General features: G+C 41.7%; 52 protein-coding genes and 1 riboswitch (1 of these 53 running past the window's edge). Of the genes, 39 read left to right on the top strand and 13 right to left on the bottom strand.

All coding sequences use genetic code 11. The features are described from left to right. The 8 genes from PCY07_RS05645 to rpsD all read left to right on the top strand — a co-directional run. Nucleotides 1-768 carry the 3' end of a DHH family phosphoesterase gene (locus PCY07_RS05645; protein ID WP_049489123.1) on the top strand. Its footprint begins 1,212 nt before the window's first position, so only the last 768 of its 1,980 coding nucleotides appear in the window; its start codon lies beyond the left edge, outside the window; it ends in the stop codon at nt 766-768. Further along, nucleotides 765-1,217, top strand: a complete 453-nt coding sequence (gene rplI / locus PCY07_RS05640; RefSeq protein WP_003002156.1) for a 50S ribosomal protein L9 — start codon at nt 765-767, stop codon at nt 1,215-1,217. Before PCY07_RS05645 ends, rplI begins: the two co-directional genes overlap by 4 nt. Nucleotides 1,218-1,241: 24 nt before the next feature. Then, nucleotides 1,242-2,600, top strand: coding sequence for a replicative DNA helicase (gene dnaB / locus PCY07_RS05635; RefSeq protein WP_301355527.1), 1,359 nt, complete (start codon nt 1,242-1,244; stop codon nt 2,598-2,600). Nucleotide 2,601: 1 nt separating this feature from the next. Then, the gene (locus PCY07_RS05630) at nt 2,602-2,874 is read left to right on the top strand and encodes a Veg family protein (RefSeq protein WP_003009183.1); all 273 of its coding nucleotides are present in this window, start codon (nt 2,602-2,604) and stop codon (nt 2,872-2,874) included. Between the two features lie 34 nt (nt 2,875-2,908). Then, nucleotides 2,909-3,010: riboswitch (TPP riboswitch) on the top strand. A 74-nt stretch (nt 3,011-3,084) separates the two neighbouring features. Continuing rightward, entirely contained in the window at nt 3,085-3,843 is a 759-nt protein-coding gene (locus PCY07_RS05625; protein WP_156671777.1) for an ABC transporter permease, read from the top strand. A gap of 56 nt (nt 3,844-3,899) precedes the next feature. Continuing rightward, nucleotides 3,900-4,895: an ABC transporter substrate-binding protein gene (locus tag PCY07_RS05620; RefSeq protein WP_156671776.1), complete on the top strand. Its 996-nt coding sequence runs from the start codon at nt 3,900-3,902 to the stop codon at nt 4,893-4,895. Continuing rightward, nucleotides 4,888-5,619 (top strand): ABC transporter ATP-binding protein, encoded by a 732-nt coding sequence (locus PCY07_RS05615; protein ID WP_156671775.1) that lies wholly within the window; start codon nt 4,888-4,890, stop codon nt 5,617-5,619. Before PCY07_RS05620 ends, PCY07_RS05615 begins: the two co-directional genes overlap by 8 nt. A gap of 205 nt (nt 5,620-5,824) precedes the next feature. Beyond that, entirely contained in the window at nt 5,825-6,436 is a 612-nt protein-coding gene (gene rpsD / locus PCY07_RS05610) for a 30S ribosomal protein S4 (protein ID WP_003002210.1), read from the top strand. Nucleotides 6,437-6,637: 201 nt separating this feature from the next. Here rpsD and PCY07_RS05605 read toward each other — a convergent pair whose 3' ends face one another. After that, nucleotides 6,638-7,171 carry a TetR/AcrR family transcriptional regulator gene (locus tag PCY07_RS05605; protein ID WP_003001962.1) on the bottom strand — a complete coding sequence of 178 codons (534 nt, stop codon included), beginning with the start codon at nt 7,169-7,171 and terminating at the stop codon, nt 6,638-6,640. Between the two features lie 134 nt (nt 7,172-7,305). On the opposite strand from PCY07_RS05605, the gene PCY07_RS05600 reads away from it, so the two are divergent. Continuing rightward, on the top strand, nt 7,306-10,101 hold the full coding sequence (locus PCY07_RS05600) for a YhgE/Pip domain-containing protein (RefSeq protein ID WP_156671774.1): 2,796 nt from the start codon (nt 7,306-7,308) through the stop codon (nt 10,099-10,101). 233 nt (nt 10,102-10,334) lie between these two features. Here PCY07_RS05600 and PCY07_RS05595 read toward each other — a convergent pair whose 3' ends face one another. Together PCY07_RS05595 and PCY07_RS05590 are read right to left on the bottom strand one after the other, a co-directional pair. After that, on the bottom strand, nt 10,335-11,000 hold the full coding sequence (locus PCY07_RS05595) for a DUF4947 domain-containing protein (RefSeq protein ID WP_156671773.1): 666 nt from the start codon (nt 10,998-11,000) through the stop codon (nt 10,335-10,337). An 89-nt stretch (nt 11,001-11,089) separates the two neighbouring features. Further along, complete coding sequence (locus PCY07_RS05590) at nt 11,090-12,319, bottom strand: carbohydrate-binding domain-containing protein (protein WP_301355532.1); 1,230 nt, start codon at nt 12,317-12,319, stop codon at nt 11,090-11,092. Between the two features lie 217 nt (nt 12,320-12,536). Here PCY07_RS05590 and PCY07_RS05585 point away from each other — a divergent pair, with 217 nt between their 5' ends. The 11 genes from PCY07_RS05585 to PCY07_RS05535 all read left to right on the top strand — a co-directional run bounded on the left by PCY07_RS05585 (nt 12,537) and on the right by PCY07_RS05535 (nt 23,325). Beyond that, the gene (locus PCY07_RS05585; RefSeq protein ID WP_156672493.1) at nt 12,537-13,316 is read left to right on the top strand and encodes a polyphosphate polymerase domain-containing protein; all 780 of its coding nucleotides are present in this window, start codon (nt 12,537-12,539) and stop codon (nt 13,314-13,316) included. Then, on the top strand, nt 13,309-13,992 hold the full coding sequence (locus tag PCY07_RS05580; protein ID WP_156672494.1) for a DUF4956 domain-containing protein: 684 nt from the start codon (nt 13,309-13,311) through the stop codon (nt 13,990-13,992). The genes PCY07_RS05585 and PCY07_RS05580 overlap by 8 nt, the downstream gene beginning before the upstream one ends. A gap of 92 nt (nt 13,993-14,084) precedes the next feature. Further along, entirely contained in the window at nt 14,085-15,344 is a 1,260-nt protein-coding gene (locus PCY07_RS05575) for a S41 family peptidase (RefSeq protein WP_301355535.1), read from the top strand. Nucleotides 15,345-15,513: 169 nt separating this feature from the next. Further along, nucleotides 15,514-15,642, top strand: coding sequence for a teichoic acid D-Ala incorporation-associated protein DltX (locus PCY07_RS05570; RefSeq protein WP_003002102.1), 129 nt, complete (start codon nt 15,514-15,516; stop codon nt 15,640-15,642). An 18-nt stretch (nt 15,643-15,660) separates the two neighbouring features. Beyond that, the gene (gene dltA / locus PCY07_RS05565; protein ID WP_156672496.1) at nt 15,661-17,211 is read left to right on the top strand and encodes a D-alanine--poly(phosphoribitol) ligase subunit DltA; all 1,551 of its coding nucleotides are present in this window, start codon (nt 15,661-15,663) and stop codon (nt 17,209-17,211) included. Next, nucleotides 17,208-18,461, top strand: coding sequence for a D-alanyl-lipoteichoic acid biosynthesis protein DltB (dltB, locus tag PCY07_RS05560; RefSeq protein WP_003017621.1), 1,254 nt, complete (start codon nt 17,208-17,210; stop codon nt 18,459-18,461). The genes dltA and dltB overlap by 4 nt, the downstream gene beginning before the upstream one ends. 15 nt (nt 18,462-18,476) lie before the next feature. Further along, entirely contained in the window at nt 18,477-18,716 is a 240-nt protein-coding gene (gene dltC, locus PCY07_RS05555) for a D-alanine--poly(phosphoribitol) ligase subunit DltC (RefSeq protein ID WP_003002265.1), read from the top strand. Next, nucleotides 18,709-19,977: a D-alanyl-lipoteichoic acid biosynthesis protein DltD gene (gene dltD / locus PCY07_RS05550; protein ID WP_070505991.1), complete on the top strand. Its 1,269-nt coding sequence runs from the start codon at nt 18,709-18,711 to the stop codon at nt 19,975-19,977. The genes dltC and dltD overlap by 8 nt, the downstream gene beginning before the upstream one ends. A 251-nt stretch (nt 19,978-20,228) precedes the next feature. After that, nucleotides 20,229-20,456 carry a hypothetical protein gene (locus PCY07_RS05545; RefSeq protein ID WP_041818390.1) on the top strand — a complete coding sequence of 76 codons (228 nt, stop codon included), beginning with the start codon at nt 20,229-20,231 and terminating at the stop codon, nt 20,454-20,456. 97 nt (nt 20,457-20,553) lie between these two features. Further along, on the top strand, nt 20,554-22,308 hold the full coding sequence (gene aspS / locus PCY07_RS05540; RefSeq protein ID WP_003017619.1) for an aspartate--tRNA ligase: 1,755 nt from the start codon (nt 20,554-20,556) through the stop codon (nt 22,306-22,308). 75 nt (nt 22,309-22,383) lie between these two features. Beyond that, nucleotides 22,384-23,325 carry a YitT family protein gene (locus PCY07_RS05535; RefSeq protein WP_301355542.1) on the top strand — a complete coding sequence of 314 codons (942 nt, stop codon included), beginning with the start codon at nt 22,384-22,386 and terminating at the stop codon, nt 23,323-23,325. Between the two features lie 181 nt (nt 23,326-23,506). Here PCY07_RS05535 and pulA read toward each other — a convergent pair whose 3' ends face one another. The 6 genes from pulA to PCY07_RS05505 all read right to left on the bottom strand — a co-directional run bounded on the left by pulA (nt 23,507) and on the right by PCY07_RS05505 (nt 31,065). Further along, on the bottom strand, nt 23,507-25,582 hold the full coding sequence (gene pulA, locus PCY07_RS05530) for a type I pullulanase (RefSeq protein WP_301355544.1): 2,076 nt from the start codon (nt 25,580-25,582) through the stop codon (nt 23,507-23,509). Between the two features lie 8 nt (nt 25,583-25,590). Continuing rightward, nucleotides 25,591-26,574, bottom strand: coding sequence for a LacI family DNA-binding transcriptional regulator (locus PCY07_RS05525; protein ID WP_003018012.1), 984 nt, complete (start codon nt 26,572-26,574; stop codon nt 25,591-25,593). An 11-nt stretch (nt 26,575-26,585) separates the two neighbouring features. After that, nucleotides 26,586-27,398, bottom strand: a complete 813-nt coding sequence (locus PCY07_RS05520) for a DUF1189 family protein (RefSeq protein WP_049518381.1) — start codon at nt 27,396-27,398, stop codon at nt 26,586-26,588. A gap of 143 nt (nt 27,399-27,541) precedes the next feature. Further along, nucleotides 27,542-28,384, bottom strand: a complete 843-nt coding sequence (locus PCY07_RS05515) for a sugar ABC transporter permease (protein ID WP_045764049.1) — start codon at nt 28,382-28,384, stop codon at nt 27,542-27,544. A gap of 1 nt (nt 28,385) precedes the next feature. Further along, entirely contained in the window at nt 28,386-29,681 is a 1,296-nt protein-coding gene (locus PCY07_RS05510; protein WP_301355548.1) for a sugar ABC transporter permease, read from the bottom strand. Between the two features lie 127 nt (nt 29,682-29,808). After that, on the bottom strand, nt 29,809-31,065 hold the full coding sequence (locus PCY07_RS05505) for an extracellular solute-binding protein (RefSeq protein ID WP_070587695.1): 1,257 nt from the start codon (nt 31,063-31,065) through the stop codon (nt 29,809-29,811). A gap of 446 nt (nt 31,066-31,511) precedes the next feature. Here PCY07_RS05505 and malQ point away from each other — a divergent pair, with 446 nt between their 5' ends. From malQ to nrdI, 5 genes are all read left to right on the top strand, one after another. Further along, nucleotides 31,512-33,041 carry a 4-alpha-glucanotransferase gene (gene malQ / locus PCY07_RS05500; RefSeq protein ID WP_195227580.1) on the top strand — a complete coding sequence of 510 codons (1,530 nt, stop codon included), beginning with the start codon at nt 31,512-31,514 and terminating at the stop codon, nt 33,039-33,041. A 46-nt stretch (nt 33,042-33,087) separates the two neighbouring features. After that, nucleotides 33,088-35,346 (top strand): glycogen/starch/alpha-glucan family phosphorylase, encoded by a 2,259-nt coding sequence (gene glgP, locus PCY07_RS05495; protein WP_301355551.1) that lies wholly within the window; start codon nt 33,088-33,090, stop codon nt 35,344-35,346. Nucleotides 35,347-35,937: 591 nt separating this feature from the next. Further along, nucleotides 35,938-38,205, top strand: coding sequence for a GbpC/Spa domain-containing protein (locus PCY07_RS05490; RefSeq protein ID WP_215194682.1), 2,268 nt, complete (start codon nt 35,938-35,940; stop codon nt 38,203-38,205). 426 nt (nt 38,206-38,631) lie between these two features. Next, on the top strand, nt 38,632-39,147 hold the full coding sequence (locus PCY07_RS05485) for a hypothetical protein (RefSeq protein WP_003018024.1): 516 nt from the start codon (nt 38,632-38,634) through the stop codon (nt 39,145-39,147). A gap of 61 nt (nt 39,148-39,208) precedes the next feature. Further along, entirely contained in the window at nt 39,209-39,664 is a 456-nt protein-coding gene (gene nrdI, locus PCY07_RS05480; protein ID WP_003018043.1) for a class Ib ribonucleoside-diphosphate reductase assembly flavoprotein NrdI, read from the top strand. Nucleotides 39,665-39,768: 104 nt separating this feature from the next. Here nrdI and argS read toward each other — a convergent pair whose 3' ends face one another. After that, nucleotides 39,769-41,457 carry an arginine--tRNA ligase gene (gene argS, locus PCY07_RS05475; RefSeq protein WP_013904324.1) on the bottom strand — a complete coding sequence of 563 codons (1,689 nt, stop codon included), beginning with the start codon at nt 41,455-41,457 and terminating at the stop codon, nt 39,769-39,771. Between the two features lie 104 nt (nt 41,458-41,561). Between argS and argR the strand changes: the two genes are divergently transcribed. Next, nucleotides 41,562-42,002 (top strand): arginine repressor, encoded by a 441-nt coding sequence (gene argR, locus PCY07_RS05470; RefSeq protein WP_003009125.1) that lies wholly within the window; start codon nt 41,562-41,564, stop codon nt 42,000-42,002. 120 nt (nt 42,003-42,122) lie between these two features. Continuing rightward, nucleotides 42,123-44,672 carry a DNA mismatch repair protein MutS gene (mutS, locus tag PCY07_RS05465; RefSeq protein WP_301355555.1) on the top strand — a complete coding sequence of 850 codons (2,550 nt, stop codon included), beginning with the start codon at nt 42,123-42,125 and terminating at the stop codon, nt 44,670-44,672. A gap of 308 nt (nt 44,673-44,980) precedes the next feature. On the opposite strand, the gene PCY07_RS05460 is transcribed toward mutS, so the two are convergent. Both PCY07_RS05460 and PCY07_RS05455 read right to left on the bottom strand, forming a co-directional pair. Then, the gene (locus PCY07_RS05460; RefSeq protein WP_013904322.1) at nt 44,981-45,436 is read right to left on the bottom strand and encodes a DUF3021 domain-containing protein; all 456 of its coding nucleotides are present in this window, start codon (nt 45,434-45,436) and stop codon (nt 44,981-44,983) included. Further along, nucleotides 45,430-45,870, bottom strand: coding sequence for a LytTR family DNA-binding domain-containing protein (locus PCY07_RS05455; RefSeq protein WP_003018046.1), 441 nt, complete (start codon nt 45,868-45,870; stop codon nt 45,430-45,432). The genes PCY07_RS05460 and PCY07_RS05455 overlap by 7 nt, the downstream gene beginning before the upstream one ends. Nucleotides 45,871-46,119: 249 nt before the next feature. On the opposite strand from PCY07_RS05455, the gene mutL reads away from it, so the two are divergent. From mutL to PCY07_RS05440, 3 genes are read left to right on the top strand one after another with little or no spacing between them, the layout of a single operon-like run. Next, nucleotides 46,120-48,063, top strand: coding sequence for a DNA mismatch repair endonuclease MutL (mutL, locus tag PCY07_RS05450; RefSeq protein WP_301355558.1), 1,944 nt, complete (start codon nt 46,120-46,122; stop codon nt 48,061-48,063). 20 nt (nt 48,064-48,083) lie between these two features. Beyond that, nucleotides 48,084-48,677 (top strand): Holliday junction branch migration protein RuvA, encoded by a 594-nt coding sequence (gene ruvA / locus PCY07_RS05445; protein WP_003009115.1) that lies wholly within the window; start codon nt 48,084-48,086, stop codon nt 48,675-48,677. 9 nt (nt 48,678-48,686) lie between these two features. After that, nucleotides 48,687-49,253, top strand: a complete 567-nt coding sequence (locus PCY07_RS05440; protein ID WP_301355560.1) for a DNA-3-methyladenine glycosylase I — start codon at nt 48,687-48,689, stop codon at nt 49,251-49,253. Nucleotides 49,254-49,312: 59 nt separating this feature from the next. On the opposite strand, the gene PCY07_RS05435 is transcribed toward PCY07_RS05440, so the two are convergent. Further along, nucleotides 49,313-50,344, bottom strand: a complete 1,032-nt coding sequence (locus PCY07_RS05435) for a S66 peptidase family protein (protein ID WP_301355562.1) — start codon at nt 50,342-50,344, stop codon at nt 49,313-49,315. 375 nt (nt 50,345-50,719) lie between these two features. Between PCY07_RS05435 and PCY07_RS05430 the strand changes: the two genes are divergently transcribed. From PCY07_RS05430 to PCY07_RS05390, 9 genes are all read left to right on the top strand, one after another. Next, the gene (locus PCY07_RS05430; RefSeq protein WP_301355563.1) at nt 50,720-51,988 is read left to right on the top strand and encodes a competence/damage-inducible protein A; all 1,269 of its coding nucleotides are present in this window, start codon (nt 50,720-50,722) and stop codon (nt 51,986-51,988) included. 119 nt (nt 51,989-52,107) lie between these two features. After that, entirely contained in the window at nt 52,108-53,253 is a 1,146-nt protein-coding gene (gene recA, locus PCY07_RS05425) for a recombinase RecA (RefSeq protein ID WP_061604430.1), read from the top strand. Between the two features lie 87 nt (nt 53,254-53,340). Next, nucleotides 53,341-53,739, top strand: a complete 399-nt coding sequence (spx, locus tag PCY07_RS05420; protein ID WP_003009108.1) for a transcriptional regulator Spx — start codon at nt 53,341-53,343, stop codon at nt 53,737-53,739. Between the two features lie 134 nt (nt 53,740-53,873). Continuing rightward, complete coding sequence (locus PCY07_RS05415; RefSeq protein ID WP_013904315.1) at nt 53,874-54,470, top strand: SP0191 family lipoprotein; 597 nt, start codon at nt 53,874-53,876, stop codon at nt 54,468-54,470. A gap of 123 nt (nt 54,471-54,593) precedes the next feature. After that, a complete protein-coding gene (locus PCY07_RS05410; protein ID WP_003002070.1) occupies nt 54,594-54,860 on the top strand; it encodes an IreB family regulatory phosphoprotein in 267 nt (88 codons plus the stop codon). Next, complete coding sequence (gene ruvX, locus PCY07_RS05405) at nt 54,860-55,279, top strand: Holliday junction resolvase RuvX (RefSeq protein WP_003014525.1); 420 nt, start codon at nt 54,860-54,862, stop codon at nt 55,277-55,279. The genes PCY07_RS05410 and ruvX overlap by 1 nt, the downstream gene beginning before the upstream one ends. A 22-nt stretch (nt 55,280-55,301) precedes the next feature. After that, nucleotides 55,302-55,607 carry a DUF1292 domain-containing protein gene (locus PCY07_RS05400; protein ID WP_003001941.1) on the top strand — a complete coding sequence of 102 codons (306 nt, stop codon included), beginning with the start codon at nt 55,302-55,304 and terminating at the stop codon, nt 55,605-55,607. A 207-nt stretch (nt 55,608-55,814) separates the two neighbouring features. Then, the gene (locus PCY07_RS05395; RefSeq protein ID WP_013904314.1) at nt 55,815-57,047 is read left to right on the top strand and encodes a folylpolyglutamate synthase/dihydrofolate synthase family protein; all 1,233 of its coding nucleotides are present in this window, start codon (nt 55,815-55,817) and stop codon (nt 57,045-57,047) included. A gap of 76 nt (nt 57,048-57,123) precedes the next feature. Then, nucleotides 57,124-57,534: an SP_0198 family lipoprotein gene (locus tag PCY07_RS05390; RefSeq protein WP_049498961.1), complete on the top strand. Its 411-nt coding sequence runs from the start codon at nt 57,124-57,126 to the stop codon at nt 57,532-57,534. Nucleotides 57,535-57,671 lie beyond the last annotated feature (137 nt).

Here is a 57,671-nt window from a genome sequence, read left to right as displayed (position 1 = left end):
GCTTTGCAAATGGTAACGGATCGCTCCTTGCTGATTATGGTGGACCATGCTAAAACAGCATTGACCCTATCTAAAGAATTCTATAAGGAATTTCAACAGATTATAGTTATTGACCATCACCGTCGTGATGATGATTTTCCTGAAAATGTTCTGATCACTTATATCGAGAGTGGTGCAAGTAGTGCGAGTGAATTGGTTAGTGAACTCATTCAGTTCCAGAAATCGAAGAAAAATCGGTTAACGAAGATTCAAGCAAGTGTCTTGATGGCTGGGATCATGCTGGATACTAAGAACTTCTCTGCACGTGTTACGAGTCGGACCTTTGATGTGGCAAGCTATCTTCGCTCGAGAGGGAGTGATAGTGTAGCCATTCAAGAGATTTCTGCGATTCAGTTTGACGAGTACCGCGAAGTGAACGAGCTGATCTTAACAGGTGAAAAGATTTTGCCACATATCATCTTAGCTTGTGCCAACACGACTAAAGCCTATGATTCAGTAACTATTAGTAAGGCAGCTGATAGTATGTTGGCCATGTCTGAAGTGGAAGCTACCTTTGTCATTGCCTGCAACCAAAGTGGGACCATCTCGATTTCTGCACGAAGTCGAAGCAAAGTCAATGTACAGCGTATCATGGAACAACTTGGTGGAGGAGGTCATTTTAATTCGGCAGCCTCTCAAATTGAGGGTCAAGATTTGATGAGTATTCGTCAACAACTGATTGAGACTATTGAAAACGAAGTAATTATTGAAAAGGAGAATGTAGAATGAAAGTTATTTTCTTAGCGGATGTAAAAGGTAAAGGTAAAAAAGGCGAAATTAAAGAAGTGCCTACTGGTTATGCACAAAACTTTTTGATCAAGAAAAACCTTGCGAAAGAAGCCAATGCCCAAGCAATCGGTGAACTTCGTGGAAAGCAAAAGTCAGAAGAAAAAGCACATGCTGAATTGTTAGCAGAAGCGCAAAAGATTAAAGCGAAATTGGAAGAAGAAGCTACCGTTGTTCAATTTACCGAAAAAATTGGACCAGATGGTCGTACTTTTGGCTCTATTACCAATAAAAAGATTGCAGAAGAGCTTGAGAAACAATTTGGTATTAAAATTGATAAACGTCATATTCAAGTTTCCTCTCCAATTCGTTCAACAGGTTTGATTGATGTTCCTGTTAAAATTTATCAAGATGTTACAGGTGTGATTAATATTCGTGTAAACGAAGGGTAAACACGATCGATAGAAAGGTTTTTTATGGCTGAGATAGAGGAATTAAGAACACAACCTCAGGATATCCAGGCGGAGCAATCAGTGCTGGGGGCCATCTTTATTGATGAGGGGAAATTGGTCTTTGTTCGTGAATATATCGAGCCTGGGGATTTCTTTAAGTATTCACATCGCTTAATTTTTAAGGCCATGATCGATCTAGCTGACCGTGGGGATGCGATTGATGCAACGACTGTTCGAAATATTTTAGATAGTCAAGGAGATCTCCAAAATATTGGTGGTCTCTCCTATTTGGTAGAAGTCATTAATTCAGTACCAACTTCAGCCAATGCAGAGTACTACGCGAAGATTGTAGCCGAAAAAGCTGTTCTACGTCGGTTGATCTCTCGATTGACGGAAAGTATTAATCAAGCCTATGATGGAGCAAGTCCTTCAGATGAAATCATCGCGGGTGCTGAAAAAGCTCTGATTGATGTTAGTGAAAACGCAAATCGTAGTGGGTTTAAAAATATTCGGGAAATCTTGAATATAAACTTTGGTAGCTTAGAAGCCCGCTCGCTTCAAACCTCTGATATCACGGGTATTGCGACAGGCTATCGAGATTTGGACCATATGACGACGGGGCTACATGAGGAAGAGTTGATTATTTTAGCAGCTCGTCCTGCAGTAGGTAAAACAGCCTTTGCTCTAAATATTGCTCAAAATATCGGGACAAAGTTGGATAAGACAGTTGCTATTTTCTCATTAGAAATGGGAGCTGAAAGTTTGGTTGACCGGATGTTAGCAGCTGAAGGCTTGATTGAATCCCATTCGATTCGTACAGGTCAATTGACGGATGAAGAATGGCGGAAATATGCCATTGCTCAAGGAAATTTAGCCAATGCGAGTATTTACATCGATGATACCCCAGGAATTCGGATCACTGAGATTCGTTCGAGAGCAAGAAAATTAGCGCAGGAAACAGGGAATCTCGGTCTTATTCTGATTGACTACCTGCAGCTGATTACAGGGACTGGAAGAGAAAACCGTCAACAGGAAGTTTCAGAAATTTCTCGTCAGTTAAAGATTTTGGCAAAGGAACTAAAAGTTCCGGTTATTGCTTTGAGTCAGCTGTCACGTGGCGTGGAACAGCGCCAAGATAAACGTCCTGTTCTTTCTGATATTCGTGAATCTGGATCGATTGAGCAGGATGCGGATATTGTTGCTTTCTTGTACCGTGATGATTATTATGATCGAGCTGGTGAAGAGGAAGAAGATGGAATGCCTAATAATACGGTTGAAGTGATTATCGAGAAAAACCGTTCAGGTGCGCGTGGGACAGTCGAATTAATATTCCAAAAGGAATACAATAAATTCTCAAGTATTTCAAAGAGAGAGGATCAATAAGATGAGTGATGCATTTACAGATGTTGCAAAAATGAAAAAAATTAAAGAAGAGATCAAGGCTCATGAAGGACAAGTGGTTGAAATGACGCTTGAAAATGGACGGAAACGTCAAAAAAATAAATTTGGACGCTTGATTGAGGTCTATCCTTCTTTATTTATTATCGAGTATACGAACGACAATAGCTTACCAGGTGAACCAGCTAATACCTACGTGGAGTCTTACACCTATTCAGATATTTTAACAGAGAAGAATTTAATTCGTTATTTGGATTAATTTCTTGCTTTTATCGTCTAATTCAGTTATTATAATAAATACATATGGGAGTCTGTGTACAGTCTGAGAGGAAGTGTAAGCTTCGACCGCACCTGATCTGGGTAATGCCAGCGTAGGAAACAAATGAAATGTATTTTTCGTTATGAGTGACCTTGTGCAATCCGTCTCCTATTTTGGAGGCGTTTTTTATTTGTGAGAAAGGAGGTTACGATGTCTCTTGTAAAAAGATATTCAAAACAGTTGGTAGGCTTGGCAGGTTTTACCAGTCTTCTTGTCTTATGGCAGTTAGCAGGATTTTTAAACTTCCTTCCCAAATTTGTATTGCCGACGCCACTTGAAATTGGGAATGCCTTTGTGCGAGATCGAGCACTCCTGATTCATCATAGTTTGTCTACCCTTCAAGTGGCCTTGATCGGACTGGTTATAGGGGTTCTTTTGGCTGCTGGCTTTGCGATTCTCATGGATAGTTTTCAATGGGTGAATGATCTAGTCTATCCTTTTATGGTTGTTATTCAAACCATTCCGACGATTGCCTTGGCCCCTATCCTGGTTCTTTGGTTTGGTTATGGTATGCTTCCAAAACTGGTTTTGATCATTATTACGGTGGTATTTCCCATCGTAGTCAGTCTGTTAGATGGTTTTCGGCATTGCGATCAAGATATTCTGAGATTGTTTCAGATTATGCAAGCCAATCGCTTTCAGACCTTAGTCCATTATAAAATTCCTGCAGCGCTTCCTTATTTTTTTGCAGGTTTACGTGTGAGCGTTTCCTATGCTTTTATCAGTACAGTCGTTTCAGAATGGTTAGGAGGCTTTGATGGATTGGGGGTCTATATGATCCAATCGAAGAAGTTATTTCAGTATGATACGATGTTTGCGATCATTGTATTGATTTCTGCTATTAGTTTACTCGGTATGTTTCTCGTTGACCAATTAGAAAAAAACATTCTAAAATGGAGAAAGGGTTGACAAACTTGTAAAGCTTGTAAAATAAAATTGACAAAAATGTAAAAGAGGTATGAATGATGAAAAAGTCAATAGGTTTATTTTTCTCAATAATATTGGGATTTGTTGTCTTGAGTGCTTGTCAAAATTCTGTCAAGAAATCGTCAAGTGGTTTGAAAAAGATTGATTTTATTCTAGATTGGACCCCGAATACCAATCATACGGGTCTCTATGTAGCAAAGGAAAAAGGGTATTTTAAAGATGCAGGACTGGATGTAGATATAAAACTTCCGCCGGAAGACAGTAGTTCTGATTTGATTATCAATGGGAAAGCTCCATTTGGTATTTATTTCCAAGATTCTATGGCCAAGAAATTGGATAAAGGTGCGGGTATTACCGCTGTTGCAGCTATCGTCGAACACAATACGTCAGGGATTATTTCAAGAAAAGATGCAGCGATCACAAGTCCAAAAGATTTGGTTAGTAAGAAGTATGGTACCTGGAATGATCCTATTGAGTTGGAAATGATCAAATCGATGATGAAAAAAGAGGGGGCTGATTTTAATCAAGTAAAATTGGTTCCAAATAGTGATTCAAATTCCATTACTCCGATTGAAAATAAGGTCTTTGATGCTGCTTGGATTTATCATGGTTGGGATGGAATTTTGGCTGAGCAAAAGGGAATGAAGACCAATTTCTTCTATATGAAAGATTTTGTTCCTGCATTTGACTACTATTCGCCTGTTATTATTGCTAACAATGACTATTTTAAGTCTCATAAAGAGGAAGCAAAAAAATTCATTCAAGCGGTGAAAAAAGGCTACCAATATGCTATAGAGCATCCAGAAGAAGCTGCGGATATCTTGATCAAACAGGCCCCTGCCTTAGCTAATCAGCGTGATTTTGTTTTAGCTTCCCAAAAATATCTTTCCAGTCAATATGCTTCAGACAAGGATAAATGGGGGCAGTTTGACTCCAAACGTTGGAATGCTTTTTATGCTTGGGCAAAAGAGCAAGGATTGGTTTCAAATGACTTAGAAGACAAAGGTTTCACAAACGAATTGGTAGGTGACTGATATTTTAACCGTAAAAGATGTAAGTTTCTCTTTTGGAGATAAAGCAGTTTTAAATAATGTATCACTAGAAGTGCAAAAAGGAGAAATTGTCTCTATTCTGGGTCCGAGTGGGGTAGGGAAATCAACCTTGTTTAATTTAATTGCTGGGATCCTTCCCTTACAAAAGGGTGCTATAGTAGTAGATAATGCCCCTATCTCCTTTGGAAAAGTCAGCTATATGCTACAAAAGGATCTTTTGTTAGAACATAAGACAGTATTGGGAAATATTATTCTTCCCCTTCAATTAAAAAAGATTCCTAAGGAAGAGGCAACATCTACAGCTCTAAAATTGTTAGATGAATTTAAATTGGGAAGTATCGCCAACCTTTATCCTAATGCGCTGAGTGGGGGGATGCGGCAACGGGTGGCGCTATTAAGGACTTATCTATTGGGTCATTCTGTCTTCCTATTAGATGAAGCTTTTAGTGCCTTAGATGAATTGACAAGGCAGGATCTTTATCACTGGTATCTAGAAAGTAAGGAACGTCTTGGCCTCACCACTCTAGTGATCACTCATAGTATCGAAGAAGCTTTGACATTGAGTGACCGGATCTATATCTTGAATCATAATCCTGGTGAAATTATTGCAGATCTTCCTTTAAAATGGGATCCAGCAACGGATAGGGACTGGAAACAATTGCAATATAAAAAACGAATTATAGAATTATTGTCCGAATTTCATTGAAATTGTTTTGAAGGACTTTACAAAGTTTCTATTCCGTGATAGAATAGAATTTGTGCGAAATGACAGCAGGACAAAATGAAGCTCGTCAACAGGAAGTCAGCTAGAAAAGTAACCTTTGCTGTTTGGGCGAAGGCTTTCTGAACGAATCAGGTTTGTCTAAAACGTTATTTCCTACAAAAATTATTTTTATAGGAGGACATTTTAAATGTCACGTTATACAGGACCATCTTGGAAACAATCTCGCCGTCTTGGCTTGTCACTTACAGGTACAGGTAAAGAATTGGCACGTCGTAACTACGTACCAGGTCAACACGGACCAAACAACCGTTCAAAATTGTCAGAATACGGTTTGCAATTAGCTGAAAAACAAAAACTTCGTTTCTCTTACGGACTTGGTGAAAAACAATTCCGTAACTTGTTCGTACAAGCTACTAAAGTTAAAGAAGGAACTGTCGGTTTCAACTTCATGCTTCTTTTGGAACGTCGTTTGGATAACGTTGTTTACCGTCTTGGACTTGCGACTACTCGTCGTCAAGCTCGTCAATTCGTTAACCACGGTCACATCCTTGTTGACGGAAAACGCGTTGATATCCCTTCATACCGTGTAACTCCAGGTCAAGTGATCTCAGTTCGCGAAAAATCAGCTAAAGTTCCAGCTATCCTTGAAGCTGTTGAAGCTACAGTTGGACGTCCAGCATTCGTATCATTCGATGCTGACAAACTTGAAGGTTCATTGACTCGCCTTCCAGAACGTGATGAAATCAACCCAGAAATCAACGAAGCACTTGTCGTTGAATTCTATAACAAGATGCTTTAATTTTAAGATATACCTTACAGAAAGCCTACAACAGTGGGCTTTTTGTTTTGTCTTAAAGGGTTGATTTTTGGGTTTGCTCCCCTTTTTGCTCACTTACAAGTTTTCTAAACCTGTTTCATTAAATGAGACAGGTTTTTGTCTTCTTAAAACCTAAACCTGCTAATAAAAAAACTCCTGATCTAGATCGATCAGAAGGGACTGTTACCGTAGCATTTTCATTAAAAATTCAGCCATTTGTTGAGGGCTTTCTTTTTTTCCGCGCGAAACCCACATTTGACAGACTCCGAAGAAGGCATTGGTCAGATAGACAGAACTGTAGACTCTTTCAATATCTGTTAATGATTTATGACTATAGCGCTCTTGCAAACTATCAACCAGAAGAATCTGCAATTTATGTCGTAAGAAGGTTTGGATCTCCTTGGTTCCATTCTCTGTCAGAAGAACCGCAAAGAGTGGTTCCTTGGTTAGAAATTCGAACACTTCTGTAATCGCTTGGCGCTTGTCATCTTGGTGTTTATCAAAGATATATTCAAGCTTGTGAAAGAGTGCTTGTTGGTAGCGCTCGATCATGTCATACTTGTCTCGATAGTGGGTATAAAAGCTAGAGCGACTAATGCCGGATTCTTGTGCTAACTCAACCGTTGTGATTTGATCAAATGATTCCTTTTCGAGTAGTCGAACCATCGCCTCCTCAATATTTCTTTTTGTTTTTAATCGTTTATTGCTCTCAGTCATCTGTTAATCCTTTTTGCACAAAATTATACACAGTGTCTAAAAAACAAGATTTCCTACTTGTGAAAATTTCTAGAAACTGTATAATCTATTATATCAGAAATTTAGACAATGTGTATAAAAAGGAGACAAAAAATATGATGAAAGAATGGAAGGCTGTTCTTAAAAAGCCAACATTTATCATTGTCATGATTGGAGTTGCTTTGATTCCAGCTCTTTATAATATTATTTTTCTATCTTCCATGTGGGATCCATATGGCCAGGTTTCGGATCTTCCTGTAGCGGTTGTCAATAAGGATCAATCTGCTACATATAATGGACAAAAAATGGAAATCGGAAAAGACATGGTGTCCAATTTGAAGGACAATGATTCACTTGATTTTCATTTTGTAGATGAGAAAGCTGCGAAAGATGGTCTCAAAAATGGCGATTATTATATGATTGTAACCCTGCCTGAGGATCTTTCAAAAAAAGCTAGCTCCATCTTAACCAATCATCCGGAACAGATGACCATTGATTACCAAACGTCCAGTGGTCATAGTTTTATCGCAGGGAAAATGAGCGACACTGCGATGACAAAAATGAAGCAGTCAGTGGCTGAAAAAGTGACCAATACTTATACAACAGCTTTATTTTCCAAAATGGGATCGCTTAAAACTGGTATGGGGACAGCGGCAGATGGAAGTGCTAAATTAGCAGATGGTGCAAGTAAATTGGAAGATGGTGGTCAAACACTATCTACTAATTTGAATACATTGGCTCGTTCAAGCTTAGCATTTTCAGATGGTGCAACTACTCTTCGTACAGGTCTAGCGGCTTATACAGATGGTGTTGGTCAATTAGGAAATGGTCTCAATCAAATGGCTGGTCAACTTCCAAACTTGGTATCTGGCGTCAATCAATTAAATAATGGGTTTGGTACTTTTAATACAGGCTTGATGGCCTACGCTACCGGAGTGGATCGATTAGGAAATGGTCTCAATCAAATGGCGAGTCAAACCCCTCAGTTGGCTTCAGGAGTTGGTCAATTAACCAGTGGTATGGGGACCCTCAATGATGGTCTTGGGAATTATACCAATGGCGTGCGTCAATTGAATTCAGGCCTATCTAACTTTTCAAATGGTTTAGCAACCTATACAAATGGAGTCGCTACTTTATCAGAAGGAGCGGGTCAATTAAGTAGTCGATCTGCTACCCTTCGAAATGGGGTTTCACAATTAGAATCAGGTATTCAAACATTATCAAGCCAGCTACAAGCTTCTACAAGTCAATCTGCTCAGATTGATCAATTGGCAGCTGGTTTAAACCAATTAAATGCAGCGATTCAAAATGCTACAGTAGATACCAGTCAACTTTCGTCTGGATTGACGAGTATTGCGAATTCAGCTCAATCAATCCTTGCTTCAGCCCAAGCGGATCGTGCAAATGCCCTTGCAAGTGTGCAAGGGACAGCAGCCTATCAAGCAATGACAGCTGACCAACAAGCGGAAATCAATGCGGCGATCTCATCGAGCCCAAGCTCGAGTGAAACGGCGGCTCAAGGAATCTTGACTACGATTCAAACGATCCAAGGTAGTTTGAATACAGGGAATAGCTTGACACAACTGCAAACGGCAGCCAATCAAGTTTTACCGACAGCTTCTTCTACCTTGACAGACTTGTCAAGTGGCTTGTCTAAGATCCAATCCGCAGTTAGTGGACAATTGTTGCCAGCTAGTCAAACCATCAGTCAAGGGATCGGCGCTTATACAGCAGGTGTCGATAAAATCGCTAATGGAGCAACCCAACTTCAGACCAATAGCAGTACTTTAACAAATGGGGCTAGTCAGTTAGCAGCAGGTGTTGGCCAACTAGATAGTAAATCATCAGAATTACTTGCAGGAAGCAATCAATTAGCTTCTGGTCTAGGTGAGTTAAATGGGAAGATGCCTGCCTTGACATCAGGCATGAATCAACTGGCTTCAGGAGCAACCCAATTAACAGGTAAGTCGGGTGAATTGGTTGCCGGCGCTGGAAAATTAGCTGAAGGTGTAGGGCAATTAAACAGCAAGACTCCAGAGTTGGCAGGTGGTGTCAACAAACTTGTCACTGGTGTCAATCAGTTGACAGAAAAATCAGGTCAATTGGTGACTGGTGCTGATAAACTAGCCGACGGTGCAAATCAAATCTCGGATGGGTCCAGCAAATTAGCAGCAGGTGGCCAAACATTGACAAATGGTTTAGGTGAATTAGCAACAGGAAGCCAAACCTTGAGTCAAGGATTAAACGATGCTAAGGGACAATTGAATGTGGCTACAACTGAAAAAGAAAACGCTAAAACCTTAGCAGATCCTGTCACTTTGTCTAAAACAGACCGTGACAATGTCCCGGTGAATGGTGTCGGAATGGCTCCTTATATGATCTCGGTAGCACTCTTTGTTTGTGCCTTGTCAACCAATATGATCTTTGCAAAATTGCCATCCGGTCGTCATCCTGAAAGTCGCTGGGCATGGTTTAAATCTCGCTTTGAGGTCAACGGAACAATTGCGATGATTGCAGGAGTCTTGGTCTATGGTGCCGTTCACTTGATTGGTTTATCAGCTAATCATGAGATGGCTACTCTCTTCCTTTGTGTGATTGGTAGTGTGGCCTTCATGTCTATCGTGACTGCTTTGACAACATGGCAAAGAAAGATCGGTGCTTTCCTTTCCTTGATCCTCTTGCTCTTGCAATTGGCTTCTAGTGCAGGAACTTATCCTCTTGCTTTGACAAATGGCTTTTTCCAAGCCATTCATCCATTCTTGCCAATGAGTTATACCGTTTCTGGTCTTCGTCAAACGATTTCGATGACAGGAGAAATTGGAAATCAAGTGGCCTTCCTTCTGATGACCATTGTCCTTTTTGCAGGACTAGGAATGTGGTTCTATAATCCAAAAAAATATGAAGAGGACTAATCTTCAGAAACTCCCAACAGAATGTGTTGGGAGTTTTTTGTTTCATGTGAAACAAGAGGCTGGGACAAAAGTCCTAGCCTCTCAATTGTTTTTGGATTGTCGAGCAAGACGCAGTGGTTGAGTGGGCTCTACTACGCTGATTTCATCAGCTTTTACAGCCCTACTTAACTGTGCGGAGGTGGGACGACGAAATCGAATTCTAACGAATTACCGATTTCTGTCCCACTCTCTTATTATTTAAAGAAGACAACATCAGGATTTGGTGTAATATAGAGAAGTTGGTCGTTTTCAAAGACCAGTTGGATGGTGTTGTTTTTATAGGTGTAAATGGTATAGTCTACTCCAAATTTAGAAGCTTGTTTGAGATCAACGGCTCCCATTAAAAAGGCGTGAGCTTGTTCTCCTGTGATTTTCCCCTCGTGGTAGAGTCCTTTAATATTTTCTAATTCGGTATTTTCAAAAGATTCGGCAATATAAGTAGGGTCTGTTATTTGTTTCTCTGGATTCCCAAGTATTTTTTGGACAAGGGCAGTGGTATATCCTTCATAATCCGGCGTCTGGGCAAAAATATTATCGCCATTTCTAGAGTAGGCCACTTTTAGGTTCCCTGTCGCATAAATCTTATCTTTTGGAGCTTCTTGAGCATTTTTAGGGAGTCCTTCGGTTGTGACGATGTTAGAAGAGGACTGCGTAGTGGTTGAAGTCGAGCTAGAGGAGTCGCTTGAGCTGTTTGAACTAGTTGAACGACTCGAGCTACTTTTTTTAAAGGTTTTCTTTTTTGAGGTGCTAGTAGTGGGTTCTTTTTTAAAATTGATCTTAAGGTCCGGCACACAGGCTGAGAGAAAAAGAAGAGACAGCAAGAGTGTGAAGAAAAGAGGGAGTGTTTGTTTTTTCATCATGTTCCTTTCGATAAGCTGATTGATTTTCTATTCTATCATAAAAAGGGTAACAAAAAAAGGTCAGGAAGAAATCCTGCCTTTATTTGTTATTATGGATGCCCACTTCCAGGTCTACCGCCTTGAGGTCCACCTCCTCCAGGCATGGAATTGACAATTTCCGTTTGTTTTTCACCATTGATATAGATGTCTCCGCCAGTGTAGGTAGCAGTACCATCAAAGTCGAATCCAGATTGACCCGTTAATTTAATGGTTCCTCCGGTAACAGTGATATTTCCATTCGAATCAATTGGATCGGTATCGCCTTGGCCAACTTCAACGTTGAGGGTTCCACCATTCATAGTGAAGAAAATTTCATCTTGGTTGGCATTAGCATTGGCTGCATTGACACCATCATCGGTTGCATAGATGGTGATATCTCCACCGTTGATGGTGATCGATTTTCCTTCGAGACCTTCGACAGACTCTGTTACCTCATAGGTTCCGCTATCGATGATCAGATCACCAGAAGCATGGATCCCGTCGTCTCCTGCGGTGATGGTCATTTTGTTATCTGAAAGATACATGGTTCCGACCGAAGTATCTTCATCATTATCCACCTTGACTGCATCTTCATTTGCATCGATGATCATGGTCGTACCAGTGATATTGAGTTCGTCATTGACGTTGAAGGCATCTCCTACAGCCGTGATCTTATAGGTTCCACCTGTAATATGGAGAGTGTCATTGGCCTTGATCCCGTTGTTCTTCTTGGCGTCAATGTTGAGCGTACCTGAACCATTGATGGTGAGGTCGCCCTTAGAGAAGATGACCGCATCGGCATCTTCATCAGTGTTGGAGCTTGAATCAGACAAGGTATTGGTCGTGCCATCCACTAGAGTCAGGTAGACATGCCCGGCTTTCGTAGCAGATATTGGCGCGTTGGTGTTGGTCATGGTAACGCCTTTCAAGACGATGTGAACATCATCTGAGTCACCTGCTTCGACCTTGATTTGAACTCCATCGGATTCACCAGAGATGACATAGGTTCCAGCCTTTGAGATGGTCACAGTTGATCCAGATACAGCTACGCCGTCACCTGATACACTTGCAGAAGATCCAGATAGTTTTACAGTAGAGGCTTTGCTTTCATCATAAGAGCTGTCCTTGTCCTTATCTGTAAAATAGTTGGAATTGTTTGTTTTATTTTTTGAAGTAGAAGTAGCGGTTGTTTGTGCAGTATTGCTTTTTGTAGCTGATTGTGATGATGCCTGGGTACAAGCTGTCAGTAAGGTGAGGGTTGCGACCCCCGTTAATAAAAATTTCCATTTGTTTGATTTCATGAGCTTTTCCTCTCGTTCAATTGATATGCTCCTAGTCTAAAGTTGCTAGCTGAAAGTTTCCTAAAGTTTTTCTGAAAGGAACCTTAACTTTAGTTTTCTTTAAGTTTGGCTTAATGACCAGTTAAGAAAGTCCCATTAAACTAGAAAGCATGTAAGTCGTATTCATACTTACTGAAGGTTAGAAACAATAGATCCCCCCCCTTAAAGGAGAAGAAACATGAAAAAAACAATTGAGACAAGTTTCAAACGAATCGAAACAAAATATATCGTCGCAAAAGATGACGTGAAGGACTTGATCCAAGACTTAAAAGAATACGTCGTAGAAGATGATTACCCAACCTCAACCATTTCAAACATTTATTTTGATACGGAAAATTTTGATGTCATTCAAGATGCTCTTGCCAAACAACACCGCCGTGAAAAACTTCGGATGCGGACTTATATAGAAAAACCTCAAGCAGACAGTCTAGTGTTTCTAGAGGTGAAGTCAAAAGATGAAGAAGGAATTGGCCATAAATTCCGTCTAGTTGCCACTTCACAAGCCATTATCAACTTGATGACAGATGGGAAAATAGATCATCAGATACAAGATCCAGATTTAGTGCAAGAGATTCAGAGATTGCGCAAACGTTATGGTCATCGATTGGAACCGCGGATGTTCATTTACTATGATCGTCTGTCTCTCAAAGAAAAGAAATCCATTCAGGGTTATCCTTATCAGAAGATTCGCGTGACAATCGATCAAAACCTAGTCTTTCGAGATCAGGCTGTTAGCCTTTTTGATGGGAAGAAAGGAGAACCTCTACTAGAGGATGACTTCGTGATCATGGAAATTAAGGCTCCTGGCCAAGAACCTAAATGGCTAAAGGATATTTTAGAGAAGTATGGTTTGGTGAAGCAAAAATTTTCAAAATATAGCTGTGCTTACCATAAATCACAAGGTTTGGATTATGCCCCAAGACCAGTGGAAGAAACGGTAGGTGCTGCCTATGTCTAATCTATTTGATTCTATTTTTAACAATGCCACAGCAACGGTGGATCCCTTGCGCTTGCTGCTGGCCCTTTTGGTCAGCCTCTTTCTAGGGATGGCCCTATCTTGGACCTATAAATACCGGACACTTTACACTCGAGAGTTTGTCATTAGTTTGACCTTGCTTCCTTGTATGATGACCTTAGTGATCTTTTTAGTCAATGGAAGTTTGGGAACCTCGATTGCAGTGGCAGGGACCTTTAGTTTGATTCGTTTTCGTTCGGCTGCGAGTGGTTCGAGAGAGCTGATTGCCATTTTCTTAGCCATGATTATAGGACTAGCGGCAGGTTCGGGCTATCTTTTATTGGCCATTTTATCAACTCTCTCTTTACTAGGGGTGTGGCTAGTATTAGAGAACAAACAGAGTAAGGCAGATCATCAACGGCGCCGTCATTTGACCATTACCGTCTTAAAACAAGATTCTGTTGCAGAACAAATCAGCCAGTTGTTAGATAAAAGTTGTTCAGAAATTGACTTTATTTCTTTCACAACGGCCCAAGCTGGAGAACAACTGACCTTGAACTATGAGGTAAATATGAAATCGAACATCGATGATTTTGCCCTTGCCAATCTATTGATTAGCAAGATTGAAAATTGTGATGTCGCTCTGACAAAGAAAGCGAAGAAAAGAAAGAATCTATAACGGCTATCCTACTTTAGGATAGTTTTTTAGGGTTTTAAGAACTTTTTAAGAAAAAGTGGTATACTGTTTCTAAAAAATGGAAGGAATCTTTTATGAAAAAGACTGCTATTTTTGAAGATGTCGTCTCTATTATGACCCATGATTCATCTACCATCAAGGATCGAAAAGGATGCGATCCAGAGCCTTTTCGAGAAAACATTACAGATGATATGACAGATGATGCTTTTCTCTATCAAGTTAAGGCTTACCTAGCTAGTTTTGGGGTGATCGGGCATATTTCCTTTCGAGATAAAAAAGCCAGTCAAAAAGGGTTTCTTTTGAGAATAAATGGACAGAAATTGTATGTTGAGGAAGCTAATGAAGATACTGGTCTTCAAGTAGGAGATCAGATCCTAGGTCTGGATGGGAGTGACTTGGATCAGATAGCTTCTCTTCATAAAGACTATTTTATTAGCAAGAACCCCGAAAGACATTATAGAGAATGGGCAGATTTGGTCTCTCAGTCAACTAGTGTCACCCTGCTTCGAGAAGGGATAGAAAAGTCCATTGAAGTAGTACCCAGTCGAGAACCGATCCAGGATCATATTTTTTGGAAACGATTAGACGATGAGATTCTTTATCTTCGTCTGGATAACTTTATGGATGAGAGAGCTATTAGTCGGGTATATCAAGAGTGTTTACCGATGATGACGGAAATCAAGTTTCTTCTCATTGATGTCCGACGCAACAGTGGAGGGACAGATTCTTTATATATCCCTCTATTGCATCTAGGTTTAGAGAAGGATCAGGGCTATGAAGGCATTGATTGGGATGATGATGGCATGGAAATTCTCTACACGGAGCGAAATGTTGACCTGCGCTTGAAAGACTTTGAGAACTGGATACAACAGGAAGAAATTAGTCCTGAAACAGTTAAGCTGCTTGAAGATATGAAAGAGGATTTGCTCCGCCATCGGGGAGAAGGCTATGTACCGTATAAGGAAGAAAGCGAGGAATTTTTCCCAGAGGTCAGAGGAAGTCACTATCCTGAACAGATCTTTATCTTGTCAGATATCTACTGCGCTTCTTCTGGAGATAATTTCGTCCATATGATGAAGCAGTTTAAGAAGGTAACGGTGGTGGGTCGACCAACTCTCGGAATTCTAGACTACTCTAATTGTTGTACGGTTGATTATGATAATTTTTGTTTAATGTTTCCCACTTCTCGCTGTTTAAGCGTGGATCAAGGTAAAGGAATGACGGATCAGGGTGTTCTACCAGATATAGAGATTCCTTGGACACCTACCCATTTTGAAAGAGACGTGGATCTGGACAAGTGTCTAGAGTTGATTCATCAGGGGACTGTGAAATAGAATAGGATTTCAACCAGAAAACTGATTAAAGAAAAATACTTTTGTTAGACGGCTTGAATGATCTGAAATGATAACGTTTTCTACCACATTCTCACTATGTTTAAAATTGCTTACTTGGTATAAAAAATGGTAAAATAGTGAGTAACAATCAAAATGAAGAGTGAAACTTATGAAACATAAAACACTTTATAAATTTATCGGGCAGACGGTCTTGTATTTCGCCATTTTCCTAGCCCTACTTTATTTCTTTAGTTACCTTGGTCAAGGTCAGGGTGGCTTTATCTACAACGAATTTTAGAAAAGGAGACTCCTAGCCGTGTCAAACCAACCAATTACTGATATGATCGAGACAATTGAACGTTATGCGCAACTACAACCAGACTATCCGGTTTACAATGTCCTTGGTGAGGAGCATACCTATGGCCAATTGAAGGCTGATTCAGATAGCTTGGCTGCCCACCTTGACCAAATGGGACTTCCTGAAAAGTCACCTGTAGTGGTCTTTGGTGGACAAGAATATGAAATGTTAGCAACCTTTGTGGCTTTGACAAAATCTGGCCATGCCTATATCCCAATTGATAGCCACTCTGCCTTGGAGCGCGTGTCTGCCATTGTTGAAGTAGCAGAGCCAAGCTTGATTATTGCCATCAATGAATTTCCATTGGAAAACCCAGCTGCTCCAATCATGTCTTTGGAGCAAGTGCGTGAAGCTTATGCGGCTCAGCATGCCTATGACTTGCAACATCCAGTCAAAGGGGATGATAACTACTACATCATCTTTACCTCAGGGACAACCGGAAAGCCAAAAGGGGTGCAAATTTCGCACGATAACTTGCTCAGCTTTACCAACTGGATGATTACGGACAAGGAATTTGCAACGCCAGAGCGTCCGCAAATGTTGGCGCAACCGCCCTATTCCTTTGACTTGTCTGTCATGTACTGGGCACCGACCTTAGCTCTTGGAGGAACGCTTTTCGCCCTTCCATCAGCTATCACTCAAGACTTCAAACAACTCTTTACAACGATCTTTTCTCTTCCGATTGCGATCTGGACTTCAACACCATCTTTCGCAGATATGGCCATGTTGTCTGAAGATTTCAATGCTGAAAAGATGCCAGGAATCACCCATTTCTACTTTGATGGGGAAGAGTTGACCGTTAAAACGGCTCAGAAATTGCGCGAGCGTTTCCCAAATGCGCGCATCATCAATGCTTACGGCCCAACGGAAGCAACTGTAGCTCTTTCGGCCGTAGCCGTAACAGATGAGATGTTAGCTACTTTGAAACGTCTGCCAATTGGTTACACCAAAGAAGATTCTCCAACCTTCATCATTGATGAGGCAGGAAACAAATTGCCAAATGGTGAGCAAGGGGAGATTATCGTATCTGGCCCAGCCGTTTCAAAAGGTTATATGAATAATCCAGAGAAAACAGCAGAAGCCTTCTTCGAATTTGAAGGTCTTCCAGCCTACCATACGGGAGATGTCGGAACCATGACGGATGAAGGTCTCCTTCTCTACGGTGGACGGATGGACTTCCAAATTAAGTTTAACGGTTATCGTATCGAGCTAGAGGATGTCTCTCAAAACTTGAATAAATCGAAGTATATTGACTCAGCAGTCGCAGTACCGCGTTATAATAAAGATCACAAGGTCCAAAATCTCTTGGCCTATGTCATCTTAAAAGAGGGCGTCAAAGAACAATTTGAGCGCGAAATTGATATCACGAAAGCCATTAAGGAAGATTTAGAAAACATCATGATGTCTTATATGATGCCTTCAAAATTCCTTTACCGTGACAGCCTGCCATTAACACCAAACGGGAAAATCGACATCAAAGGGTTGATTAGCGAGGTTAACAACCGATGATCGAGTTTTTGAAACAGCTCCCTCATTTAGAACACTATGGAACACCGATCTATTTTATCTACCTCATTCTAGCTTTTTTGCCGATCTTTGTGGGCCTCTTTTTCAAAAAGAGATTTCCGGTATATGAAGGACTTGTGAGTCTGATCTTTATCATTTTGATGCTGACAGGTTCGAATCTCAAGCAAATTTATGCCCTGCTCTTTTACGTAGTCTGGCAAATCTTGATTGTGTATTCCTACAAGATTTATCGTCAGAAAGCGGACAATAAGTGGATTTTCTATCTTCATTCCTTCTTGTCTGTCTTGCCCCTGATCTTTGTTAAGGTGGAGCCAGCGATCAAGAATGGGCACCAATCCTTGTTTGGATTTTTAGGGATTTCGTATTTAACTTTCCGGGCTGTCGGAATGATCATCGAAATGCGAGATGGTGTCTTGAAAGAATTCACACTCTGGGAATTCTTACGCTTTATGCTCTTTATGCCGACCTTCTCAAGTGGGCCGATTGATCGTTTCAAGCGTTTTAATGAGGATTATAAAGCCATTCCTGAGCGTGAAGAATTATTGGATATGTTGGAGCAAGCCGTTAAGTACATCATGTATGGCTTCCTTTATAAATTTATCCTAGCTCATATTTTTGGCCACTTATTGTTAGGTCATGTGCAGACCTATGCCTTGTCTCAAGGTGGATTCTTCAATATCGGAACGCTGGGAGTCATGTATGTTTATGGTTTTGATCTCTTCTTTGACTTCGCGGGCTATTCGATGTTTGCTTTAGCAGCTTCCAATCTGATGGGGATTAAAAGTCCTATCAACTTTGATCGTCCCTTTAAATCACGTGACTTAAAGGAATTCTGGAATCGTTGGCATATGAGTTTATCTTTCTGGTTCCGTGATTTTGTCTTTATGCGTCTCGTGATGGTATTGATGCGCAATAAAGTATTCAAGAGCCGGATTACCACCTCAAATGTTGCCTATATTATCAATATGTTGGTTATGGGCTTCTGGCACGGGGTGACCTGGTACTACATTGCTTATGGGCTCTTCCATGGGCTTGGACTGGTTATCAATGATGCTTGGATTCGTAAGAAAAAGACCATCAATAAAGAAAGAAAAGCAAAAGGATTGGATCCTATACCGGACAATCGTTGGACCAAAGCTTTAGGGATCTTTATCACCTTTAACACGGTAATGCTGTCCTTCCTGATTTTCTCAGGATTCTTGGATCAACAATGGTTTCCAAAATTGAAATAAAAGGAGTATAGAAAAATGGATGTAAAATCACAAGTAATTGAAATTATTGACGAATTGTTTATGGAAGATGTCTCAGACATGATGGATGAGGATCTATTTGATGCGGGTGTCCTTGATAGTATGGGAACAGTCGAATTGATTGTGGAACTGGAAAATCGCTTTGGAATCCGTGTTCCTGTATCTGAATTTGGACGCGATGATTGGAATACTGCTAACAAGATCGTAGAAGGTGTAACGGAGCTTCAGAATGCTTAAGCGTTTGTGGCTGATTTTAGGGCCCGTATTTTGCGCGCTCCTCATGGTAGCAGCTTTATTATTCTTTTATCCAATCAATCATAAGCACAACTATACTGAAGAGAAAAAAGCTGCGGTTAGTCTGAATGCAGAAGGCTTCAAGAGTCGTACAAAGAAGCAAGAAGCACTTTCGGATCCACAGCATCGCTTTGTTCCTTATTTCGGCTCAAGTGAATGGTTGCGTTTTGATGTGGTGCATCCAGCAGTTTTGGCTGAAAAATATGACCGCAATTACAGACCCTACTTTTTAGGAGAACGTGGTGCGGCTTCTTTGAACCAGTATTTTGGGATGCAACAGATTTTGCCAGAACTCAAGGACAATACAGCTGTTTATGTAGTTTCTCCGCAATGGTTCACCAAGAAGGGCTATGATTCCTCTGCCTTTCAACAATTCTTTAATAGCGATCAGTTGAATAGCTTTATTGCAAATCACCAACAGGATGCTGCATCCCAGTATGCTGCAAAGCGTCTGTTACAACAGTATCCAAATGTCGCCTTTCAAAGTGTTGTAACGAAAATTTCTCAAGGAAAGAAAATTTCCGGATTTGATCAGTCTTTGAACCAGTTTGTTTCCCACCTTGTTCAACGCGAAGATGCTTTGTTTAGTAATCTTGCAACGCGTACAAATGGGAATTACGATAAGAAAGTCAAAAAACGTCTACAAGATTTACCAGATCAATTCTCATATGAGAAATTGGAAGAAATTGCAACGGCTGAAGCAAAAGTCAAAACCAATAACAACGACCTTGGGATCAGCAATCATTTTTACAATACCCGTTTAAAAATGAAGTTGAAGAAACTAAAAGGTTTCCAAAAAAACGAATCCTATGTTCAATCTCCAGAGTACAATGACTTGCAATTGGTTCTAGACCAGTTTGCTAAATCTCGGACCAATGTTATCTTTGTCATTCCTCCAGTTAATGCCAAATGGATGAAATACACAGGCTTGAGCCAAGACATGTATGAACAGGCTGTTCAAAAGATTCGTTACCAATTGAAAAGTCAAGGTTTTACTAATATTGCAGACTTTTCTAAAGATGGTGATCAGTCCTATTTTATGGAAGACACGATTCATATGGGATGGAATGGTTGGTTAGCCTTTGATAAAGCGGTCAATCCCTTTGTCACAAAGGCTGAAAAAGCACCAACTTACCATCTAAATGATCGCTTCTTCAGTAAAGACTGGGCCCAATATAAAGGGACACCAGACGAATTTAAATAATGCTTGATCAAAGGGGGCAGGATCGAATCCTGGCTCCTTGATTTGTGAGAAAAGTGAGAGAAAGTCACAAACGAGCAAGAGAGTTATCCACAGGTTGTGGGAAACTTGCTTGTAAATGGGTGAAAGCAAGTCCTGATGCTGATGGAACTTCCTCTTTTGAGGGGAAAACAGGTGAAAGTTATCCACATTTTTGTGGATAAGTAATAAAAAACAGTGGATAAGTCAGCTAGTTTGTGAAAAGGAGAAATAGTGTGAAAAAAATTTGGTTTTACGCAATCGTTCAGGGAATTGTGATCTTTTTTATTGTGGGTGGCATGACCTACGCACTTAGGGGAGATTTCTTTTTCCGCTACCTATCCCCTATTTTTGGACTAGCAGCAGCTGTCTTGCGATTTGGGACAGCGACTTTAATGAAGGTGCTAGCACCCACTCTCTACGATGATCCCAAAAAGAAGGAAGAAGTCAGTCACGATAACTAAAGAAGTTGCTGACTGAAAAAGTTGAGCTAAAGGCCACTTTCTGTTGGTCTTTATGGTAAAATAGAAGGAAGAATATTAGTTTGGAGATTAATTAGAAATGAAACGTTCAATGTATGCTGGACGTGTTCGTGAAGAACACATTGGAACTCATATTACCTTGAAAGGATGGGTTAGCCGTCGTCGTGACTTGGGTGGTTTGATCTTTATCGATCTACGCGACCGCGAAGGAATCATGCAATTGGTGATCAATCCAGAAACAGTTAGTGCAGAAGTGATGGCTACAGCTGAAAGCATCCGTAGTGAATATGTTGTAGAAGTGACAGGTCTTGTGGAAGCTCGTGAACAAGCTAATCCGAACTTGCCAACTGGAGCAGTAGAACTCAAGGTAGAAGCTATTACGGTTCTTAATACTGCTAAAACAACACCATTTGAAATCAAGGACGGAATTGAAGCCAATGATGATACCCGTCTTCGTTACCGCTACTTAGACCTTCGTCGTCCTGAGATGTTGGAAAATCTCAAACTCCGTGCAAAAGTAACTCATTCGATCCGCAATTACTTAGATGAATTAGAATTTATTGATGTGGAAACACCGTTTCTTTCTAAGTCAACTCCAGAAGGAGCACGTGACTACCTGGTTCCTTCTCGTGTCAATAAGGGTCATTTCTATGCCCTTCCACAAAGTCCTCAGATTACAAAACAATTGTTGATGAATGCTGGATTTGACCGCTATTATCAAATCGTGAAGTGTTTCCGTGATGAGGATTTACGTGGAGACCGTCAACCTGAGTTTACACAGGTCGACTTGGAAACCTCTTTCTTGAGTGATCAAGAAATCCAAGATATCACAGAAGGCTTGATTGCCCGTGTTATGAAAGAAACCAAGGGAATTGAAGTAACACTCCCATTCCCACGGATGAATTATGATGATGCCATGGCCTTGTATGGTTCAGATAAACCAGATACACGTTTTGAAATGTTGCTTCAAGACTTGACAGATCTTGTCAAGGGTGTAGACTTTAAAGTCTTTTCAGAAGCTCCAGCAGTTAAGGCGATCGTTGTCAAAGGCGCAGCGGATCATTACTCTCGTAAAGATATCGATAAATTGACAGAAATTGCGAAGCAATACGGTGCAAAAGGTCTTGCTTGGGTGAAATATGCTGAAGGTGCTTTGAATGGTCCTGTTGCGAAGTTCTTGACAGACTTGACAAGTGACTTGACAGCTGCTTTACAGTTAGAAGACAAAGATCTAGTTCTCTTTGTAGCAGATACTATTGAAGTAGCCAATGCAACGCTTGGTGCTTTGCGTGTTCGTCTTGCGAAAGAGCTTGACTTAATTGACAACGATCAATACAACTTCCTTTGGGTAGTAGATTGGCCAATGTTTGAATGGTCTGAAGAAGAAGACCGTTATATGTCTGCTCACCATCCATTTACACTTCCACAAGCTGAAACAGAACATGAATTGGAAGGCGATCTTTCAAAAGTTCGAGCAATTGCCTATGATATCGTCTTAAATGGCTATGAATTAGGTGGAGGAAGCCTACGGATTAATCATAAAGACTTACAAGAACGGATGTTCAAGGCGCTTGGATTTACAAAAGAAGCTGCTAATGAACAATTTGGTTTCTTGTTGGAAGCAATGGATTACGGTTTCCCACCACATGGAGGATTGGCGATTGGTTTGGACCGCTTCGTGATGCTTCTTGCAGGCGAAGATAATATTCGGGAAGTCATTGCCTTTCCTAAGAATAACAAGGCGACAGATCCAATGACACAAGCTCCTTCTGTCGTTTCTGAAAAGCAATTGGATGAGTTAAATCTTCAAGTAGAAGTAGCAGAGCAAGAATAGGACAAGAGAGAAAAGGGAAAGTCTAGAAATCAGTTGCTCTAAGATTTTCCTTTTCTTCTAATCGATGGATTGAAAATGAAAAAAACTCGCTTTCATAAGCTATTTCGCTATCATGTGCGGCGACTAGCTTATAACATTAAATTATTGCGCGTGCTGAAGAGTATCTCCCGTGAGAAATACGATGAAAAAGTGTCAGCTTCCTTGCTGTATGGTTTTCTATCAGCGATTGCCGTCAACTTCTTCTTTCAACCAGGACATGTATACTCCAGTGGGGCAACAGGGCTAGCTCAGATTTTATCTGTCTTGAGCCAACGTTTTATTGGCTTTACGATTCCCGTTTCCTTGACCTTTTATGCCATCAATATCCCTTTGATGATTGTGGCTTGGTATCAAATTGGTCATAAATTTACCATCTTTACCTTTATCACGGTTTCGATGAGTTCCCTCTTTATTCAGTTCGTGCCAGTGATTACGTTGACCAACGATCCGATCATGAATGCCCTATTTGGTGGGGTTGTCATGGGAACAGGAATTGGTTTTGCTCTTCGGAACAACATTTCCAGTGGGGGAACGGATATTGTCAGTTTGACGATTCGAAAACGGACAGGAAAGAATGTCGGCAGCATCTCCTTTTTGGTCAATGGGACCATTATGTTGATCGCTGGTCTGACCTTTGGTTGGAAATATGCCCTTTACTCTATGATTACCATCTTTGTATCGAGTCGAGTAACGGATGCTGTCTTTACCAAGCAAAAACGGATGCAGGCAATGATCGTAACGAGCCAGCCGGATGCCATTGTTGAAAAGATTCATAAAAAATTGCATCGTGGAGCAACCATTATCCACAATGCAGAAGGAACCTATAACCATCAGGAAAAAGCGGTTCTGCTGACAGTTATTACGCGTGCAGAGTTTAATGAATTCAAATATATTATGAAAAAAGCTGATCCTCAAGCTTTTATCACCATTTCAGAAAACGTTCATATCATTGGACGCTTTGTAGAAACAGAAGAATAAAAATAAGAGAGTGGGACAGAAATCGGTAATTCGTTAGAATTCGATTTCGTCATCCCACCTCCGCACAGTTGAGTAGGGCTGTAAAAGCTGATGAAATCAGCGTAGTAGAGCCCACTCAACCACTGCGTCTTTCTCGACAATCCAAAAATAATTGAGAGGCTAGGACTTTTGTCCCAGCCTCTTATTTTGTTGATTTAGTTTCGCGGAGAAGGAGCCAACTATGGGCAGGAATAGAAAGTTTCTTTCCTTTAGGAATGGGCGCTTGGAGGTTGGCATGAGGATAAGCAAATAGCAGCTGACTATCGCTCGGATGTTGATAGGTCTGTTCTTGATCACCGATATTGACAAGAATCGTTATTTTTTCACGATTTTTTTCAATCGTGTAGATAAAATGATGGTCAGACAACCATTTGACATCACAGTAGTCGCGAATCTCTTGCCCTTTTTTCAAACGAAGGAGTGGCTGTGATTTCCGATAAGCAATCAATTCTTCAAGAAAAGCAATTTCTTCTTGGCATTTTGGAAGGGATGTCCAGTCCAATTGGTTGAGACTATCTGGCAAGTTATAGGTGTTGTCTTCGAGCCCTTTTGTGCGATAAAATTCTTGACCAGCATGGATAAACGGCACTCCTTGAGATACTAGTACCAAATGAAGCGCGAGACGTGAGAGAGCTTTTCGATCTTCTAAACGAATCTCTTCCTTTTCAAGTTGGAAATAATCAAAAACAGTTGCATTGTCGTGGCATTCGACGTACTGAATGGCTTGTTGAGGTTGGGTGAAATGAGCAGGCCTTACTTTACCAACATTTGCTGTTAGGATGTTAGCAAAATCATTTGCAGGATGTTGACTCTCACGGCGGTGACCGGCTACAAGTGTTCTCTTGACCGTATCCCGGAAGTTATCACTGAAAAAGCCCAAGGCTGGTAATCGTTTCGAATTATACTGGTGAGCGAGCTGATCTTCAGAGAGGCCGGTATCCATCTTCCACCCTTCCCCATAGAGATAGATGTTAGGATAGATTTCACGGAGTTCTTCTGCAATCTCTGTCATGGTTTGAATGTCTAGGATTCCCATCAAATCAAAGCGAAACCCATCAAAGCCGTAGAGGGAAACCCATTGTTTGAGGGATTGCTTGATATACTGTCTCACCATGGAGCGTTCACTTGCCACGTCATTTCCACAGAAGGTTCCATTGGTCCACTCTCCCTCTGCATTATAACGGTAGAAATAACCAGGAACGATCTGTTCAAAAGCGTACTCATCTGCCTGGTAGACGTGATTGTATACTACATCCATGATGACACTCAGATTAGCCTGGTGATAAGTGTCAATAGTGTCTTGAAGCTCTAGGATTCGCGCATAAGGATCGTTAGGATCACTCGCATAGCTTCCTTCTGGAACATTGTATTGGACAGGATCATAACCCCAGTTGTAGGCTTTCCATTGATCCTCTTCATCGACACTACCGAAATCATAGACAGGAAGTAATTGTACATGGGTAATGCCCAGTTTTTGAAGGTAATCAAATCCAAGGATCTCACCATTGAGTTGGGGCGATTCTGTCAACCCTTTAAACTTACCAGGGTGCTTAAAGCCAGCCTCTTTCTGGGCAGAGAAATCCCGAACGCTCATCTCGTAGATGATTGCTTCTGTTGGGTCTAATTGACGAGTGGCACGCCTGATAGGACGTGTGATCTTCTTCCGGTCGATGACGAAGCTATCTCCAGAGTTCGCTAAAGAGGATAGAGCATAGGGATCATGAATCCGACGTTCTAGGCCATTGACACGAAATTCATAGTGGTAGGCAGCTCCTTCCCAATCCCCTTTGAGCACGACTTCCCAGACACCGTTTTCTGTACGGGTCATTGGATACATACGATCCTCAATATGGAGGGTCACATTTTGAGAAATGGGTGCCCAGAATTTAAATCGCGTCTGACTTGGTGTGTAGAAACTTCCTAGATCTTCTCCACTATAGGTGAAGGTTTGATCAAAAATGGGTTTGCGAACAATTTGACCATAGTGGAGAATAGTAGAATTTCCAGCAGCATCGTAGATGGTGTACTCTTCTCCGAGTTCAAGCGGAATAGGGCTCAAGAAATAGTCTCCTGTATCAGTCACTCCACTTGACGTTTTGACAGGTATTAAGGCAAGACGACCTTGGTTTGTTTCCAAATAAAAAGGAAGGATATGATCCTCTCCTTTTTGGATACGAATCAGGTCTTGGTCATCTAAATAAGCAGTAAATGTAGACATAAAGACTCCTAAAGTTTCGTAATGGTATGGTCAATCAATTGACGGTAGCAAACAGTTTTTCCTTCTTTGTGATCTTTGATAATTTGTAGAATCGTCCGAACAGATTCACGTCCGAGTTCCACCGCATTGATGTCAATATAGGCTTCAATATCGAGTCGTGGCTTGATCGAATCAAAGGAAATAATCGGGATTGTCAGCTGGTGTTCTAATAGGTATTGGCGCACCCCTTCAGCAACGAGAATATCGGTTGTCATGATGGCATCTAGTTCTGTTAGGGGAAGACTCTCCATCATTTGATAAGAATTGTCTTCCAACATAAAACCAAATGAAAAATGGACCAGTTTTTCATCGAGAGGAATCCCTGCTTTTTGGAGGGCTTCTTTATAACCTTCGTAGCGGTCTTGAGATACAGATAGCTCTTTGTTTCCTCCAATAAAAGCAATTTTTCGGTAATTTTGTTGAATGAAATAATCCGTCGCATCAAATGCAGCCTTGATATTATCATTATCCACTAGCGATACAAAAGGTGAAGCTGCCTTTCCGAGAATGAGGAAGGGGAACTTGTCTTTGATCGCAAATTCAACGAGGGGATCATTCGGGTTGGAATAAAGGAAAATCAAACCATCTACACGATTTCCGTAGATGAGTTGTTTGAGATTATCGAGCCGCCGTTCTTCATTTTGACCCGTACAGATTTGGATGGCATAATCATTGTCTGAAGCAATCTGGGTAATCCCTCTTAAAACAGTTGGGAAGAAAGGATTCTGGTAGAAAACGTCACTATCGATTGGTAGAACCAAAGCAATGACTTGACTAGATTGACTGACAAGACTACGAGCATTAAGATTGGGATGATAGTCCAGTTCGACCATAGCCTCACGGACACGTTTTTTTGTTTCATCACTAATCGTGGATTTATTTTGGATGACGCGCGTGACAGTTGAAGGCGCGACGCCAGCGAGTTTCGCTACATCTTTGATGGTAACACGCATGAGAAAACCTCCTAGCGGTGATAGTCTGGATCACGGAAGTGGGTCTTATAAAATACCATAGCAAGATAGAGTACAAATAAGACATTTTGGATCATGATCGTCGTAGTAAATACTTGATGGAATAGTAAACTGATGAGGACACTTAGTAAAATAGGGAGTCCCAAGCAATTCAGAATACAATTGAAACATTCCTTGAAAGTTTGTAGTGAAAAGAGTCGAGATTTTCGTGTCAAGTAGAGGAAGAAAGATGCCCCTACGATGAGAATCAAATAATTGACTGTCGATAAGAAGCCAGAGAAAATCACGAGAAAGAGACTGACAGGGAGTCGATTTTCACGGAACCAATCGCTAGAGATAGCTTGAGTGAAGCTTTTTTTATCCCGGAGGCTCTCTTGATTGATAGCCTGGTATGAGACGGTAGCGAGTTCTTTATTTTCTTTTGAGATGATCAACTGTTTGCGATCAAAATGGAGGGTTAACTCCTTGCCCTCACTCGCCTTTGCTTCTTGGCCCAAGACAACCTGTCCTTTTGAAGTCTTGTGTACAGGGTTGTTTCCTGTATAGGTGAGCTCTTGGTCTTTGATCACGACGTGTTCTTGGATATCTTTCATGACGTCATTTGATAAAGGATCAAACACGTCACTAACAAAAGTTGTTAAGGGATAGGTTTTGAGTTGAGCATTTTGAAGAGCCACTGGTAATAGTGTGACAGAAATCAGAAAGAAAGAAGTAAAAATCATTTGGAACCAACTCAGTTTTTTGCGGTTTGCAAAAGAAGAGCGGAAATTGAAGATACTTGCGAAATAATTAAAAGGATAGGGCATGAGATGACCTTTCTAAACATAAGAGAGTCAGAGATGCAAAGAGGAAACTCTTTGATTGATTTTATTCTTAACGAAGGGTAGTAAAGTATCCACCATACTACCCTTAACTTAAAAATAAAATGTGTTTGAAATAAGGTTCTATTTTATCCTTTATCCCCACCAGCTGTCAAGCCTGAAACAAAGTTCTTTTGTAGGAAGAAGAATAGAATACAGATTGGAACTGCGATCAAAATGGCACCGGCTGCAAAGAAGGCGATCTTTTGATCTTTTTGGTCACTGATAAAGGTTTGAAGACCAACGGCTACAGTATAGTTTACTTCATCACGAAGCAAGAATTTAGACAAGATATAGTCTCCGAAAGGACCCATGAAAGCCCAGAGTGCTTGAACGGCGATCATTGGACGAACAAGTGGAAGGACAATTTGCCAGAAGCGACGGAAGTGCCCTGCACCATCCAATTTCGCAGATTCATCAAGTGAGATTGGAACGGTATCGAAGTATCCCTTCATCAACCAAGCGTTCATCGGAATACCACCACCAACATAAAGGAAGATCAAGAACCAAGGTTGGTTCAAGGCATTCAGCATCAAAGCCATAACGAAGAAGGCTGTGAGGGCTGCCATGGTTGGAACCATTTGAATAATCAAGAAGAAGACCAAACTTTGCTTACGCGCCAAGAAATTGTAACGGCTGTATGCGTAACCTGCGAAGGTGACAATACTTGTTTGCACAATCATGGTGATAATGGCGATAACCAAGGTATTCATATACCAAGTCCCATAAGGAGTTTCAGAGAAAAGTTTTGAGAAGTTATCAAAATTAAGATTGCCACTTAAATCAAGTGTAAAGGCACTGACATTCCCTGATTTGAAGGCTGATAAAACCGTAATCAACAATGGATAAATGATAACGATTGAAAGAACCACCATGTACAGGTAAGTCAAGAAATGATTGAGGCGGCGTTTAAATTGAACTGAATTTTTCATTTTATACATCCTCCATATCAAATGCATGTAGTTTCTTGAAGGCAATCATAGAGATTGAGATCACGATTACAGAGATAATCAAGGTTACCGCAGCAGCCATTGAATATTGAGGAGAGGTATTGGTTGTCAACTTATAGATCCAAGAAATCAAGATATCTGTAGATCCAGCATTTCCTCCGACAGAACCGGGTCCCCCATCGTTAAACAAGTAAATGATGGAGAAGTTGTTAAAGTTGAAGGTGTATTGACTGATCAAGGTTGGTGCTGCAACAGCCATAATCATTGGGAAAGTGATGTTGCGGAATTTTTGCCAACCATTGGCACCATCAATATAAGCAGCTTCGTAAAGATCGTTTGGAATCGATTGAAGAATCCCCAAAGTCAAGACGTAGATATAAGGGAAGCCAAGCCAACCTTGCATCATAATCAAAGCGATTTTTGTCCAAGTAGGATCTGTCTTCCAAGGAATCAAGACACCATCTAAGAATGGGAAGATCTTTGCAAACAATGGGATAACTTGGGCGTTGATGGCACCGACACTATCGTTAAACATATTTGAGAATGTAAGGATAGTGATGAAGGCTGGAACAGCCCAAGGAAGCAAGAAGATAACCCCAAAGATTCGTTTTCCTTTTACGAATGGTTGGTTTGCCACAATGGCTGTCAAAATACCGAGTACAATTTGAAGAGTTGATGCTGCGAGAGCCCAAATCAAGGTCCAGCCAAGAACAGATGTAAAGGCTGAACGGAAGGTACTCAAGGTCCACATGTTAGTGAAGTTTTGGAACCCGATCCAATCCAACAAGGTTGTTGGTGCGGTATGTTTGAAGTCATAGTTGGTAAAGGCGATCATCAAGGTAACCAAAACTGGGAAGATAATCGCAAAGGTCATAGCGATATAAGAAGGGATAATCAAAAGATAAGGGAAGCCATTTTCATAGATTGCTTGCACCATTTCTTTTCCAGTTTTTGGAACTGCAATACCATTATTGATACGTTTTGCAACGGTTCCCGCATCCTTAATATTTAAGGCATAGAATAGGAAGTAAACAATGGTAATGATCAAGTGGAAGGCGCCACGAATCAAGATAAAGAGAGAATTATCTTGTCCACGGACTGTTCCAAGTGTAACCAATTTCGTTAATTCTCCAGCTCCGATTCCTAGGAAATAGGCGAGAAAGAGGACGGTTACGGCAAGAAAAATATAGCCTTTGGTTTTTTGTTTGTTATAAATTTGCCCAAGACCCGGGACCAAAGAGAGGCACATAGCCTTTTTTGGGTTTTGTTCTGTAGTCATTCAAATCTCCTTATAATGTCCTTGCTAGAGAGCAAGAAGACAAGTCCGACAGTGAGTTGTACTTGAAAATTGAACATAAGAGGTTGGGACCTTGTCGCCAACCTCTTACTGAAACCTAAAAACTGTCTTATTTGCTACCGAATTTTTGTTCGATGGTTTCTTTAATCAATTTCACTGCATCGTCAGCAGCAGCTTTTGCAGATTTTTTACCACTTACAGCATCGAAAAGCATAGTAGCAGCTGGATCCCAAACAGCACTCATTTCAGAGATGTTTGGCATTGGTTGAGCGTTCTTGAACTGATCAACAACGGCAGTTGTCAACTCATCGTTTTTGCTAACTGCATATTTACGAGCTTCTGTGTTGGCAGGAACTTCATTTGTCTTGTCAAACAAAGCTTTTTGTTGGTCAGTGCTTGTCAAGAAGTCAATGAATTTTTGAGCGCCATCAAGGTTTTTCGCACCTGCTGGGATAACCCAAGCTTTACCACCACCAAAGGCAGAATATTGTTTTCCGTTTGGAAGAGTTGGAATAGTTGCGACACCGTAGTTTACTTTAGCTTCTTTCAATGAAGCAGCTTTCCAAGGACCGTCGATGATAGCAGCTGTTTTACCTTCTTGGAATTGTGTTTGGATGAAGTTAGCAGCACCTTTTGTATCTTGCAAACCTTTTGGCCATTTAGCATACCAAGTTTTCGCATATTCGATACCGTCGATAGAACCTTGGTTGTTTAATCCAAGATCTTTAGCATCTGTACCATCTTTACCAAATACATAACCACCATTACCTGAAAGCAAACCGTAAGCATAGTAGAAGTTTGTCCAGTCAGCTAAGAAGGCAGTTGTTTTACCAGGTTCGCTAGCAAAGTCGTATTTGCTATCTTTTGCAAGATTTTCAAGGTCACCAAATGTTTTTGGAGCTTCGCTTACAAGATCTTTATTATAGTAGAGAACCAAAGTTTCGATCACGGCAGGTGCACCGTAAACTTTACCACCGTTTGTTACAAGAGCTTCAGTTGTTTTATCTGTATGGCTATCTTTGTTTAATGTCACTTCAGCTAATTGACCATCGTTACCAAGACCACCTACACGGTCGTATGGTGCCATCATAACGTCTGGAGCTTTTTTAGATTGGTTATCAAGAGAAAGGTTATCCAATCCACCAAGAGCATCACCAGTTTTGATTTTAACTTTTACGCCATTTTCTTTTTCAAAAGCTTTTGCAGCTTCTTCAACATAAGATTTGTAGCCTTTGTCTACATAGACGTTGATTTCTTTACTTGCCTCAGAAGAACCTGATGAGCTATTGCTACAAGCAGCAAGCAAGAAGCCGGCAAAACCAACTGTACCAAGTACAGCAGCACTACGTAAAATTGTACGTTTCATGATTTATTCCTCCTAAAGAATAAAAAAAAGATATTAATTAGAAACCGTTTTAGACAAACGTTTTCCTAAAACGACTTAAGTATATCACAAGACGAAAACGTTTGCAAGTGCTTTTGAAAAAATTTTTTAAAAATATTTTAATTCCGAACTTTCTTCTATAAAATAGATTATTTTGTTGACATTAGCCAAAGGAAAGAATACACTAGGGATGAGGGCACTCTGAAAAAAAGTTAAAAAGTTTTTAAGAAACCCCTTGCAGAAAATATGGAAAAAGTTTATAATGGCATGGTACGCAAACGTTTTCGCAAAAATTGCGTAAATAGAGTTGCGCCTGTTCGATTTTAACAAAGAGTAGAGCCGCTCGAGAGCTGGATACGACTCTGCAACGATACCCATACCGTGCACCGAATCGCAGGCTTCAAAGAAATAAAAAGAGGTGGTAACCCATGAAAAAACGTCAAAGTGGTGTTTTGATGCACATTTCTTCCCTTCCTGGACAATACGGAATCGGATCATTCGGACAATCAGCTTATGATTTTGTTGATTTCCTCGTTCGGACCAAGCAACGTTACTGGCAAATTTTGCCACTTGGTACAACTAGTTATGGAGATTCTCCATACCAATCTTTCTCAGCTTTTGCTGGAAACACTCATTTTATTGATTTCGATCTTTTGATCAAACAAGGTTTGTTGACAGAAGCAGACCTTGAAGGAGTTGACTTTGGTCAAGATCCTTCTCAGGTTGATTATGCAAAAGTTTTTGAGCAACGTCGTCCCTTGCTTGAAAAAGCAGTTGCGAATTTCTTAAAATCAAGTGATCAAAAAGAATTCCAAGCTTTTTGCGAAGCCAATGCTTCTTGGTTGGAGCTATTCGCAGAATACATGGCTATTAAAGAACACTTTGATTTAAAAGCGTGGACAGAGTGGCCAGATGCTACCATTCGTGGACGTCAACCTGAAGCCTTGGCGCACTACCGTGAAGAATTGGCGGATAAATTGACTTACCATCGTGTAACTCAATTCTTCTTCTTCCAACAATGGTTGGCCTTGAAAGCTTATGCCAACGACCACCACATTGAAATTGTGGGAGATATGCCAATCTATGTGGCAGAAGATTCAAGCGACATGTGGGCTAATCCTCATCTCTTCAAAACAGATGAAAACGGAAAAGCAACTTGCATTGCAGGATGCCCGCCAGATGAGTTCTCAGCAACTGGTCAACTTTGGGGGAACCCAATCTATGACTGGGAAGCAATGGACAAAGATGGCTACCAATGGTGGATTGAACGCTTGCGTGAAAGCTTCAAGATCTATGACATCGTTCGGATCGACCACTTCCGTGGTTTCGAATCATACTGGGAAATCCCAGCTGGTTCTGAAACTGCAGCACCTGGTAAATGGGTTAAAGGTCCTGGCTACAAACTCTTTGCAGCAGTGAAGGAAGAACTCGGTGATTTGAACATCATCGCTGAGGACCTTGGCTTCATGACAGACGAAGTCATCGAACTTCGTGAACGCACTGGCTTCCCAGGAATGAAGATTCTTCAATTTGCCTTCAATCCTGACGATGAAAGTATCGATAGCCCTCACTTGGCACCAAACAACTCTGTGATGTACACTGGAACACATGATAACAACACAGTTCTTGGATGGTACCGCAATGAAATCGACGATCCAACTCGTGAGTACCTTGCTCGTTATACCAACCGGAAAGAGTACGAATCTGTACCGCATGCTATGCTTCGCACCGTCTTTGCTTCCGTCAGCTTCATGGCGATTGCTACTATGCAAGACTTGCTTGAGTTAGATGGCTCAGCTCGGATGAACTTCCCATCTACTCTCGGTGGTAACTGGTCATGGCGAATGACAGCGGATCAATTGACTCCAGCTGTCGAGCAAGAATTGCTTGATTTCACTACGATCTATCGTCGTGAAAACAAAGACTTGAAAAAAGAAGTTACGAAAGCAGAAAAATAATCTTTCCCCCTATTAAAAAATTGTTGAAACAAAGGAGACTCCCAACATGGAATCATTACAAAAATATGTGATTGATCATCATCAAAAAACAATTGCTGAATGTTCAAATGAAGAATTGTACCTTGCTTTGCTTAATTACACCAAGCAAGCAAGTGCCCAAAAGAAATTAAATACTGGTAAGAAAAAAGTTTACTATATCTCAGCTGAGTTCTTGATCGGTAAACTCTTGTCTAATAACTTGATCAACTTGGGTCTTTACGACGATGTCAAAAAAGAATTGTCAGATGCTGGTAAAGACTTGATCGAAGTCGAAGAAGTGGAATTGGAACCATCACTTGGTAACGGTGGTTTGGGACGTTTGGCAGCCTGCTTTATCGACTCTATCTCAAGCCTTGGTTTGACAGGGGATGGGGTTGGTTTGAACTACCACTTTGGTTTGTTCCAACAAGTCCTTAAAAACAACCAACAAGAAACGATTCCAAACGCATGGTTGACTGACCAAAGCTGGCTCGTTCGTTCAAGCCGTAGCTACCAAGTGCCATTCGCACACTTTACATTGACTTCTACCCTTTATGATATCGACGTACCTGGTTACAAGATCGATACGAAGAACCGTTTGCGCTTGTTCGACTTGGATTCAGTTGATTCATCTATTATTGAAGATGGTATTAACTTTGACAAGACAGATATCGCTCGCAACTTGACCCTATTCTTGTACCCAGATGATAGTAACCGTCAAGGGGAATTGCTCCGTATCTTCCAACAATACTTCATGGTATCAAATGGTGCACAATTGATCATCGACGAAGCCATCGAAAAAGGAAGCAACTTGCATGACCTTGCTGACTATGCTGTTGTACAAATCAACGATACTCACCCATCAATGGTCATCCCTGAATTGATCCGTCTTTTGACAGAACGTGGTATTGAAATGGATGAAGCCATCTCTATCGTTCGTAGCATGACGGCTTACACTAACCACACAATCCTTGCGGAAGCCCTTGAAAAATGGCCACTTGAATTCTTGCAAGAAGTGGTTCCTCACTTGGTTCCGATCATTGAAGAATTGGACCGCCGTGTTCGCGCTGAATACAAAGATCCAGCTGTTCAAATCATCGATGAGAATGATCGCGTACACATGGCACACATGGATATCCACTATGGATTTAGCGTAAACGGGGTAGCAGCACTTCACACAGAAATCTTGAAGAATTCTGAGTTGAAAGCCTTCTACGACATTTACCCTGAAAAATTCAACAACAAAACAAATGGTATCACTTTCCGTCGTTGGCTCATGCATGCTAACCCAACCTTGTCACACTACTTGGATGATATCCTCGGACGTGACTGGCACCATGACGCATCTAAATTGGAAGACCTTCTTTCTTATGAAGATAAAGATGCAGTCAAAGCGAAATTGGAAGATATCAAGTCTCACAACAAACGGAAATTGGCTCGTTTCTTGAAAGACCATCAAGGTGTGGAAATCAATCCAAATTCTATCTTTGATACCCAAATCAAACGTCTTCACGAATACAAACGTCAACAAATGAACGCTTTGTATGTGATCCACAAATACTTGGACATCAAAGCTGGAAATATCCCTGCTCGTCCAATCACTGTTCTTTTTGGTGGTAAAGCAGCTCCTGCCTACACCATTGCACAAGATATCATCCACTTGATCCTTTGCTTGTCTGAAGTGATTGCAAACGATCCAGCGGTAGCTCCACACTTACAAGTTGTTATGGTAGAAAACTACAACGTAACTGCTGCAAGCTACTTGATCCCAGCTAGCGATATTTCTGAGCAAATCTCTCTTGCTTCGAAAGAAGCTTCAGGTACTGGTAACATGAAATTCATGTTGAATGGTGCATTGACACTTGGTACTATGGATGGAGCCAACGTGGAAATCGCTGAATTGGTTGGACGTGACAACATCTACATCTTCGGTGAAGATTCAGAAACTGTTATCGATCTTTATGCCAAATCAGCATACAAATCAGCAGACTTCTATGAACGTGAAGCCATCAAACCATTGGTAGACTTCATCGTCAGCGATGCCGTTCTTGCAGTTGGGAACAAAGAACGCTTGACTCGTCTTCACAATGAATTGATCAACAAAGACTGGTTCATGACTCTTCTTGATTTGGAAGACTATATTGTAACCAAAGAACGCATGTTGGCTGACTACGAAGATCGTGATGCATGGTTGGATCAAGTCATCGTTAACATTGCGAAAGCAGGATTCTTCTCATCTGACCGTACGATCGCTCAGTACAACGAAGACATCTGGCACTTAAACTAATCACTAGTTGTTAGACCAAGGTCCTTCAGATCTTGGTCTTTTTTGTATCTTTGAGAGAGGCCACTGGTGAACTTTTAGGGATGTGCAACAGGATGAAGATAGAGATACGACATTTTTTTCAAATAAACTGAGAAGCTCCTCATAATTGAGAATGGTTTTCTTGTTTGAAGGAAAAAGATAAAAAATGAAACCTAATGGCTATCAAATGGGAATTTTAACGATGTCTTTTTTTTGAATCTGCAAAATACATAAGGGAAAAAGTTACATAATTTAAGTTTCTGGAGTTTGTTCCTTACCGATGGAATATAAACATTTATTGTACCTATCTTTGTTTAGTGGTGAAAGTTTTAAAAATAAAAAACAGAGGAAATGCCTTGAAAATCCATTATTTTTTCAATACATAGTGCATTTATTTTCAACGTAAAAATTGGAAATATTAGTAAATAAAAGTGTCATATATTTAGAGTAAAATAAAAAATTATATTAACACATCTTTTAAAATAGTTGATTGTGATACAATGTAATTAACTGGTAGTAGCATTTTTTTGCACCTACCGTGAGATTTTTTGACTAAAAAGGAGAATATTGGAAATGAAAAGCTATCGTGAACAGTGTTCGAAGCAAGAAAAATTTTCAATTCGTAAATTATCAGTCGGTGTTGTTTCATTGGCCGTCGCTGGATTGGCTACTGTAAACACTTACGGAGCAGAAGTAAAAGCTGACGAGGAGACGGGACCGGCTACTGAAGTAACCGCTACAGATACAGTAGCAAGCTCTAAGTTGACGTCTACAACTGTGACAGAAGGAAATAAAACAGTTACGACAACATATGTAGAATCACCAGAACTTGAAAAAGCAAAAGTAGCTGCAGTTGCAGAAGGTGTGACAGTTACAGAAGAAGCTGAAAAAGTCCAACCGTCTATCGCAGCAGTCGAAGCAGATAATAAAGCTCAAACAGCTGAAATCAACACAGTAGTCGAAAACTACAAAAAAGCAAAAGCAGAGTATGAAGCAAAATCTCAAGAAATTACATTAATTGAAAAGAGAAATGCGGAAGCGGAAGCAAAATACAAATCTGAACTTGCTACTTATAACGAGAAGAGAGAGCAGTATGAATTGGATTTTCTTTCTTACCAAGCTAAATTAGCACAATATCAAGAATTATTGAAACAGTACAAGATTGCTAAGAAAATGTACGACAGCTACATGGAAGATAATGGGTTTAGCGATCTCAAAAATTTAGAAACTGTTCAAGATTTAACCTTCCAACGTGAAACGAATGCGATCCATCAAATCGATGGAATTAATACCTATCTTACCAAAGATGCTCAAGCTCGTCTAAATACGAGCAATGTACATCAATATGACTCAAATAAATTGATGAGTTCGGATATCGTTTCTACAAGCCCTTGGACAAACAGGGAAACGGAATACATCCTTGTTAGAGAGGGAGATAAATTTGTAGTTACTTATGATAATTTAAATAAATCGAGTATACGTGAAAATGTGAATGTAAATCCAATCAAACGTGTAATTTATCGATATGAAATTATCAGTCTTCCTTCAAATGACGGGAAAGGAATCGCAGCTGTGAGTGCTGATCCAACCGTCACTTTGACGGTCGGTGCTTCAACCGATAAACTTAAACCAGTTAAGGTTGCTGTCGATGTTGAATTTTATGATGGGAATGGTCGTCGGTTTGATCTTACTAAACACAATGCCATAGTTGCTTTAAATTCGTTGAATCACTGGACAGGTGCTTCTTATGTCGAAAGTGGAGATAAACCTCGTGCTCTTACAGTGGAAGCTAAGGATAAGAATGGGAATACGGTTCGTGGGACTTGGAACCCCTATGCAGACGGGTCATCGATGAGCATTGAACACAATGCGGTTGTTGTAAAAAATGGGATCCCTGACTTTGGATCTGCCGAGGTAACCATCTCTGCGGAAAATCCAATCAAAATTGTAGCTCAGAAAACAACATTTAATGGAAGTGAATTCGTAGTTAGTGAAGAAACAGTTATCGATGCGACAAGCGTCAATGTATCAGGTACTGGGAATGGTCACAATATTGGGACAGACAACTATACGTTGAATGGTAAAGATGATATTATTGGCGTTTATACTATTAATTCTACAACAGGAGAGCTAACCTTTACACCGAAGAAAAAGTTTGAAACATTAGAACATATAGAATCGGTGAATATTGGAAATAATAAGTATATCGCAATTCCGAATTCTAGTGTGTCTTATGATCCTACTACCAAAGAAATGAAATCACTGAAAGATAATCAATATATTGAACATGGTTCAGCGTTTAATGGGGAGACCTCTTCGGCCCTCGAAGGATGGGACAATCCAGATTCGAAGTATCTCTATTATGGTGGTGCAGGACTTAAGATGTTAGACGGGCATCTTGTATTTACAGCAAATGGAGCAAATGCAAAGGGACAACCGACGGTTTATTGGTTTGCCATTAATTCAGAGGTGGCAGTTCCTAAAAATCCAGGTAAAGAACCTGAAAAGCCTACTGCTCCAATTCCACCCACTGCTCCAACTCCACCGACTTTGGAAGTTGTTCCAAATGCTAAACCGGTGAAACCAGAAGCTAGAGTGAAATGGCATAAGAACAAAGTGGTAAGGAAAACAGAAATTCCACCAACACCAACTTCATATACCCCACCAACACCAATTGTTCCACCAACTCCGGAAATTCCGGAACAGCCCGTACAACCTGCGCAACCACAAACACCTGCGCTTCCAAATACAGGTACAGAAAGCTCAACTGCAGCTGTCCTTGCAGGTGCGATGACTGGATTGTTCGGACTAGGTCTTGCTCGCAAGAAGAAAGAGGATTAATTCTTATTTCTTTCGTTCATTCATCTAAATAAAGAAAGTCAGAAGGCAAGCTCTTCTGGCTTTTTTGATAGAGTGATGACCAAATAGTTGAGAAAAAGAACAGAATAGTTCTTGGATAAGGAGAGGAAATGGCTTTTACAGACCAAATCGTGTCGAAATGAAGCAGAATAGAAATAGATGACACAAGAAGAAAGAAATGAGATATACTGGTGGTGTTCGAATGAAAGTTTATAGGACTCCGTTATATCTCTAATCATTCCAATGATACAGTTGCGATGTCTTTTTCATCTTTTGCACACATTATTTTCCAAATGAATTTCATTTGAACGTATCAGTGATCAGGCAAGTGCTTCCACGGTTTTGAGGCGCTTGCCTTTCTATCTGTATCGCGATATAATAGGGTGTAAGAAATGAAAAGGAGTTTGTATGAAAAAGAAACCTATCTATCTTTACATCCTGTTATTTTTCTCTACGGTTGGAACCCTGACTTCAGCTGTCTCAACCTTTGGAGCTTCAAAGAGTTTTGAGCTGACAGATGATTTTGCGAAACAACTTGGTTTAACAACGGCTCAAGACAAGGCTGACTATGTGGCATATTATGAGAAATCAGCCCAACTCAATCAGTCTCCACTAACCTTTTTATTTGTTTCCCTGATTCTGATTGCCTTACTGGCAACTTTCTATTTCCTCTTTATGAAGCAGGATCTGTTAACAGCCCATTATACTTACATGGGGCAGATTTTATTAAGTCAAGCCTTCTCTTGCTATAATTATTTTGCAGGGCGTCCACTATTAGCTAGTTTTTCAACCCCGTCCCTTCGCCAACGATATCTGGCATCTTCGTCCATTGCTTTGTTACTCTTGACTGCTTTATCCCTTCTCTTCCTTGGAATTGTTTTGTATAAAACCTTGCGTTTGAGAAAAGCTCAAGCTAGGGCATAATAGATAAGTTTGAATGGAGCTCTCTTAGAGGATAAGAGAGCTTCTTGATTGGAGAAAAAAGATGAAAGTATCCTTTGTTTATATTAGTCTGAGTGGGAATACAGAGAGTTTTGTCCGTCGCTTAAGTGACTACTTGCTGGAAGCCCATCCTGAACTTGAAATCGAGAAAGTTCATGTGAAAGACCTAGTCAAAGAGGGCCAGCCCTTCTTTGAAATGACCAATCCTTTTATCACTTTTTTGCCAACCTATTTGGAGGGTGGAAATGGTGTTGATAATGGTGATGTGGAAATTTTGACGACAGATGTTGCGGATTTTATTGCTTATGGAGACAACGCCAGCAAGTGCTTAGGAGTGGTTGGATCAGGCAATCGGAATTTTAACAATCAATATTGTTTAACCGCTAAGCAATACAGCCAACGCTTTGGTTTCCCCATGTTAGCCGATTTTGAAATGCGGGGGATGTTGGGAGACATCAAAAAAGTGGCTACTATTATAGAGGATTTGTATCATTTATAAAAAACGCTGATTTCTCAGCGTTTTTTGTTCATTTAAAGAAAAAAGGAGATCAATCATCTCCTTTTTTCTATTTGGGAATAGTTGTTCCAACTACTTGTGGCATTTTACATTTTCTCAGGTGCATCGACACCAAGTAAGCGAAGGGCTTCTTTTAAGACGACTGCTGTTGAGTAGCTAAGAGCAAGACGGCTTTCGCGTTCAGGGCTTTCATCCAAGATACGAGTGTGTGCATAGTATTTGTTGAAGGCTTGAGCCAAGTTGATGGCATATTTTGCGATCAAGGATGGATCATAGTTTTCAGCAGCACGTTTGACAACACGAGAGAAGTCTTGGAGAAGCTTGATGATTTCCCAGCTTTCAGGATCGCTCAAGCTGTAAGTCGCATCTGTTGATGGTGTAAAGTTGGCTTTGCGAAGGATCGATTGGATACGAGCGTATGCGTATTGAACGTAAGGTCCAGTTTCTCCTTCGAAGGATACCATGGCTTCGAGGTCGAAGTCATAACCGTTGCGGCGGTCCGTCTTCAAGTCGTAGAATTTAACCGCGCCAACACCGACTGCATGTGCCACTTCTTCCTTGTTTTCAAGTTCAGGATTCTTTTCTTCGATCTGAGCTTTGGCACGAGAGATCGCTTCTTGAAGAGTTGGTTCGAGAAGGATGATATTTCCTTTACGAGTTGACAATTTTTGGCGGTTTTTTGTCACCAAACCAAAGTCAACGTGAACCATATCGTCGCTCCAGTCAAATCCCATTTTCTTCAGAACAGCTTTCAACTGACGGAAGTGGTTGGATTGTTCTTGACCTACAGCATAGATGTTTTTCACAAAGTTGTAAGTCCGCGCACGATACATAGCAGTTGCGATATCACGAGTGATATAAAGGGTTGCACCGTCTGATTTTTTGATCATAGCTGGTGGAAGGTTGACATCATCCAACTCAACGATGCTAGCCCCTTTAGATTCTTTCAACAAGCCTTTGTCTTCAAGGATTTGAACCCCTTCATCCATCTTGTCGTTGTAGAAAGCTTCTCCGTTTAAGCTATCAAACTCAACACCGAGGAGTTTGTAGATACGGTTGAATTCCACCAAGCTTTCGTCACGGAACCATTGCCACAATTCAGTTGCTTCTGGATCCCCATCTTCCAATTTTTTGAACCATTTACGTCCTTCTTCATCAAGCTCAGGATCGTTTTCGATTTCAGCGTTGATTCGAACATAAAGTTTTAGCAATTCATCGATTGGGTTGGCTTCGACAGCTTCCTTGCTACCCCATTTTTTGTAGGCCACCATCAAGAGACCGAACTGTTTACCCCAGTCCCCTAAGTGGTTGATTTTAATCGTGTTGTAGCCCATTTTGCGGAAGATGTTTGAAAGAGCATCCCCAATAACGGTTGAGCGCAAGTGACCAACTGAGAATGGTTTTGCGATATTTGGACTTGAAAGGTCGATGGTAATGTTTTGTCCATGACCTTCGTCTTGTTGACCGTAGTCTGCACCTGCTTCGATGACGGATTTGATTACCTGATCAGAGATCTTAGATTTGTCCAAGAAGAAGTTCACGTAAGGTCCAGTTGCAACGACTTTTTCGAAAGCGCTTTGGTCGATCTTTTCAGCAATATCTGCAGCGATTGCTTGAGGAGCCTTGCGTTCCACTTTTGCAAGTGAGAAGGCTGGAAAAGCAATGTCACCAAGATCAGATGATTTTGGTTGTTCAAGCAAATTTAAAATAGCATCTTGGTCAAGAGAGTCAATCACTTTGGCCAATTCACTAGCAATGAGTTCTTTATTGTTCATATTAGCTCCTTAGTCCTTTTAACTATTATTTTAACACAATTCTGAGCGAATTTTCAATTTTTTTGGTATAATTTAAAGTATATTTATTCAAAAGTGGAGGTCCAATGAAAAAGACAGAACGTCACCTTTTGATTCAACAAATGATTCGAAATGAAAAATTGTCGACTCAAAAAGAGATTCAGGATCGATTAGAAGCAAAAGGAATTGCTGTAACGCAAACTACTCTGTCACGAGATTTGCGCGATCTGGGTCTAGTCAAGGTGAAACGAAAAGACCAGTTGTATTATATTTTGCCAAATGAGCCTGAGGTGGCAGAGATTTATATTATGTTGTCCAGCCATGCAAAGTCTGTCTCACGAGCAGAATTCACCTTGGTCTTGCGGACAGAGCTAGGAGAAGCAGCTCTCTTGGCCAATGGTGTAGATGAAATGTCAGATGAGCGTATTTTGGGAACAGTAGCAGGGGCCAATACCCTCTTGATTGTCTGTCGAGACCAAGATGCAGCTATTGAAATTCAAAATGAAATTTTAGGGATGATGCAGTAGTCAAGCCCCGTTGGAGAGAAAGAGAGATGTCAAAAGGAGGAAGATAGTGAGCTATCTACTCCTGTTTTCATCTATGGAGCTTGCGTCAGCAAATGATGCAACAGTAAGGAATAAAGAAGTATGACAGTAGAAAAAATATCCCCTGGAATGCAGCAGTATCTAGATATCAAAAAAGACTATCCGGATGCCTTTTTGCTGTTTCGAATGGGAGATTTTTACGAATTATTTTATGAAGATGCAGTGAATGCAGCTCAAATTTTAGAGATTTCCTTAACCTCACGGAATAAAAATGCAGAGAATCCGATCCCCATGGCGGGTGTTCCCTACCACTCGGCCCAGCAGTACATCGATGTTCTCATCGAACAGGGCTATAAGGTCGCGATTGCAGAACAAATGGAAGACCCCAAAGAAGCCAAGGGGGTCGTTAAGCGTGAAGTCGTACAGGTGATTACACCGGGTACAGTGGTGGATTCGACCAAGCCAGATAGTGAGAATAACTTCCTGGTTGCTTTGGATCGTTCAGGGAATGAGTATGGGCTAGCCTATATGGATCTGGTAACAGGGGAGTTTCAGGTGACGACCCTCAATGACTTTAGCATGGTTTGTGGAGAAATCCGCAATTTACGTGCGCGTGAGGTGGTCCTGGGTTATGAGTTGCCAGAACAAGAAGAGCGTGTGTTTGTGAGTCAGATGAATCTTTTGCTGTCACATGTAGAGACGGCGCTTGATGATGTTCAACTCTTAGGGGATCAGTTGAGTGAGCTCGAAAAGAAAACGGCTGGGAAACTTCTCCAGTATGTTCACCAGACACAAATGCGGGAATTGAGCCACCTCAAAAAAGCCCATCATTATGAGATTTGCGATTTCTTGCAGATGGACTTTGCGACCAAGGCTAGTCTTGATTTGACAGAGAATGCGCGAACGGGGAAGAAACATGGTAGCTTGTATTGGTATTTGGATGAAACCAAGACGGCCATGGGCGGTCGTTTGTTGCGGTCCTGGATTCAGAAACCCTTAGTCGATTTGAAACGGATTCGAGAGCGCCAGGACATCATTCAGGTCTTTATGGATCATTTCTTTGAACGGAGCGATTTGACCGACAGCCTCAAAGGGGTCTATGACATTGAACGCTTAGCGAGTCGGGTTTCCTTTGGTAAGATCAATCCTAAGGATCTCTTGCAGCTAGGAGATACTCTGGGGCATGTGCCGACGATCAAGTCGATTCTACTGGGGATTGGTGATCCAGTCTTAGATGTCTTGATTGCACGCTTGGATGAACTTCCTGAGTTGCACCGCTTGATTACCTCAGCTATTGCTCCGGAAGCGTCTGCTGTTATTACAGAGGGAAATATCATCCGAACAGGTTTTGACGAGCAATTGGACCAGTACCGTGTCGTTCTTCGGGATGGTACTGGTTGGATTGCTGAGATTGAGGCCAAGGAGCGCGAAGCCAGCGGCATTACAGGTCTAAAAATCGATTACAACAAGAAGGATGGCTACTATTTCCATGTCACCAATTCTCAATTGAGTCACGTGCCTGCTCACTTTTTCCGCAAGGCGACCTTGAAAAATTCAGAACGCTTTGGTACGGAGGAATTGGCACGCATCGAAGGAGATATGCTGGAGGCGCGTGAGAAGTCTGCAAATCTGGAATATACGATTTTTATGCGGATTCGGGAAGAAGTTGGCAAGTATATCCAACGTCTGCAACAGTTAGCTCAGGCGATTGCGACGGTTGATGTTTTACAAAGTTTAGCCAGCGTCGCTGAGTCACAACAGTTGAATCGTCCCCTCTTTCATGAAGAACGACGAATCACGATCGACAAAGGTCGTCATCCGGTTGTTGAGAAAGTGATGGGAGCCCAGTCCTACATTCCTAATAGCATCTTTATGGATGAAGAACGGGATATTCAGCTGATTACGGGGCCAAATATGAGCGGGAAGTCTACCTATATGCGCCAATTGGCGATCATTGTGATTCTTGCCCAAATTGGTTCCTATGTTCCAGCCCAAAAGGCCGAGTTGCCAATCTTTGATGCGATTTATACCCGGATCGGAGCTGCTGATGACCTGGTATCGGGTCAGTCTACCTTTATGGTGGAAATGATGGAGGCCAATCACGCTATTCGCAAGGCAACGCCCCAGTCCTTGATTTTGTTTGATGAGTTGGGACGGGGAACTGCGACCTATGATGGGATGGCTCTCGCTCAGTCCATCATCGAATACATTCACGATCGCACCGGTGCCAAAACCTTGTTTGCGACCCATTACCATGAGTTGACGGCACTCTCAGAGACTTTGACCCGTTTGGAAAATGTTCATGTTGCGACCTTGGAGCGAGATGGTCAGGTTACCTTCTTGCACAAGATTGAACCCGGCCCAGCGGATAAGTCCTATGGGATTCACGTGGCCAAGATCGCTGGTTTGCCAGAAGAGTTGCTGGAGCGGGCGGATGCGATTTTGACCAAGCTCGAAGGACAAGCCCAGCAAGTACCGCTTGTGGATGCAACTCCTAAAAAGGAAGCACCTTTGCAGGTGGCTGAACAAATGTCCCTCTTTGAGGAAGCTTCAGAAAATACGGTGATCACAGAATTGAAGAATCTGGATCTCTACAATATGACTCCCATGGAAGTCATGATGGCAGTTGCCGAATTGAAAAAGAAATTATAAAAAAGGGAGTGGGAAAGAACTCCAATATAAAAAAGGTTGAAAAGGTTCCCCAAACCTTTTCAATCTTCCCACCCCCGCATAGCTCCAACAGTCTGGGAGACTGTTGGAGGTTGCAGATAAAGGAAACATTGTTTCCGTCCACATAGGTTATCTTTGGAGCTTGATAAGCGAACAAATACTTTGGAAGCTTGCTTCGCAAGTCCTATCTGCCACCTCAAAGCAGTGCTTTGAGCAATCAACCACTGCGTCATACAGTTATGCCTATTAAACATCGAAGACTGGACAGTTTTTGCCCAGTCTTTTTTCTCTTAGTGGTTAGTAATGCTTTGATTGATTTCTTGAACTTGTTTTTTATAAAAATGATAAGAGACTAACCAGATGATCACGTAAACGAGGGTGAATTCGACAACGAGTGAGAGGTAAAATCCGAGTCGTGCTGGAAACCAGCCGGCCAAAGTAGCCAGAGGAATAAACCCAAGTAACATGAGTAGGTAATGGCTCAGAGTAGCCCGTAAGAGGCTCCAGTCTTTTTGAAAGAGGAGACTTCCGAAGCTAAAGAGGACCCCAATTGCACCCCAAACGAGGGCACAATAGAGCATGACCAGTGAGCCGTGAACATGATGCAAGAACATCCAGTGGCCGACTGCAGAGTTGGGACTTAAGGGAAGGTACAACTCAGGTGAGAAGAGATAGGAAAAGAAGATGGATAAGATGAGCCCAATGAGAATCCCTTTCAGGGCGTCAGAAAAAGATTGTTTTAGCATGATAATTTCTCCTTAATGGCTTTTAAGTAACGACGGGAGGAGTAGGTCAGACTCCCATTTTTGAGATAGATTTGCACCGATCCTCCACTGGTAAAGTGCAGGTGATCGATGGATTGGGTGTTAATAATTTCAGATTGGGAAATTTTGAGAAAGAAGGTCGGTAAGTCTTCAGATAGCTGATAGAGTGGACCAGTCAGGATAAATTGATCTGTCATGGTCTCACCAATCACTTGCCGATTTTCAATGTAAAAACGTTGGAATAGCTGGCTTTCGATCAGATAAGCTTCCCCATCCTTTTTGGCACGTAAGCGCCCTTTTTGATCCAGCTCTCTCGCAAAGTCTCGGATTTTCTCTACACGCGCAGACAGTGCAGGTGCTGTGATCATCACCGCTTCTTCTTGGAAGTGGGAATCAATTTGTACTTCAACTTTCATAAGATAGTTTCTCCCTCCTTTGGGTAAAGTCGGTTGGCCTGCTAGCCCGGCTCCTTCTTTACACTACTATTAAACACTTTTTCCAAAGGGAAGACAAGGGGATTTGTCTATGTGGTCGTTTTCTTTGCCTATGCGGTTTTTAAGGAAGAAGATGGGGACAAGCCTATGTTTTTTAAGAAAGGGAGTCTTGTAGATCTGTGGTATAATAGAGCTACATGTATCGGTGAAAAAATAGGTAAAGGAGCAGACATGTCACAGATTATTGAATTGCCAGAAGTCTTAGCCAATCAGATTGCGGCGGGTGAAGTGATTGAACGACCTGCTAGTGTGGTCAAGGAGTTGGTTGAAAACTCGATCGATGCTGGGGCTAGCCAGATCGTTGTTGAAATCGAAGAAGCAGGATTGAAGTCGATTCGGATTACAGACAATGGGGAAGGAATTGCGCACGATGAGGTCGCTTTAGCCCTCCGTCGACATGCGACCAGTAAGATCAAGAGTCAAGCGGATCTTTTTCGTATTCGAACGCTTGGTTTTCGTGGTGAGGCCATGCCTTCCATTGCTTCTGTCAGTATTCTAACCCTTCTAACGGCGCAAGAAGGAGCTGCCCACGGGACCAAATTGGTCGCAAAGGGTGGTGAAATTGAGGAATTGGAGCCAGCGACAAGCCCTGTCGGAACCAAGATCACAGTGGAAGATCTTTTTTTTAATACACCTGCTCGTCTCAAGTATTTAAAGAGCCAGCAGGCAGAGCTATCCCATATCGTGGATATTCTCAATCGCTTGAGCTTGGCCCATCCTGAGATTGCCTTTACCTTGATCAATGATGGAAAAGAAATGACCAAAACAGCGGGGACTGGCAATCTCCGGCAAGCGATTGCAGGTGTCTATGGCCTGGCGTCTGCTAAGAAGATGGTGGCCATTGAAAATCGCGACCTAGATTTTGAAGTGACGGGCTTTGTGTCTTTGCCTGAATTGACTCGTGCCAATCGCAATTACATCAGTCTCTTTATCAACGGCCGTTACATCAAGAATTTCTTGCTCAATCGAGCTATTTTAGACGGCTACGGCAGTAAACTCATGGTGGGTCGCTTTCCACTCGCGATCATTAATATCCAGATCGACCCTTACTTAGCGGATGTTAACGTTCACCCTACCAAGCAAGAGGTTCGTATTTCCAAAGAACGAGAACTGATGGCCTTGATCTCCCAGGCTATTGCGAACGCTTTGAAAGAGCAGGACCTGATTCCGGATGCTCTAGAAAATCTAGCCAAGTCGACCATTCGCCGAACAGAAAAGCCAGTACAGACAACCCTGCCTTTAAAAGAAAACCGCCTCTATTATGACCGAGAGAGCCAAGATTTCAAGCTTCGACCAGAAGTGGCAGATCCTCAACGGCCTCTAGCAGATGAGACTGCTACTGAAGCTAGAATCCAAGAAAACCCAGTAGAAAAACCAACAAGCGCGATCAAGTTTGCGGAAAGAAAGACTGTGGTTTATGATGAACTGGATCATCCAGAGTTGGATCTGGCTAGTCTAGACAAGGCCTATGATAAGTTGGATGGGGAAGAACATTCGACCTTCCCAGAGTTGGAATATTTTGGTCAGATGCATGGAACCTATCTCTTTGCCCAAGGAAATGAGGGCCTATATATCATTGACCAGCACGCGGCCCAAGAGCGGGTCAAATACGAAGAATACCGGGAGAGTATCGGGGACGTAGACGGCAGTCAGCAACAGTTGCTGGTGCCTTATATCTTTGAGTTTCCTACAGACGATCTGATCCGCCTGCAACAGCGTAAGCACCTCCTAGAAGAAGTGGGCGTCTACTTAGAAGAATACGGAGCCAACCAGTTGATCTTACGGGAGCATCCGATCTGGATGAAGGAGGAAGAGATCGAGTCGGGTATCTATGAGATGTGTGACATGCTCCTCTTGACCAAGGAAGTGTCCATCAAGAAATACCGAGCTGAGTTGGCTATCATGATGTCCTGCAAACGCTCTATCAAGGCCAACCATACACTGGACGATTACTCTGCACGCGACCTGATCTATCAACTATCCCAATGTGACAACCCTTATAACTGCCCCCACGGCCGTCCCGTCTTGGTTAACTTTACCAAGTCAGATATGGAAAAGATGTTCCGACGCATTCAGGAAAATCACACCAGTCTGCGGGAATTGGGCAAGTATTAAACAAACAATAAAGGAATCTTATGTACGAATACATTAAAGGAATTTTAACGAAAATCACTGCTAAATACATTGTGGTAGAAACAGCTGGAATCGGCTATCTCTTGCATGTGGCCAATCCCTATGCCTACTCTGGCAAAATGAATCAAGAGGTGCAAGTCTACCTGCACCAAGTGGTCCGTGAAGACGCTCACCTTCTCTATGGCTTTGCGACAGAGGAAGAGAAACAGCTCTTTTTAAACTTGATCTCAGTCTCTGGGATTGGACCTGTCTCAGCTCTGGCTATCATTGCTGCGGATGACAATGCAGGCCTTGTCCAAGCCATCGAAAGCAAGAACATCACTTACTTGACCAAGTTTCCGAAGATCGGCAAGAAAACAGCCCAACAGATGGTCTTGGACCTAGAAGGTAAGATCAATCTTGATCTAGAGGATGCACCGGCTCAGTCCAAAGCCAAAGTTGCAGAAGAAAACCAAGCCTTGGAAGAAGCCATGGAAGCCATGTTGGCATTGGGCTACAAGGCAACGGAACTTAAGAAAATCAAGAAATTCTTTGAAGGCACGACCGATACAGCAGAGAACTATATCAAGTCAGCCCTTAAGATGTTGGTAAAATAGGAGAAATCTATGCCAAAACGTTGTGGCTGGGTTAAAATGAACAACCCGCTCTATGTAGCCTACCATGATGAGGAGTGGGGGCGTCCCCTCCATGATGACCAGGCGCTTTTTGAGTTACTCTGTATGGAGACGTATCAGGCGGGCCTTTCTTGGGAGACGGTGCTCAATAAACGACAGGCTTTCCGAGAGGCTTTTCATGGTTACCACCTTCAAGCTGTTGCAGAGATGTCGGATGAGGAGTTGGAAACTTTGTTAGACAATCCAGCCATCATCCGAAATCGTGCTAAGATCTTTGCGACACGGGCCAACGCCCAGGCCTTTCTACAAGTCCAGGAAGAATTTGGATCGTTTGATGCTTATCTTTGGTCTTTTGTCGATGGGAAAACCATCGTCAATGATGTTTCAGATTACCGGCAGGCTCCAGCGAAGACAGCTCTTTCTGAGAAGCTAGCCAAGGACCTCAAAAAACGTGGTTTTAAGTTCACAGGACCAGTCGCAGTTTTATCCTACCTACAAGCAGCAGGCCTGGTCAATGACCATGAGAATGATTGTGAATGGAAAAGTGGAAATAAGTGACGTTAGATGTCTAGAACATCTGAGAATATAGAAAAAAAGCTGAGAAATTCCTCCCAGCTTTATTTGTTATAGTCAAAGCGAATGACTTGCTCCGTTGCATCTACATGGGCATGGACTCCGAAGGGGACAATTGCTCTTGGAGTTGCGTGTCCGACATTCAGATTATAGACAATCGGGATATTGCTATCAATGATATTCAATAGTGCCTCTTTATAGTCGTCATAAAAAGTTTCATCCATAGGTTTTCCGACCAAGAGTCCACTGATGACCGCGAATATGCCAGTGTCCTTCAAAGTCCGCAACATCTTTTTGAAGTCGTCAGGTTCAGGCTTTTCTTCGCTGGTTTCTAGCAAGAGGATTTTTCCTTCCCAGTCTGACAAGTCAGGGAAAAGTTTGTATTTTTGGCAGAGGTCCGTGCTATCTGCGTGTAGAGAGTTGTCAAAAATATCATAGAGAGACTCAAGACAACCACCGAGGATTTCTCCCTCAAACTGAGCATTGCCTTGTAACAAGTCAAAACCTGTATTTGCATGGCTGACACGAGGTGTTCCCAAGGCTTTGGGACTAAAATCAGTCCGTTCCTCGTACCAAACGTTACTAGGGCGAATTTCTGAGATTTTTCCAGTCTCAATCAATTCTTTAAAGTAGTGGCGGCTATATGGCAACATTTCTTTGTCTAACTCACAAATGTCTGCTAGAAATGATTGGCCGTAAAAAGTCTTGATTCCTAGTTTATGCAACATGAGATGGTTCATGGTCGTATCCGAGAAGCCAAGAAAAATCTTTTGCTTGATAACCTTTTGTAGTTGGTCATTTTCAAAAAGATAGGGCAATAAACGATAGGTATCGTTTCCACCGATGGCGCATAGGATCATGTCGATACTATCATCAGAAAAGGCCTGAATCAAATCCTCTGCACGAGCTTCGGGATGTTCTTTGATAAAGTCTAAGCCTTTTAGTGAATGAGGTAAAAAGATAGGGTTGAGTCCCAGGTCTTTGAGTCGTTGGACCCCCAAGTCCACTTCGTGCTTGACAAAGTCCTCTCCGATAACCCCACTAGATAAACTTACGATACCAATAGTAGAAACCATATATTATCCTCCTAGAAAAAATTGATGCTATTGTATCACAAAAGATGAGGGGAAACAACAAGAAATAGAGTCAGAAGAAGGCTTTTAGATCAAGAAAGTAGTAAAAAGTAACCACTCGATATGGTTGCTTCAGAATAGAGATAAGCTCTATCCACAATAGAAAATAGCCCTTTTAGAAGTTGTTACCACGTAGTTAAATCTCTTAGGAATGCTGATGAAATGGAATTTATAAGAGTTTTTTACTTTATACTCTAAAAGAAAAAGATTGAAGAAAGTTGTCCAAAATGGACTTTATCTTCAATCTGTTTTTTAAATAATTTAGGAAATTGTGTTAAAATGAAATGAAAATTACGAATAGTATAAGTGGGAGGCACCATGAAGGCGGAAATTATTGCAGTTGGAACAGAAATTCTAACAGGACAAATTGTGAACACCAATGCTCAATTCTTGTCTGAAAAATTAGCTAGTTTAGGGATTGATGTCTATTATCATGTGGCGGTAGGAGACAATGAAGGTCGTCTTTTCTCGACCATTGAGACAGCTTCAAAACGCAGTGATTTGGTGATTTTATGTGGTGGACTTGGGCCAACAGAGGATGATTTGACCAAGCAAACCCTTGCTAAGTTTTTAGGGAAAGAACTGGTTTTTGATCCAACAGCGCTTGCCAAACTCGACACCTTCTTTGCGAGTCGCCCTGATTATGTCCGGACGCCCAATAATGAGCGACAAGCACAAATGATTGCCGGATCAATCCCCCTTCAAAACCGTACAGGTCTCGCGGTTGGAGGTTTGATTGAAGTCGACGGCGTGACCTATGTCGTTCTACCTGGTCCACCAAGTGAGTTAAAACCCATGGTCAATGAACAATTGGTGCCTCATTTGACGACAGGGGAGCAGCTCTTTTCTAGAGTCTTGCGCTTCTTTGGAATAGGGGAAAGCCAGCTGGTTACGATCCTAGCAGATATCATTGAAAAGCAGAGTGATCCGACGGTGGCCCCTTATGCCAAGACGGGAGAAGTAACCTTGCGTCTATCTACAAAGGCGAAGGATCAAGCTTCAGCGGATGCTAAGCTCGATGTCTTAGAAAAGGAAATCTTATCACGTCACACGCTGGACCATCAACCCTTGCAAGAGTTGTTTTATGGTTATGGGGATGACAATTCGATGGCCAAGGTTGCCTTTGATCTCTTGAAACGGACTGGTAAGACCATTACAGCTGCAGAAAGCCTGACGGCTGGCCTCTTTCAAGCGACTTTGGCAGATTTTTCAGGGGCGTCCAGCATCTTCGCGGGTGGTTTTGTCACCTATAGTCTGGAAGAAAAAAGCAAGATGTTGTCTATTCCAGCTCAAGAGTTGGAGCAACATGGAGTTGTGTCTCATTTTACAGCACAAGCCATGGCTTCACAGGCCCGTAAGTTAACAGGATCCGATTATGGTGTTAGCCTAACCGGAGTTGCGGGGCCAGATAGTCTGGAAGGGCATCCAGCAGGGACCGTCTTTATCGGACTTGCGACTCCAAATGGAGTGGATAGTGTCCAAGTCAATATCGCCGGACGTAGCCGGGCGGATGTCCGCGAAATTGCAGTTCTTCATGCCTTTAATTTGGTACGCTTGGCTGTATTAAATGGTGAAAATTTGGTATAATGAAGCTTGTGCCAAATGGAAGAATAATTCTAAAAATGGATAGAAAATGTGCCTTCAAAGGACGGAAATCGTTGGTGAGTGGAGTGCATTTCCTGTATAGCAAAAAATAGGAGAAAAGAATGGCGAAAAAACAGAAAAAATTAGATGATATCTCTAAGAAATTTGGAGATGAGCGTGAAAAAGCGCTCAATGATGCCCTGAAGTTGATCGAAAAGGATTTTGGTAAGGGATCGATCATGCGTCTGGGCGAACGTGCAGAGCAAAAAGTACAAGTCATGAGCTCTGGTTCCTTGGCGCTTGATATTGCCTTGGGTGCTGGTGGTTATCCAAAAGGTCGGATCATCGAAATCTATGGTCCAGAATCATCTGGTAAAACAACCGTTGCCCTCCATGCAGTAGCGCAAGCACAGAAAGAAGGAGGCATTGCTGCCTTTATCGATGCCGAGCATGCCTTGGATCCATCTTATGCAGCAGCTCTCGGAGTCAATATCGACGAACTTCTCTTGTCTCAACCAGACTCAGGGGAACAAGGACTTGAAATTGCTGGTAAATTGATCGACTCTGGTGCGGTTGATTTGGTAGTTGTCGACTCTGTTGCGGCCTTGGTACCTCGTGCGGAAATCGATGGAGATATCGGGGATAGCCACGTTGGTTTGCAAGCGCGGATGATGAGCCAAGCGATGCGTAAACTCGGAGCTTCGATCAATAAGACGAAGACCATTGCCATCTTTATCAACCAATTGCGTGAAAAAGTTGGGGTCATGTTTGGGAACCCTGAAACCACACCTGGTGGTCGTGCCCTTAAATTCTATGCTTCGGTTCGTTTAGATGTCCGTGGAAATACTCAAATCAAGGGTACTGGGGACCAAAAAGATACCAACGTTGGTAAGGAAACTAAGATCAAGGTTGTAAAGAACAAGGTAGCTCCACCGTTTAAAGAAGCCATGGTTGAAATCATGTACGGGGAAGGAATTTCACGTACGGGTGAATTGGTTAAAATTGCAACAGATTTGGATATCATTCAAAAAGCGGGTGCGTGGTACTCATATAATGGCGAAAAAATTGGTCAAGGATCTGAAAATGCTAAGAAATTCTTGGCTGACCACCCAGAAATTTTTGACGAAATCGACCACAAGGTTCGGGTACATTTTGGTTTGATCGAAGAAGACGAAGCGGTGAAAAGCCTTGATAAAACTGAAGAAGCAGCTCCTGTCGTAGAAGAAGTAACTCTGGATTTAGATGACGCGATTGAAATTGAAGATTAATTTTTTTCAAAATAGGTCGCTAGACTGATGGTTTTTGTGTTATAATTTAATACGATAGTATTATCGTGTAGCGAAAGGAGTGCATGCATGATTAAAATTTATACAGTGTCAAGTTGCACCAGCTGTAAAAAAGCAAAGACTTGGCTCAACGCTCACCAGCTAACTTATAAAGAACAAAACCTCGGTAAGGAAGGAATCACCAAAGAAGAATTGTTGGATATCCTTACAAAGACTGAAAATGGAGTGGCAAGTATTGTCTCTTCAAAAAATCGATACGCTAAAAATCTAGGAGTGGACATCGAAGACTTGAGTGTCAATGAAGTCATTGACATCATCATGGAAACACCTCGTATTCTTAAAAGTCCGATCTTAGTAGATGACAAACGTCTCCAAGTGGGCTACAAAGAAGATGATATTCGTGCTTTTTTGCCACGATCTGTTCGAAATGTAGAAAATGCGGAAGCACGGATGCGTGCTGCACTTTAAAGCGATTGAAATCAGAAACGGTTTGTTTCTGATTTTTTCTTGTTCAAAATAGAAATGGATAGCAGTTTACTGCGCCAATTTACGAAATCTATGATACAATATTTTAGAAAACAATAACTAGTAAGGAATGAAAAATGAAAAGAAAAATCTTCTTATTGGGTGCACTTGCCTTGTGTTTGACAGGATGTGGTCAAAAAAAGCAAGTGAAAACGCCAACCTCAAGTGAGCAAAAAGCAATCAAAGCGAAAGCAGAACAGCTACAAAAGGATAATAAGAGTATCTTACAAAAAGCTGAAGAAAATCAAGTAATTACAAGAACCTTTGTCTTTCCAAAGGATGATAAGGGCACACAACAGACGCAAATTGTCACCTATGTGGGGAATACCTTTAAAAAATTAGAGACCGTCAATGTGACGGCAACTGATGAGGAACTGAAAAAAGGGATCCAACAGGTTGGAGTCGAAGAAGCGCAAAAGCAATTGAGAGAATCTTTTACCAAGGATGATGCCTTTAAGGAAGCATTGACAGTTCCTGGCTTCACAGCTGATTTGACCTTGGAAAATGAGAATGAATACAAGGTGACCATCACCTATGACTTTGAAGCAATGGATGTGAAGAAGGCTGAAGGTATGACCTACTTCAAAAACAATCACTTGCCGGAGTTGTTGAAGCTGACACCGAGCCAATTTGCGGACAACCTCATCAATGCTGGAGCGAGTGAGCAAAAATAAAAAACAGTTTAGTTGAAAAAGCTCAAAAATGCTTGAAAAAGCCGTAAAATCAAGGACTTGACCGTTGTGGAAAACTCTTGATTATGGTATAATAGTAATATTCTAAGGAAAGAGGGTGTTCTTGTGGGATTTACAGATGAAACAGTACGTTTTAATCTTGATGATTCAAATCGTAAGGAAATTAGCGAGACCTTGAAAGATGTATACTTATCACTGGATGAAAAAGGCTACAATCCAATTAATCAAATCGTAGGATACGTACTCAGTGGTGATCCTGCCTATGTACCTCGTTATAATAATGCACGGAACCAAATTCGTAAATATGAACGAGATGAAATCGTTGAAGAATTGGTACGTTATTATTTGAAAGGGCAAGGAATAGACCTCTAATGAGAATTATGGGATTGGATGTTGGTTCAAAGACAGTTGGGGTTGCTGTGAGTGATCCTCTCGGTTTTACAGCTCAGGGTCTTGAAATCATCCAAATCGATGAAGACAAAAAAGAATTCGGTTTGGAGCGCTTAGCCGAATTAGTGGCTCAATACAAGGTGGACCGTTTTGTTGTGGGTTTGCCGAAAAACATGAACAACACCAGCGGACCGCGTGTGGAAGCCAGTCAGGCTTATGGCACGATGATTGCTGAAAAGTTTGGGTTGCCAGTCGACTATCAAGATGAACGGTTGACAACAGTTGCTGCAGAGCGGATGTTGATTGAGCAAGCAGATATTAGCCGTAGCAAACGCAAAAAAGTTATTGATAAGTTAGCGGCGCAGCTCATTTTACAAAATTATTTAGATCGTAATTTTTAGAAAGAAAACGAGGAAGAATAGTATGGCACATGATCATAACCACGACCATGAAGAACGTGAATTAATCACATTGGTGGATGAACAAGGAAATGAAACCTTGTTTGAAATTCTTTTGACCATCGATGGCAAAGAAGAATTTGGAAAGAACTATGTCCTTTTGATCCCTGCAAATGCAGAGGAAGATGAAAATGGCGAAGTTGAAATCCAAGCATATTCATTTACAGAAAACGAAGACGGAACAGAAGGTGACCTTCAACCAATCCCAGAAGACTCAGATGCAGAATGGGACATGATCGAAGAAGTCTTCAACAGCTTTATGGAGGAGTAAAAACGTCCGGGGGACGTTTTTAGCCCAGCTCCTTGAAATACGAGAGAGCTGGTAAGTCTGGGAGACTGTATCAGCCCAACTCCAAGAAATTGGAAAGAGTTGGTAAGCCCGGGGACTTGCTGTAAAAATGAGAAAGAAATAACTACAAAAGAAAGGAGCGCAAACGTCAGAAGAGGTTTTGTCGCTTTTTTCTTTTAGGAGGAAGATGTGAATAAGATTGAGCAATGGATGAATAGTCGGATCGGTCTGAATTTTCGATCGGGACTGGATCGTATGGAGCAGGCAGTGAGCCTTTTAGGGAGGCCGGATAAGGCTTATCCGATTCTTCATGTGACAGGAACCAATGGGAAGGGATCCACAATCGCCTTTCTGCGTCAATTGTTGATGGCTCACGAAAAGAAAGTTGGGACCTTTACCTCTCCTCATATGATCAGTATCCATGATCGGATTTGTATTGGGGATCAGCCGATTTCAGATGAAGATTTTACTCGGATTGGTCAAGAAGTCCAACAAATGGAGCAGACCTTGCTTCAAACCCAGGACCAACTCTCTTATTTTGAGATTATCTGTCTCATGGCCCTTTTGTATTTTAAGGAACAAGGAGTGGATGTGGTCCTGTTGGAAGTCGGTATCGGTGGACTTCTAGATACCACCAATGTAGTGACAGGAGAGATCGCAGTGATCACTTCGATTGGCCTTGATCACCAAGAAACGCTGGGAGGGACTGTTGCCGCAATTGCTCAGCAAAAGGCAGGAATCTTTAAGAAGGGCAAGAAAGCTGTAGTGGGACCCTTATCCGATGAAGCTGCAGCTGTTTGTCAAGAAAAAGCGAAGGAATTAGCTGTGGATCTCCACGCCTTCGAGAAAGATTTTGGCTTAGAGCAGGATCATTTTTGGAATGAAAGCGTGGAACTTGTCTTGCCATCTCTGGGCTTGAAGGGTGATTACCAACGGGAAAATGCTACAGTGGCTTTGGAGGCCTTTTTCCTCTACATGGAGGGTCTAGATCAAGAAGTGGATATGGATCAGGTCAAACTGGCCTTACAAGAGACGCGGTGGCCGGGACGTCTAGAGTTGTTTGGCGACCAGTTGTATTTGGATGGCGCCCATAATCCTCACGCCATGCTGCGCTTGATCGAGTTTGCCAATAGCTTAGCAGGAAAACGCGTGAAGATTTTATTTGGAGCCCTTAAGCGAAAAGATTATAGCGGGATGCTCGAAACGCTTCAAACAGGTTTGCCAGAAGCTGAATTGATTTTGACGACCTTCCATTACGGAGAAGTGGTGGCACAAGGAGACCGACAAGACCTGCCCTATGTAGCTGACTACAAGGCCTATATCAAAGAATTTATGGATCAGAGTCGTCCAGATGAAGTCTTATTTGTCACAGGATCCTTGTATTTTATTGCGGAGGTAAGGGCATTTTTATTAGAGGGGTAAACAATTGACCTAAAGACTTTCTTGGCGTATACTGGTGGTAGATAGTGTACGGTTATAGCGAAAGGAGTCGATCTAAATGAAAAAAATCATGTTTATAATGACCTTGGTGGTAGCCCTTTTTCTGACTGCTTGTAGCCAGCAAGAAAAAGCAACACAGACTTCGAGCAAACAGACGTCTGCTTCATCACAGACTGTGACTTCAGCGAGTGAAGAACAGAAAGAAGGAGTGTCCATAGATGGCAGTTATCGAGGACAGGACGAGGAAAATATGATTCTCTTAGTTGTGGCGGGACAAAAAGGCACGTTTACGGTGCAAGATACTGATGGAGAAGAAGAGACCAAAGAGGTCAGTATTGATCCGGTCAATCAATCCATGCGTATCGGGGATGAGCCTTATCGCTATCGGATCGAAGGGGATCAGTTATCGCTAGAAGATCTGGAGCAAGCAGAGGATGATCAAGGGATTATTGTTTTGACCAAGCAATAAGGGACGAAACAAGAGAGAGTGGGACAGAAATCGGTAATTCGTTAGAATTCGATTTCGTCGTCCCACCTCCGCACAGTTGAGTAGGGCTGTAAAAGCTGATGAAATCAGCGTAGTAGAGCCCACTCAACCACTGCGTC

Source organism: Streptococcus sp. SP1 (assembly GCF_030440005.1).
Lineage (GTDB): Bacteria > Bacillota > Bacilli > Lactobacillales > Streptococcaceae > Streptococcus > Streptococcus parasanguinis.
Note: the sequence above shows the minus strand (reverse complement) of the source record. Positions and strands in the feature narration are given on the sequence as shown.

What these genes read in the sequence shown, in the direction of transcription:
- PCY07_RS05605 (WP_003001962.1), bottom strand. Translation starts at nt 7,171, where the DNA reads ATGACTGAGAGCAATAAACGATTAAAAACAAAAAGAAATATTGAGGAG.
- PCY07_RS05455 (WP_003018046.1), bottom strand. Translation starts at nt 45,870, where the DNA reads ATGAAAGTTGAAGTACAAATTGATTCCCACTTCCAAGAAGAAGCGGTG.
- recA (WP_061604430.1), top strand. Translation starts at nt 52,108, where the DNA reads ATGGCGAAAAAACAGAAAAAATTAGATGATATCTCTAAGAAATTTGGA.
- PCY07_RS05510 (WP_301355548.1), bottom strand. Translation starts at nt 29,681, where the DNA reads ATGACTACAGAACAAAACCCAAAAAAGGCTATGTGCCTCTCTTTGGTC.
- PCY07_RS05630 (WP_003009183.1), top strand. Translation starts at nt 2,602, where the DNA reads ATGAGTGATGCATTTACAGATGTTGCAAAAATGAAAAAAATTAAAGAA.
- argR (WP_003009125.1), top strand. Translation starts at nt 41,562, where the DNA reads ATGAAAAAGACAGAACGTCACCTTTTGATTCAACAAATGATTCGAAAT.
- PCY07_RS05590 (WP_301355532.1), bottom strand. Translation starts at nt 12,319, where the DNA reads ATGAAATCAAACAAATGGAAATTTTTATTAACGGGGGTCGCAACCCTC.
- nrdI (WP_003018043.1), top strand. Translation starts at nt 39,209, where the DNA reads ATGAAAGTATCCTTTGTTTATATTAGTCTGAGTGGGAATACAGAGAGT.
- dltC (WP_003002265.1), top strand. Translation starts at nt 18,477, where the DNA reads ATGGATGTAAAATCACAAGTAATTGAAATTATTGACGAATTGTTTATG.
- PCY07_RS05595 (WP_156671773.1), bottom strand. Translation starts at nt 11,000, where the DNA reads ATGATGAAAAAACAAACACTCCCTCTTTTCTTCACACTCTTGCTGTCT.
- PCY07_RS05435 (WP_301355562.1), bottom strand. Translation starts at nt 50,344, where the DNA reads ATGGTTTCTACTATTGGTATCGTAAGTTTATCTAGTGGGGTTATCGGA.
- rpsD (WP_003002210.1), top strand. Translation starts at nt 5,825, where the DNA reads ATGTCACGTTATACAGGACCATCTTGGAAACAATCTCGCCGTCTTGGC.
- PCY07_RS05525 (WP_003018012.1), bottom strand. Translation starts at nt 26,574, where the DNA reads ATGCGTGTTACCATCAAAGATGTAGCGAAACTCGCTGGCGTCGCGCCT.
- PCY07_RS05430 (WP_301355563.1), top strand. Translation starts at nt 50,720, where the DNA reads ATGAAGGCGGAAATTATTGCAGTTGGAACAGAAATTCTAACAGGACAA.
- PCY07_RS05600 (WP_156671774.1), top strand. Translation starts at nt 7,306, where the DNA reads ATGATGAAAGAATGGAAGGCTGTTCTTAAAAAGCCAACATTTATCATT.
- PCY07_RS05535 (WP_301355542.1), top strand. Translation starts at nt 22,384, where the DNA reads ATGAAAAAAACTCGCTTTCATAAGCTATTTCGCTATCATGTGCGGCGA.
- argS (WP_013904324.1), bottom strand. Translation starts at nt 41,457, where the DNA reads ATGAACAATAAAGAACTCATTGCTAGTGAATTGGCCAAAGTGATTGAC.
- PCY07_RS05400 (WP_003001941.1), top strand. Translation starts at nt 55,302, where the DNA reads ATGGCACATGATCATAACCACGACCATGAAGAACGTGAATTAATCACA.
- pulA (WP_301355544.1), bottom strand. Translation starts at nt 25,582, where the DNA reads ATGTCTACATTTACTGCTTATTTAGATGACCAAGACCTGATTCGTATC.
- glgP (WP_301355551.1), top strand. Translation starts at nt 33,088, where the DNA reads ATGGAATCATTACAAAAATATGTGATTGATCATCATCAAAAAACAATT.
- PCY07_RS05390 (WP_049498961.1), top strand. Translation starts at nt 57,124, where the DNA reads ATGAAAAAAATCATGTTTATAATGACCTTGGTGGTAGCCCTTTTTCTG.
- PCY07_RS05415 (WP_013904315.1), top strand. Translation starts at nt 53,874, where the DNA reads ATGAAAAGAAAAATCTTCTTATTGGGTGCACTTGCCTTGTGTTTGACA.
- PCY07_RS05460 (WP_013904322.1), bottom strand. Translation starts at nt 45,436, where the DNA reads ATGCTAAAACAATCTTTTTCTGACGCCCTGAAAGGGATTCTCATTGGG.
- PCY07_RS05440 (WP_301355560.1), top strand. Translation starts at nt 48,687, where the DNA reads ATGCCAAAACGTTGTGGCTGGGTTAAAATGAACAACCCGCTCTATGTA.
- PCY07_RS05570 (WP_003002102.1), top strand. Translation starts at nt 15,514, where the DNA reads ATGAAACATAAAACACTTTATAAATTTATCGGGCAGACGGTCTTGTAT.
- PCY07_RS05515 (WP_045764049.1), bottom strand. Translation starts at nt 28,384, where the DNA reads ATGAAAAATTCAGTTCAATTTAAACGCCGCCTCAATCATTTCTTGACT.
- malQ (WP_195227580.1), top strand. Translation starts at nt 31,512, where the DNA reads ATGAAAAAACGTCAAAGTGGTGTTTTGATGCACATTTCTTCCCTTCCT.
- ruvX (WP_003014525.1), top strand. Translation starts at nt 54,860, where the DNA reads ATGAGAATTATGGGATTGGATGTTGGTTCAAAGACAGTTGGGGTTGCT.
- PCY07_RS05485 (WP_003018024.1), top strand. Translation starts at nt 38,632, where the DNA reads ATGAAAAAGAAACCTATCTATCTTTACATCCTGTTATTTTTCTCTACG.
- PCY07_RS05505 (WP_070587695.1), bottom strand. Translation starts at nt 31,065, where the DNA reads ATGAAACGTACAATTTTACGTAGTGCTGCTGTACTTGGTACAGTTGGT.
- PCY07_RS05585 (WP_156672493.1), top strand. Translation starts at nt 12,537, where the DNA reads ATGAAAAAAACAATTGAGACAAGTTTCAAACGAATCGAAACAAAATAT.
- aspS (WP_003017619.1), top strand. Translation starts at nt 20,554, where the DNA reads ATGAAACGTTCAATGTATGCTGGACGTGTTCGTGAAGAACACATTGGA.
- PCY07_RS05490 (WP_215194682.1), top strand. Translation starts at nt 35,938, where the DNA reads ATGAAAAGCTATCGTGAACAGTGTTCGAAGCAAGAAAAATTTTCAATT.
- dltB (WP_003017621.1), top strand. Translation starts at nt 17,208, where the DNA reads ATGATCGAGTTTTTGAAACAGCTCCCTCATTTAGAACACTATGGAACA.
- PCY07_RS05520 (WP_049518381.1), bottom strand. Translation starts at nt 27,398, where the DNA reads ATGCCCTATCCTTTTAATTATTTCGCAAGTATCTTCAATTTCCGCTCT.
- PCY07_RS05580 (WP_156672494.1), top strand. Translation starts at nt 13,309, where the DNA reads ATGTCTAATCTATTTGATTCTATTTTTAACAATGCCACAGCAACGGTG.
- PCY07_RS05625 (WP_156671777.1), top strand. Translation starts at nt 3,085, where the DNA reads ATGTCTCTTGTAAAAAGATATTCAAAACAGTTGGTAGGCTTGGCAGGT.
- dltD (WP_070505991.1), top strand. Translation starts at nt 18,709, where the DNA reads ATGCTTAAGCGTTTGTGGCTGATTTTAGGGCCCGTATTTTGCGCGCTC.
- ruvA (WP_003009115.1), top strand. Translation starts at nt 48,084, where the DNA reads ATGTACGAATACATTAAAGGAATTTTAACGAAAATCACTGCTAAATAC.
- spx (WP_003009108.1), top strand. Translation starts at nt 53,341, where the DNA reads ATGATTAAAATTTATACAGTGTCAAGTTGCACCAGCTGTAAAAAAGCA.
- PCY07_RS05575 (WP_301355535.1), top strand. Translation starts at nt 14,085, where the DNA reads ATGAAAAAGACTGCTATTTTTGAAGATGTCGTCTCTATTATGACCCAT.
- dnaB (WP_301355527.1), top strand. Translation starts at nt 1,242, where the DNA reads ATGGCTGAGATAGAGGAATTAAGAACACAACCTCAGGATATCCAGGCG.
- mutS (WP_301355555.1), top strand. Translation starts at nt 42,123, where the DNA reads ATGACAGTAGAAAAAATATCCCCTGGAATGCAGCAGTATCTAGATATC.
- mutL (WP_301355558.1), top strand. Translation starts at nt 46,120, where the DNA reads ATGTCACAGATTATTGAATTGCCAGAAGTCTTAGCCAATCAGATTGCG.
- rplI (WP_003002156.1), top strand. Translation starts at nt 765, where the DNA reads ATGAAAGTTATTTTCTTAGCGGATGTAAAAGGTAAAGGTAAAAAAGGC.
- PCY07_RS05620 (WP_156671776.1), top strand. Translation starts at nt 3,900, where the DNA reads ATGAAAAAGTCAATAGGTTTATTTTTCTCAATAATATTGGGATTTGTT.